Source organism: Streptomyces cyslabdanicus (assembly GCF_052663305.1).
On record NZ_JBQRUW010000032.1, the window covers coordinates 1 to 55,285 of the forward strand.

At 70.7% G+C, this 55,285-nt stretch carries 52 protein-coding genes, 1 tRNA gene and 4 pseudogenes (1 of these 57 cut by a window edge); 35 read left to right on the forward strand and 22 right to left on the reverse strand.

Annotation, left to right across the window (positions count from 1 at the left end; genetic code table 11):
- The 3 genes from ACTYVM_RS19480 to gap form a co-directional block, all read left to right on the forward strand.
- Positions 1-533: DNA-directed RNA polymerase subunit alpha C-terminal domain-containing protein (locus ACTYVM_RS19480; RefSeq protein WP_445527123.1), on the forward strand; the 533-nt coding region annotated here is incomplete at its 5' end.
- Between the two features lie 150 nt (positions 534-683).
- Complete coding sequence (locus ACTYVM_RS19485; protein ID WP_445527124.1) at positions 684-1,640, forward strand: GlxA family transcriptional regulator; 957 nt, start codon at positions 684-686, stop codon at positions 1,638-1,640.
- A gap of 132 nt (positions 1,641-1,772) precedes the next feature.
- Entirely contained in the window at positions 1,773-2,771 is a 999-nt protein-coding gene (gene gap / locus ACTYVM_RS19490; RefSeq protein WP_445527125.1) for a type I glyceraldehyde-3-phosphate dehydrogenase, read from the forward strand.
- 64 nt (positions 2,772-2,835) lie between these two features.
- On the opposite strand, the gene ACTYVM_RS19495 is transcribed toward gap, so the two are convergent.
- Positions 2,836-3,249, reverse strand: coding sequence for a cytidine deaminase family protein (locus ACTYVM_RS19495; protein WP_445527126.1), 414 nt, complete (start codon positions 3,247-3,249; stop codon positions 2,836-2,838).
- Between the two features lie 256 nt (positions 3,250-3,505).
- Between ACTYVM_RS19495 and ACTYVM_RS19500 the strand changes: the two are divergent.
- The 5 genes and pseudogenes from ACTYVM_RS19500 to ACTYVM_RS19520 form a co-directional block, all read left to right on the forward strand.
- Positions 3,506-3,823, forward strand: a pseudogene (locus tag ACTYVM_RS19500) (methionine--tRNA ligase); the annotation flags it as partial.
- Positions 3,824-4,009: 186 nt separating this feature from the next.
- Positions 4,010-5,719: an SPFH domain-containing protein gene (locus ACTYVM_RS19505; protein ID WP_445527177.1), complete on the forward strand. Its 1,710-nt coding sequence runs from the start codon at positions 4,010-4,012 to the stop codon at positions 5,717-5,719.
- Positions 5,716-7,029, forward strand: a complete 1,314-nt coding sequence (locus ACTYVM_RS19510) for an SPFH domain-containing protein (protein ID WP_400032488.1) — start codon at positions 5,716-5,718, stop codon at positions 7,027-7,029. Before ACTYVM_RS19505 ends, ACTYVM_RS19510 begins: the two co-directional genes overlap by 4 nt.
- Positions 7,030-7,397: 368 nt before the next feature.
- Positions 7,398-7,601 carry a hypothetical protein gene (locus tag ACTYVM_RS19515; protein WP_445527127.1) on the forward strand — a complete coding sequence of 68 codons (204 nt, stop codon included), beginning with the start codon at positions 7,398-7,400 and terminating at the stop codon, positions 7,599-7,601.
- A 229-nt stretch (positions 7,602-7,830) separates the two neighbouring features.
- On the forward strand, positions 7,831-9,297 hold the full coding sequence (locus tag ACTYVM_RS19520; RefSeq protein WP_445527128.1) for an ATP-binding SpoIIE family protein phosphatase: 1,467 nt from the start codon (positions 7,831-7,833) through the stop codon (positions 9,295-9,297).
- Between the two features lie 77 nt (positions 9,298-9,374).
- On the opposite strand, the gene ACTYVM_RS19525 is transcribed toward ACTYVM_RS19520, so the two are convergent.
- Positions 9,375-10,316, reverse strand: coding sequence for a hypothetical protein (locus ACTYVM_RS19525; protein WP_445527129.1), 942 nt, complete (start codon positions 10,314-10,316; stop codon positions 9,375-9,377).
- 691 nt (positions 10,317-11,007) lie between these two features.
- Here ACTYVM_RS19525 and ACTYVM_RS19530 point away from each other — a divergent pair.
- The 3 genes from ACTYVM_RS19530 to ACTYVM_RS19540 all read left to right on the forward strand — a co-directional run bounded on the left by ACTYVM_RS19530 (position 11,008) and on the right by ACTYVM_RS19540 (position 12,828).
- Positions 11,008-11,325 (forward strand): hypothetical protein, encoded by a 318-nt coding sequence (locus ACTYVM_RS19530; RefSeq protein ID WP_445527130.1) that lies wholly within the window; start codon positions 11,008-11,010, stop codon positions 11,323-11,325.
- Between the two features lie 254 nt (positions 11,326-11,579).
- Positions 11,580-12,044 carry a GNAT family N-acetyltransferase gene (locus ACTYVM_RS19535; protein ID WP_445527131.1) on the forward strand — a complete coding sequence of 155 codons (465 nt, stop codon included), beginning with the start codon at positions 11,580-11,582 and terminating at the stop codon, positions 12,042-12,044.
- 577 nt (positions 12,045-12,621) lie between these two features.
- Entirely contained in the window at positions 12,622-12,828 is a 207-nt protein-coding gene (locus ACTYVM_RS19540; RefSeq protein WP_445527132.1) for a hypothetical protein, read from the forward strand.
- A gap of 161 nt (positions 12,829-12,989) precedes the next feature.
- Here the strand turns inward: ACTYVM_RS19540 and ACTYVM_RS19545 are convergent.
- Positions 12,990-13,133 (reverse strand): annotated as a pseudogene (locus ACTYVM_RS19545) (IS630 family transposase); the annotation flags it as partial.
- 161 nt (positions 13,134-13,294) lie between these two features.
- On the opposite strand from ACTYVM_RS19545, the pseudogene ACTYVM_RS19550 reads away from it, so the two are divergent.
- The 4 genes and pseudogenes from ACTYVM_RS19550 to ACTYVM_RS19565 all read left to right on the forward strand — a co-directional run.
- Positions 13,295-13,591 (forward strand): annotated as a pseudogene (locus ACTYVM_RS19550) (tyrosine-type recombinase/integrase); the annotation flags it as partial.
- A gap of 206 nt (positions 13,592-13,797) precedes the next feature.
- Positions 13,798-14,094 (forward strand): GYD domain-containing protein, encoded by a 297-nt coding sequence (locus ACTYVM_RS19555; RefSeq protein WP_445527133.1) that lies wholly within the window; start codon positions 13,798-13,800, stop codon positions 14,092-14,094.
- A 270-nt stretch (positions 14,095-14,364) separates the two neighbouring features.
- Positions 14,365-15,162, forward strand: a complete 798-nt coding sequence (locus ACTYVM_RS19560; RefSeq protein ID WP_445527134.1) for a DUF5707 domain-containing protein — start codon at positions 14,365-14,367, stop codon at positions 15,160-15,162.
- Positions 15,163-15,639: 477 nt separating this feature from the next.
- Entirely contained in the window at positions 15,640-16,122 is a 483-nt protein-coding gene (locus ACTYVM_RS19565; RefSeq protein WP_445527135.1) for a DUF5994 family protein, read from the forward strand.
- Between the two features lie 46 nt (positions 16,123-16,168).
- Here the strand turns inward: ACTYVM_RS19565 and ACTYVM_RS19570 are convergent, their stop codons facing one another.
- The 3 genes from ACTYVM_RS19570 to ACTYVM_RS19580 form a co-directional block, all read right to left on the reverse strand.
- Positions 16,169-17,362 (reverse strand): PP2C family protein-serine/threonine phosphatase, encoded by a 1,194-nt coding sequence (locus tag ACTYVM_RS19570; RefSeq protein ID WP_445527136.1) that lies wholly within the window; start codon positions 17,360-17,362, stop codon positions 16,169-16,171.
- A gap of 134 nt (positions 17,363-17,496) precedes the next feature.
- Complete coding sequence (locus ACTYVM_RS19575) at positions 17,497-18,009, reverse strand: DUF5994 family protein (RefSeq protein ID WP_445527137.1); 513 nt, start codon at positions 18,007-18,009, stop codon at positions 17,497-17,499.
- Positions 18,010-18,238: 229 nt separating this feature from the next.
- The gene (locus tag ACTYVM_RS19580; protein WP_445527138.1) at positions 18,239-19,213 is read right to left on the reverse strand and encodes an STAS domain-containing protein; all 975 of its coding nucleotides are present in this window, start codon (positions 19,211-19,213) and stop codon (positions 18,239-18,241) included.
- Between the two features lie 380 nt (positions 19,214-19,593).
- Here ACTYVM_RS19580 and ACTYVM_RS19585 point away from each other — a divergent pair, with 380 nt between their 5' ends.
- Both ACTYVM_RS19585 and ACTYVM_RS19590 read left to right on the forward strand, forming a co-directional pair.
- The gene (locus tag ACTYVM_RS19585) at positions 19,594-19,989 is read left to right on the forward strand and encodes a hypothetical protein (protein WP_445527139.1); all 396 of its coding nucleotides are present in this window, start codon (positions 19,594-19,596) and stop codon (positions 19,987-19,989) included.
- Entirely contained in the window at positions 19,986-20,486 is a 501-nt protein-coding gene (locus ACTYVM_RS19590; RefSeq protein ID WP_445527140.1) for a DUF5994 family protein, read from the forward strand. The genes ACTYVM_RS19585 and ACTYVM_RS19590 overlap by 4 nt, the downstream gene beginning before the upstream one ends.
- A gap of 140 nt (positions 20,487-20,626) precedes the next feature.
- Here ACTYVM_RS19590 and ACTYVM_RS19595 read toward each other — a convergent pair whose 3' ends face one another.
- Both ACTYVM_RS19595 and ACTYVM_RS19600 read right to left on the reverse strand, forming a co-directional pair.
- On the reverse strand, positions 20,627-20,803 hold the full coding sequence (locus ACTYVM_RS19595; RefSeq protein WP_445527141.1) for a hypothetical protein: 177 nt from the start codon (positions 20,801-20,803) through the stop codon (positions 20,627-20,629).
- A 443-nt stretch (positions 20,804-21,246) separates the two neighbouring features.
- The gene (locus tag ACTYVM_RS19600) at positions 21,247-21,507 is read right to left on the reverse strand and encodes a hypothetical protein (protein ID WP_445527142.1); all 261 of its coding nucleotides are present in this window, start codon (positions 21,505-21,507) and stop codon (positions 21,247-21,249) included.
- A gap of 29 nt (positions 21,508-21,536) precedes the next feature.
- Between ACTYVM_RS19600 and ACTYVM_RS19605 the strand changes: the two are divergent.
- Positions 21,537-22,295: pseudogene (locus ACTYVM_RS19605) on the forward strand (tyrosine-type recombinase/integrase); the annotation flags it as partial.
- 81 nt (positions 22,296-22,376) lie between these two features.
- On the opposite strand, the gene ACTYVM_RS19610 reads toward ACTYVM_RS19605, so the two are convergent.
- From ACTYVM_RS19610 to ACTYVM_RS19620, 3 genes are all read right to left on the reverse strand, one after another.
- Positions 22,377-22,449 (reverse strand) — tRNA-Arg (locus tag ACTYVM_RS19610).
- 56 nt (positions 22,450-22,505) lie between these two features.
- Positions 22,506-24,131: an IclR family transcriptional regulator domain-containing protein gene (locus tag ACTYVM_RS19615; protein WP_445527144.1), complete on the reverse strand. Its 1,626-nt coding sequence runs from the start codon at positions 24,129-24,131 to the stop codon at positions 22,506-22,508.
- A 76-nt stretch (positions 24,132-24,207) separates the two neighbouring features.
- Complete coding sequence (locus ACTYVM_RS19620) at positions 24,208-25,503, reverse strand: M6 family metalloprotease domain-containing protein (protein ID WP_445527145.1); 1,296 nt, start codon at positions 25,501-25,503, stop codon at positions 24,208-24,210.
- Positions 25,504-25,890: 387 nt separating this feature from the next.
- On the opposite strand from ACTYVM_RS19620, the gene ACTYVM_RS19625 reads away from it, so the two are divergent.
- Together ACTYVM_RS19625 and ACTYVM_RS19630 are read left to right on the forward strand one after the other, a co-directional pair.
- Complete coding sequence (locus tag ACTYVM_RS19625) at positions 25,891-26,544, forward strand: TetR/AcrR family transcriptional regulator (RefSeq protein WP_400032404.1); 654 nt, start codon at positions 25,891-25,893, stop codon at positions 26,542-26,544.
- A gap of 259 nt (positions 26,545-26,803) precedes the next feature.
- Complete coding sequence (locus ACTYVM_RS19630) at positions 26,804-28,351, forward strand: MFS transporter (RefSeq protein WP_445527146.1); 1,548 nt, start codon at positions 26,804-26,806, stop codon at positions 28,349-28,351.
- 63 nt (positions 28,352-28,414) lie between these two features.
- On the opposite strand, the gene ACTYVM_RS19635 is transcribed toward ACTYVM_RS19630, so the two are convergent.
- A complete protein-coding gene (locus ACTYVM_RS19635) occupies positions 28,415-28,948 on the reverse strand; it encodes a MarR family winged helix-turn-helix transcriptional regulator (protein WP_445527147.1) in 534 nt (177 codons plus the stop codon).
- Positions 28,949-29,053: 105 nt separating this feature from the next.
- Between ACTYVM_RS19635 and ACTYVM_RS19640 the strand changes: the two genes are divergently transcribed.
- Together ACTYVM_RS19640 and ACTYVM_RS19645 are read left to right on the forward strand one after the other, a co-directional pair.
- A complete protein-coding gene (locus ACTYVM_RS19640) occupies positions 29,054-29,845 on the forward strand; it encodes a dioxygenase family protein (RefSeq protein WP_445527148.1) in 792 nt (263 codons plus the stop codon).
- A 437-nt stretch (positions 29,846-30,282) separates the two neighbouring features.
- Positions 30,283-31,281, forward strand: coding sequence for a sigma-70 family RNA polymerase sigma factor (locus tag ACTYVM_RS19645; protein WP_445527149.1), 999 nt, complete (start codon positions 30,283-30,285; stop codon positions 31,279-31,281).
- 270 nt (positions 31,282-31,551) lie between these two features.
- Here the strand turns inward: ACTYVM_RS19645 and ACTYVM_RS19650 are convergent, their stop codons facing one another.
- Positions 31,552-32,586 (reverse strand): helix-turn-helix transcriptional regulator, encoded by a 1,035-nt coding sequence (locus tag ACTYVM_RS19650; RefSeq protein WP_445527150.1) that lies wholly within the window; start codon positions 32,584-32,586, stop codon positions 31,552-31,554.
- Between the two features lie 62 nt (positions 32,587-32,648).
- Here ACTYVM_RS19650 and ACTYVM_RS19655 point away from each other — a divergent pair, with 62 nt between their 5' ends.
- The 5 genes from ACTYVM_RS19655 to ACTYVM_RS19675 all read left to right on the forward strand — a co-directional run bounded on the left by ACTYVM_RS19655 (position 32,649) and on the right by ACTYVM_RS19675 (position 38,863).
- Positions 32,649-34,178 carry an MFS transporter gene (locus ACTYVM_RS19655; protein WP_445527151.1) on the forward strand — a complete coding sequence of 510 codons (1,530 nt, stop codon included), beginning with the start codon at positions 32,649-32,651 and terminating at the stop codon, positions 34,176-34,178.
- A 160-nt stretch (positions 34,179-34,338) separates the two neighbouring features.
- The gene (locus ACTYVM_RS19660; RefSeq protein WP_445527152.1) at positions 34,339-35,100 is read left to right on the forward strand and encodes a DeoR/GlpR family DNA-binding transcription regulator; all 762 of its coding nucleotides are present in this window, start codon (positions 34,339-34,341) and stop codon (positions 35,098-35,100) included.
- The gene (gene pfkB / locus ACTYVM_RS19665) at positions 35,097-36,044 is read left to right on the forward strand and encodes a 1-phosphofructokinase (protein ID WP_445527153.1); all 948 of its coding nucleotides are present in this window, start codon (positions 35,097-35,099) and stop codon (positions 36,042-36,044) included. The genes ACTYVM_RS19660 and pfkB overlap by 4 nt, the downstream gene beginning before the upstream one ends.
- Before the next feature lie 136 nt (positions 36,045-36,180).
- Positions 36,181-38,451 (forward strand): PTS fructose transporter subunit IIABC, encoded by a 2,271-nt coding sequence (locus ACTYVM_RS19670; protein ID WP_445527154.1) that lies wholly within the window; start codon positions 36,181-36,183, stop codon positions 38,449-38,451.
- A 145-nt stretch (positions 38,452-38,596) separates the two neighbouring features.
- Positions 38,597-38,863, forward strand: coding sequence for a hypothetical protein (locus ACTYVM_RS19675; protein ID WP_445527155.1), 267 nt, complete (start codon positions 38,597-38,599; stop codon positions 38,861-38,863).
- A gap of 59 nt (positions 38,864-38,922) precedes the next feature.
- On the opposite strand, the gene ACTYVM_RS19680 is transcribed toward ACTYVM_RS19675, so the two are convergent.
- Positions 38,923-39,669 carry a DUF6227 family protein gene (locus ACTYVM_RS19680; RefSeq protein ID WP_445527156.1) on the reverse strand — a complete coding sequence of 249 codons (747 nt, stop codon included), beginning with the start codon at positions 39,667-39,669 and terminating at the stop codon, positions 38,923-38,925.
- Between the two features lie 206 nt (positions 39,670-39,875).
- A complete protein-coding gene (locus tag ACTYVM_RS19685; protein ID WP_445527157.1) occupies positions 39,876-40,904 on the reverse strand; it encodes a P1 family peptidase in 1,029 nt (342 codons plus the stop codon).
- Positions 40,905-41,034: 130 nt separating this feature from the next.
- Between ACTYVM_RS19685 and ACTYVM_RS19690 the strand changes: the two genes are divergently transcribed.
- Positions 41,035-41,241: a hypothetical protein gene (locus ACTYVM_RS19690; protein WP_445527158.1), complete on the forward strand. Its 207-nt coding sequence runs from the start codon at positions 41,035-41,037 to the stop codon at positions 41,239-41,241.
- Between the two features lie 28 nt (positions 41,242-41,269).
- Here ACTYVM_RS19690 and mscL read toward each other — a convergent pair whose 3' ends face one another.
- From mscL to ACTYVM_RS19720, 6 genes are all read right to left on the reverse strand, one after another.
- Complete coding sequence (gene mscL / locus ACTYVM_RS19695; RefSeq protein WP_445527159.1) at positions 41,270-41,728, reverse strand: large conductance mechanosensitive channel protein MscL; 459 nt, start codon at positions 41,726-41,728, stop codon at positions 41,270-41,272.
- A gap of 63 nt (positions 41,729-41,791) precedes the next feature.
- The gene (locus ACTYVM_RS19700) at positions 41,792-42,433 is read right to left on the reverse strand and encodes a CpaB family protein (RefSeq protein ID WP_445527160.1); all 642 of its coding nucleotides are present in this window, start codon (positions 42,431-42,433) and stop codon (positions 41,792-41,794) included.
- Between the two features lie 135 nt (positions 42,434-42,568).
- Complete coding sequence (locus tag ACTYVM_RS19705; RefSeq protein ID WP_445527161.1) at positions 42,569-43,402, reverse strand: S-methyl-5'-thioadenosine phosphorylase; 834 nt, start codon at positions 43,400-43,402, stop codon at positions 42,569-42,571.
- Positions 43,403-43,502: 100 nt separating this feature from the next.
- The gene (locus tag ACTYVM_RS19710; RefSeq protein ID WP_445527162.1) at positions 43,503-43,835 is read right to left on the reverse strand and encodes an FmdB family zinc ribbon protein; all 333 of its coding nucleotides are present in this window, start codon (positions 43,833-43,835) and stop codon (positions 43,503-43,505) included.
- Between the two features lie 67 nt (positions 43,836-43,902).
- Positions 43,903-45,198 carry an MFS transporter gene (locus ACTYVM_RS19715; RefSeq protein WP_445527163.1) on the reverse strand — a complete coding sequence of 432 codons (1,296 nt, stop codon included), beginning with the start codon at positions 45,196-45,198 and terminating at the stop codon, positions 43,903-43,905.
- Between the two features lie 203 nt (positions 45,199-45,401).
- Positions 45,402-46,913, reverse strand: a complete 1,512-nt coding sequence (locus tag ACTYVM_RS19720; protein ID WP_445527178.1) for a potassium/proton antiporter — start codon at positions 46,911-46,913, stop codon at positions 45,402-45,404.
- 215 nt (positions 46,914-47,128) lie between these two features.
- Between ACTYVM_RS19720 and ACTYVM_RS19725 the strand changes: the two genes are divergently transcribed.
- On the forward strand, positions 47,129-49,984 hold the full coding sequence (locus ACTYVM_RS19725) for a penicillin acylase family protein (protein WP_445527164.1): 2,856 nt from the start codon (positions 47,129-47,131) through the stop codon (positions 49,982-49,984).
- 83 nt (positions 49,985-50,067) lie between these two features.
- On the opposite strand, the gene ACTYVM_RS19730 is transcribed toward ACTYVM_RS19725, so the two are convergent.
- Positions 50,068-50,682, reverse strand: coding sequence for a 5-formyltetrahydrofolate cyclo-ligase (locus ACTYVM_RS19730; RefSeq protein WP_445527165.1), 615 nt, complete (start codon positions 50,680-50,682; stop codon positions 50,068-50,070).
- Between the two features lie 103 nt (positions 50,683-50,785).
- On the opposite strand from ACTYVM_RS19730, the gene galU reads away from it, so the two are divergent.
- The 6 genes from galU to sepX all read left to right on the forward strand — a co-directional run.
- On the forward strand, positions 50,786-51,712 hold the full coding sequence (gene galU, locus ACTYVM_RS19735; protein ID WP_445527166.1) for a UTP--glucose-1-phosphate uridylyltransferase GalU: 927 nt from the start codon (positions 50,786-50,788) through the stop codon (positions 51,710-51,712).
- 4 nt (positions 51,713-51,716) lie between these two features.
- A complete protein-coding gene (gene glp, locus ACTYVM_RS19740; protein ID WP_445527167.1) occupies positions 51,717-53,039 on the forward strand; it encodes a molybdotransferase-like divisome protein Glp in 1,323 nt (440 codons plus the stop codon).
- Between the two features lie 86 nt (positions 53,040-53,125).
- Positions 53,126-53,638: a cyclic pyranopterin monophosphate synthase MoaC gene (moaC, locus tag ACTYVM_RS19745; protein WP_445527168.1), complete on the forward strand. Its 513-nt coding sequence runs from the start codon at positions 53,126-53,128 to the stop codon at positions 53,636-53,638.
- Positions 53,635-54,177 (forward strand): MogA/MoaB family molybdenum cofactor biosynthesis protein, encoded by a 543-nt coding sequence (locus ACTYVM_RS19750; protein WP_445527169.1) that lies wholly within the window; start codon positions 53,635-53,637, stop codon positions 54,175-54,177. The genes moaC and ACTYVM_RS19750 overlap by 4 nt, the downstream gene beginning before the upstream one ends.
- Positions 54,174-54,824 carry a GNAT family N-acetyltransferase gene (locus ACTYVM_RS19755; protein ID WP_445527179.1) on the forward strand — a complete coding sequence of 217 codons (651 nt, stop codon included), beginning with the start codon at positions 54,174-54,176 and terminating at the stop codon, positions 54,822-54,824. Before ACTYVM_RS19750 ends, ACTYVM_RS19755 begins: the two co-directional genes overlap by 4 nt.
- Before the next feature lie 195 nt (positions 54,825-55,019).
- Positions 55,020-55,285, forward strand: the 5' portion of a protein-coding gene (sepX, locus tag ACTYVM_RS19760; protein WP_445527170.1) for a divisome protein SepX/GlpR. It continues 1,012 nt past the right edge of the window; the window shows 266 of its 1,278 coding nt (coding positions 1-266); it begins with the start codon at positions 55,020-55,022; the stop codon falls past the right edge of the window.

The following is a 55,285-nucleotide window of genomic DNA, read 5'->3' on the forward strand; positions in this document are numbered from 1 at the left end:
TCGACTCGATCTACTCGCCGGTGCTGAAGGTCACGTACAAGGTCGAGGCGACCCGTGTCGAGCAGCGCACCGACTTCGACAAGCTGATCGTCGACATCGAGACCAAGCAGGCCATGCGTCCGCGTGACGCGATGGCGTCGGCCGGCAAGACCCTGGTGGAGCTGTTCGGTCTCGCGCGCGAGCTGAACATCGACGCCGAGGGCATCGACATGGGTCCGTCCCCGACGGACGCCGCCCTGGCCGCCGACCTGGCGCTGCCGATCGAGGAGCTGGAGCTCACGGTCCGTTCCTACAACTGCCTCAAGCGCGAGGGCGTCCACTCGGTGGGTGAGCTGCTGGCGCGTTCCGAGGCCGACCTGCTGGACATCCGCAACTTCGGTGCGAAGTCCATCGACGAGGTCAAGGCGAAGCTGGCCGGCCTGGGCCTGGCCCTGAAGGACAGCCCGCCCGGATTCGACCCGACCGCCGCGGCGGACGCCTTCGACGCGGACGACAACGGGAACGGGGGTTTCGCGGAGACGGAGCAGTACTGACTGCGTCACCGCGACGACGGACACCACGAACGTCCCGATGGCCGCCGCCTTCGACTGCGGCGGCCATGCGGTGACCGGGATCCGTGAGGTCCTGGAGGCTCCGGGCAACGCACGAGCGGATCGAGGTCACGTCCCACGTAACCTCTTCCTGTGCCCCCCTCCCGCCTGTATCGCGTCGCCGTCCTCGTGCTCGAGGGCGCGAAGCCGCTCGATGTGGGAATCCCCGCGCAGGTTTTCACGACCCGCGCGAGCATGCCGTACGAGGTGCGGGTGTGCGGGGCGGCACCCGGCCTCGTGACCGGCGGCGACGGCCTCGCGTACTACGTCGCCCACGGCCTCGACGCCCTTGCGTGGGCCGACATCGTCTTCGTCCCCGGCTACCGCTTCCCGGACCGTGACGACCCGCCGCAGGCCGTCGTCGACGCACTGGTCGCCGCCCACGACCGGGGCGCACGGCTCGCCGCCATCTCGACGGGCGCCTTCGCGCTCGCCGCCACGGGCCTGCTCGACGGCAGGCGCGCCACGACGCACTGGCACTACACGAGGGCACTCGTGGCCCGGCATCCGCTCGTCCACGTCGACGAGAACGTGCTGTTCGTCGACGAGGGCAGCGTGCTCACCTCGGCCGGCGCCGCCTCCGGCATCGACCTGTGCCTGCACATCCTGCGCGGCGACCTCGGCGTGGCCGCGTCCAACCACGCGGCCCGGCGCCTGGTCGCGGCCCCCTACCGCAGCGGCGGTCAGGCCCAGTACGTGCCGCGCAGCGTCCCCGAGCCGCTCGGCGAGCGGTTCTCCGCCACCCGCGAGTGGGCGCTGCACCGGCTCGGCGAGACCCTCACCCTCGACACACTGGCGCGGCAGGCGGGAGTCTCGCCGCGCACGTTCTCCCGGCGCTTCGTCGAGGAGACCGGCTACACGCCGATGCAGTGGGTGATGCGTGCCCGCATCGACCTGGCCCGCGAACTGCTCGAGCGCTCGGAGCGCAGCGTCGAGCAGATCGCCGCCGACGTAGGGCTCGGTACCGGCGCGAACCTGCGCCTGCACTTCCAGCGCATTCTCGGCACCACCCCGAGCGAGTACCGGCGCACCTTCACCCGGGGCGAGTGACCCGCCCGGCACCGCATGGCGGGTCCGTGTGGCGGACGGTGTGGCGGGATCCTTTTGAACCATGGCGATCCCGCCACTGTCGGCGACGTGAGCCGCGGGCGACCCTGGTGGCGAAGGAAAGGGACCTCACTCATGACTCGCATCGCCATCAACGGATTCGGCCGCATCGGACGCAACGTGCTGCGCGCACTGCTGGAGCGCGACAGCGACCTTGAGATCGTCGCCGTCAACGACCTGACGGAGCCCGCCACTCTCGCCCGGCTGCTCGCCTACGACAGCACGGCCGGCCGGCTCGGGCGCCCGGTGACCGTCGACGGGAACGCCCTCGTCGTCGACGGCCGCCGGATCACGGTGCTCGCGGAGCGCGAGCCGGCGCAACTGCCGTGGGCCGAACTCGGCGTCGACATCGTCCTGGAAGCCACCGGCCGCTTCACCTCGGCCAAGGCCGCCCGCGCCCACCTCGACGCGGGCGCGAAGAAGGTACTCGTCAGCGCGCCGTCGGACGGCGCCGACGTCACGCTCGCGTTCGGGGTCAACACCGACGCCTACGACCCGGCCGTGCACACGATCGTCTCGAACGCCTCCTGCACCACCAACGCGCTCGCGCCGCTGGCCGCGGTCCTCGACGAACTCGCCGGTATCGAGCACGGGTTCATGACGACGGTGCACGCCTACACGCAGGAGCAGAACCTGCAGGACGGTCCGCACCGCGACGCGCGTCGCGCCCGGGCCGCCGGTGTCAACATCGTGCCGACCACGACCGGTGCCGCCAAGGCGATCGGCGTGGTGCTGCCGAACCTCGACGGCAAGCTGTCGGGCGACTCGATCCGCGTACCGGTGCCGGTGGGCTCGATCGTCGAACTCAACACGACCGTCGCCCGCGACGTGACGCGCGAGGACGTGCTGGCGGCGTACCGCGCCGCGGCGGAGGGGCCGCTCGCCGGCATCCTCGAGTACTCGGACGACCCGCTCGTGTCGTCCGACATCACGGGCAATCCGGCCTCTTCCATCTTCGACTCGGCCCTCACCCGCGTCGACGGCCGCCACGTCAAGGTGGTCGCCTGGTACGACAACGAGTGGGGCTTCTCGAACCGCGTGATCGACACGCTCGAGCTTCTCGCCACCCGCTGACCGGACGCCGGGGGCGGTACCCCGCCTCCGGCCCGGCGACCGCGCCGGACGGCACCTGGACGGCTCACCCGGCGTCGAGCTGGTGGTCGGCCCAGACGTAGCTCTCGGGCAGCAGGTCGGCCACAGGGACGGTCCGGACGCGGTCGCCTTCGCCGACGATGACCTCGAGGGCGGGGAAGTACTCGAGAAGGACCTGACGGCACCGACCGCACGGGGGAACAACCCCCCGGTCGCGGTCGCCCACAGCGACGATGGTGTCCAGGTCGTAGGCGCCCTGGGCGGCTGCCGCACCGATGAGGACCAGCTCCGCGCACGGTCCTCCCGTGAAGTGGTACGCGTTCACCGCGGTGACGATCCGGCCGTCCCGGGCGCGGGCCGCGGCCGCCATGGTGTGGTTGTCACCCCGGCAGCGAGTCCGCGCCACGTCCGCCGCGGCCTGGACGAGTTCGTGATCGACGTGGTGGGTCCGCGTAGCCATCTTCTCTGCCTTCGTCAGGTGTCGGGCGACGTTGCCCAGGGACTCGTGCTGTCTCAAGGGCGTTGTGCGTCTTGCAACCGCGCGCGGACGCACATGGTTGCCCCCCCAAGCCCTGTGAGCGTGAGGACGCTGACGGTAGCCGTGCCGGGGCGCCCACGGCCAGGGATTTCCCGTGGAACCACGGGTGCGGCGGCCGCTGAGAGCTGCCCAGCTGAACATCCGTAGGACAAGCAAGGCGACATCCGCTCGTGGACAGCAGCGGGTCAACGGTTACCTCACGGAGCAGGAGCCGTGGAAGGTGGCCAAGGACGACTCGGAGGACGCCCCCGCCCGCCTGGCCACGATCCTCTACACGGCGGCGGAGTCGCTGCGCGCCGTCGCCGTCCTGCTGAACCCGATCATGCCGGAGACCTCGCGGAGGTTGTGGAACTCCCTGGGCGCCGAGGCATCCTTGGGTGCCCTGTCGGGCCAGAGGGTCCAGGAGGCGGGCGAGTGGGGCAAACTTCCCGCAGGCACGACCGTCACCAAGGGAGCGGGCCTTTTCCCGCGCCTGGAGGAGCCCGCCCAGGCGTGAGGTGGGCCGGGTGTCCCGCCGTCTTCCGGCGGCGGACACCCTTGCGAAGCGTGCCGGGGCCGGACCGTCGTCAGGAAGGCATGGCTGTGGACGGTACGGTCCTGGCTTCCTGAGGTCCTGCCCCGGCCTGTGGGGAACGCCCGGGCGGGGCCTGACCGGGTACCTGTCGTGACCCCGGATCGCGGCATGGTGTGGGATGGCGGACAACATCCACGCACGTCCGGCAGCGAAGGGGGAATCGTGGCACGAGCCCAAACCATACGGGCGCTTGCGCGTACGGTGGCCGAAGGAGCCGATCCACGGGCGGTGGCCCAGGAGGAACTGCGCCGCCGCAGTGGACTGGGTGACGGCGAAGGGCAGTCCCGGCAGTCCCGGCAGTCCGGCCAGGAGAGCGACGTCCAGGACAACGGGATAGACCCCGCCGACTTCCCGGCCGCCCGGGAGCAGAGCGGCGTCATCGACACCGTGATGACCCAGCGGACCGTCCAGCTGGACGAGGCCGGGGAGGCGCTCAACCGCAGCGAACAGCGCCAAAAGGACGGGCAGCACGTCCATGTCATCTGCCCGATGGTCATCCCGCGCGGCCGTTCGTTCCTGAGCATGCTGCCGGTGTCGCTGCTGCTCGTGGTGGGCGCGGTGGGAACCGTCATCGTGGCGGCCACCGGCGGCAGCCCGCTCACCAACCCGCTGTTCGGAATCCATTACTGGCTGCTGGCGGTCGTGGCCGTGGCGTTCGTGTGGTGGCGGCAGGGCATGGTGATGGTGCCGGACGGCTGCCAGGCACTGATCACCCGCTTCGGCAAGCTGGAGCAGGTGGTCGGGTCGGGCCGGGTGGTCCTGCTGAACCCCTGGAAGCGGGTGTCGTACATCGTCAACACCACGCGCGAGTACCCGTTCAACGCACCGGTGCGCGAGGCGCCGACCCGGGGCGGGGTGAAGGCCTCGATCGACCTGTTCATCCAGTTCCGGATCAGTGACCCGACGGAGTTCGTCTACACGCTGGGCGCGGTGCGCGGCTTCGAGGAGAAGCTGGGCAACGCGGTCAGCGAGACGATCCGAAGCCTCATCTACGAGCAGGAGGCCGCCGGGATCTACGACATGGTGGGCGAGGACACCAGCCGGCTGCTGGAGCAGCTGAACCAGCAGTTCCGGCCCGCGGTGGAACTGACCAACGCCAACATCACCCACGCGGAGCCGTCGGATCGCGCCTACCGCATGGACCTGGCGTCCCCGGAGATGGTGCGGGTCGCCAAGGACGCCTACACCCACGAGTACGCGCTGCAGCTGCGCAAGGAGCAGGACGAGGGTGACCTGAGCAAGGAGCTGGCCGCCCGTCAGGAGACGCTCTCCGCGATCCAGGCGGACATCGCCCAGTACCAGGCTCAGATGGACACCGCGGTGGAGCGGGAGACGAACCGGGCCGAGGCGCTGGCCCGGCAGCGGTACGTGCAGGCCGAGTCGGAGGCTCGCGCCAACGCGGCGCTGCTGGAGGCTCAGGCCCTGGACATTCGTGCGGTGACCGCCGCCGAGGCTCCGGAGATCCTGGAGTACCGCTACCAGCAGCAGGTCCTGGACACGCTGGAGGGAGTGGCGGACCACCTGCCGCGGCTGGTGCGGATCGGCGGCTCGGGCGGTCCCGAGGGCGCGGTCGGCGTCGACTACCTGGCACTCGCACGGGAGCTGGTGGGCGAGCGGGCCACGGAGCTGTTCTCCGACGCCGACATGGAAGCCGTACGGGCCCGTCTGGGGGAGGTCTCCGACCGTATCGCCGGGCGCGAGGCGGAGATCGGCGCCCTGCTGGAGGCGGAGCAGCCGACCGTGCCGGCAGTCGGTGCCGGGGACGCCGGAGAAGAGTCCGAAGCCGCAGCCGAGGTGTCCGAGGAGGCCGCACAGTGAGCACCGCACGCACCGTCAACCACCGGTCAGTCATCTCGGAGGAGGTGGCGCCCTGGAGCGACATCCGCCAGCTGCTGCGCGGCGGCGAAGCGGGCATGCTGATCCCGGTCATCATCCCCCGCCACCGGCGCAAGCTGTGGTGGATGCTGCCGTTGTGGCTCGGACTGTTCGGCGTACTGACCGGCGTGATGCTGGCCGTCCAGGGCTCGGACGGCTTGTCCGGCGACGCCTACGCGGCCCTGGCCGTGCTGGCGTTCGTCTTCGGGGCCCTCCTGCTGCTGGCCGGAGGGCTGTGGTGGTGGCGCTCCTCGATCGTGGAGATCGAGCAGGGCACCACCGGCGTCCTGGCCCACTACGGGGCGATCGCCGGCACGCTGGAACCCGGCCGGCACTACCTGTGGCACCCGTGGTCGCGCGTGGACTTCGTGGTGGACACCTCCACCGAGATCCCGTACTCGGCGCCGGTGGTGGCCTGCCCGACGCGGGAGAGCGTGCCGTTGCGGGCGATCGAGTTCTTCCTGAAGTTCCGCATCACCGACGCGGTGCTCTTCGTCCGGACCATCGGTGCGGGCAACTTCGACCTGGTGCTGTCCAGCGTGGTGCAGGACGCCATCCGGCAGCGCGGCCGGCAGGTACGGACCGAGCGGGCGTACGACCTGCGGGGCTCGGACGTGGCCGATATGCAGGAGCTGCTCAACCGCCAGCTGTCCCGCTACGGCGTGCGCATCACCGGCTGCAACATCCCGGACGTCCAGCTGCCCGCCCAGTACCAGCAGCACCTCGCGACCCGCGAGCGGGTCGCCAAGGAGCGCACCGCGTACGAGCAGGAGTGGGGCCTGACGCGCAAGCGTCGCACCGACAGCCTGCAGATGGACATCGAGCGGGCGAAGAAGGTGCGCGACGCGCGGATCGTCGAGGTGAAGGCCGCGCTGAACAAGGCCCGCGAGGAAGTGGCCCAGCTGCTGGAGGAGCAGGAGACCAACGCGCAGCGGGTCCGCTTCGAGATCGAGACCCGTGGCCGCAGTGGGCTCATCTCCGCCGAGAACGAGGCCCGCGCCCAGCGCAGCCTCGCGCAGGCCTACCGTGACAATCGGGCGGTGCTCCAGTACGAGCTGGCCCGCCGCCGGCTGGAGGTGGGCGCGGTTCTGGCCCAAAAGGCTCCGCAGCCGGTGGTGATCAGCACCGATGGTGCGGGCGGCGACACGTCGGCGCTGTCCACTCTGCTCACCGCCCAGCTGCTGCCGAGGCTCGCCCTGCCGTCCGTGCCCGGCGCGCCCCGCGCCGAGCACGCGCCGGACGGCGAGAGGTAGCGAGCGAGCCCGGTTCGCGGAAAGCGGGGTCCTACCTGTCCTCTTCGCCCCGTCGATCGTCTGGTCGGCGGGGCGAAGTCGTGCGAGTGACTGCTGCGAGTGACTGCTGCGGGTGCGGCTGCGGGTGTCGTGCGGGTGCGGGTGCGGGTGCGGGTGCGGGTGCGGGTGCGGGTGCAGGTGCGGGTGAAAGATCTCTCTGCGGTGCAACCGTCCCCGGGGTTCGGTAGTCGTCTTCGGTGCCGTCCGCGCCGCCGAGGCGGATCAGGCCGCCCTCACCGGGGTGACCTGACCTCCCCTGCGCCGGATGCGCCTCGCCGGCTTTGGTCCCGGGCGCCCCGGGGCCACCGGAGTGTGGAGGAAACACACTCATGCGCAAGCGCGTCACCGTGTCCGCCGTCGCCAGCGCCCTGGCCCTGTCCGCGTTCGCTGTTCCGGGCGCCGCCCAGGCGGACGAGTCCGTGGGCGACACCAAGATCACCAAGGTGGTCGTCAACGGCGGGTCCAACATTGGCGCTGGTCCTTCGCCGGCACCTCCACCACCAGCACCGCCACCGGCAACTACGTCGCCGTGAAGTAAGCGACGACGCAGCGGGCGGAGACGCTCGCCGGCCGTGGACGTGTCGCCGAGTGCCGGGCCGGCGCGTGACCCCTGTATCCGGCTCGGTTGTGGCACGGGCTGTGCTCGTCAGTCGCGGTCGCGCCGCGGCGGGGATCGGCCGACCGGATGCAGTCAAGGGCAGACCTGTATCGACTGGCAGTGCCACATGAGCCCTGCTAGACCGGAAGAACGGGAGGTTTGGCATGCCTCGTGATCTGGTCAGGGGGCTGATCGCGCTCCTTGCGGCAGCAGTAGTCCCGCTCGCCGTGTGTCTGCTCCTGCTGCCCGTCCGAGGGATCCTGTCCGAAAGCAACGTAGTCCTGATCCTGATGTTGGTCGTCGCGGCGGTGGCCGCCCTCGGCAACCGTGGGGCTGCGGTCCTCACGGCCCTGTCCGCCGCCGTGTGGTTCGTCTTCTTCTTCACCACTCCGTACTCGAGTTTCACCTACATCAACAACGCGGACGAGATCATCACCGCCGGGTTGCTGCTCGTCGTCGGCCTTGCCGTCTCTCAGCTGGCCCGCCGCTACAGCCGCGAGCGGGCCATCGCCACCACCCTGCAGCGCAGCCTGCTGCCCCGTGTGCTGCCGGACACCAGCGCCGTCCGGGCGGCGTGCCGGTACGTACCGGCCGAGGCCGAGGTCGGCGGGGACTGGTTCGACCTGATCCCTCTCCCGGGCTTCCGCACCGCCCTGGTGGTCGGAGACGTGGTCGGCCACAGCCTGAGCTCCGCGGTCACCATGGGTCGGCTGCGTACCGCGGTCCGTAACTTCTCCACCCTCGACCTGCCGCCCGAGGAGCTACTGGCCCGCCTTGACGATGTGGTTCATCAGATGGATGCGGAGGCCGGCGCCAGCGAGGACGGGACCGTGGCGGCTACGTGCCTGTATGCGATCTACGACCCGGTCTCCTGTAGCTGCGCGATGGCAAGAGCCGGTCACTTTCCGCCCGCCGTCGTCTATCCGGACGGTCGGGCGGAGATTCTCGAGCTGCCCGAATGCCCCCCGCTCGGCGTAGGCGGCGTGCGCTTCGAGGCCGTCGAGCGGCAGCTGCCGGAGGGCACGCAGCTCGTGTTCTACACCGACGGGCTCATCGACTACCGACACCGCGACATCGGGGCCGGCCTGAAGCTGCTGTGCGACGCGCTCTCCGGCACGGGGGCCGACCCGGAGGAGACGTGCGAGACGATCCTGGAGGCGGTGCTACCCGCCCGTCCGATCGATGACGTCGCTCTCCTGATCGCCCGCACCCGCGCGTTTCCGCGTGACCGTATCGCCGAATGGGACATCCCGGCCTCTCCCGCCGCGGTGCCCGCCCTGCGCGCCGAGGTGTCCGCGATGCTGGCCGACTGGACTCTGGAGGAGACGGCATTCGCTACCGAACTGATCCTCAGCGAGCTGGTCACCAACGCCGTCCGCTACGGGGCACCCCCTCTCCACCTGCGTCTTCTGCGCGAAGCCACTCTGGTGATGGAGGTCAGCGACAGCAGTAGCACCTCCCCGCACCTACGCTACGCAACGACCATGGACGAAGGCGGTCGCGGAATCTTCCTCGTCGCCCAGTTCGCCGAACGGTGGGGAACCCGCTTCACTCCCACCGGGAAGATCGTCTGGGCCGAGCAGTCAGCCCCGCCGACTCCCGTCGCCCCCGTACTGGCATCGGTTGCGTGACATGCCGATGAGTTCTGAGCACGTCGGTCAGTGGGCGGGTCAGACCGCCTCGGGCGGCGCCACCGACATCCTCACAGTCAGTTGCTCGCCTTCACGGTCTCCGACGTCGCCGCACGGAACGACTCGGTCGCCTCGAAGTGCGCGCGGAAGTAGCCGTTCTTCACCTCCGGGAAGTCGGCCGAGAAGGTGTGCCCGCTACCGTGCCAGTAGGCCTCTGCCGTGAGCAGGTCCGTCCACTGTTTGCCATTACGCGAGTACTGGATGTGCACAGGGATGGTGGCGGGCGTCCAACCGTCGGGAAAGTCCATCGCACCCTCGACGTGCACGCCATGGCTCGGTGCACGGGTGGCCGAGAACGAAGTGAAGACCGAGGCACGCAGAACGGTGATCTGGACACTGTTCGCGGAGGCGGAGGCGATGAACGGGTCGCAGACGGCCTGGACAGGCACCGCGTCGTTCACGGTGACCGTGCCGGAGAAGCGTCCCTCCGCGTCGGTACGGACGGTGTTCTCCGTCCAGTAGTCCACATCGAGGTCCACCCCGTGGTCCGCCAGGGGCTTCAGCTCGCGGGTCGCCGGCCAGCGTCCCTTCAGGATGCCTTCGACACGCACCTGGCGGTGGTCGATGTCGACCTCCGTGCGGTCGGTGTGCACGTCCTCGAACACCGCCGCGACGTAGTAGACGAGACGGCCCGCGGAGTTGTCAGTGGTGCGGTCACCGTCACTGTCCGTGGCCTCGATGCGGACGGTGTAGCTGCCCAGGTCGGCAAGGTCCAGAGGCTGCTTCGTGTGCCACACGCCGTCGTCGGGCGTGCCGGAGACGAGGACGAACGCGTCGTTCTCCACGACGGCGACCTCCTGGTCCGTGGTATCGGAGACGATATGGGCCCTGATCTCCTTGATGGCGCTGTCGGAGCTGACACTGACGGCAAGGGTGCCGAGGTCGTCCGAGACACTCTGCGCCCATCGGACGTCAGGAGCCCGCCCCTCCACGGCGTTCGCTGCCGGGGTGCCGGCCAACAGGAGTGCAACGGCGCCAATGGCGGCCCAAGCCGCCCGTCTTCTCAACATCGATCCCCGCAGGACGTGTCGAAAACCATGCCGCGATCCCTCCACGTTTCTGTGGCGGATGCCGTGGCGGAAAGGTTTTTCTATCGCACGGCTGTGACATCGGGCTCGTGAGTTTTCGCCATGGGGGGCTGGTCGGTCCACGTGCACGATCCTCGACACACGTGCACCTCACTGCTGTCGACCGACAGGATTCGAACCCGCGACACCCGCTTGAGGAGTTCGATTGCGCGGAGCGCCGCCGAAGGCGCCCTTCACCGACCCGACCAGCCGCACACTCAGCCGTCGGGCGGCCCGTCACGGCCGCAGCCCAGGTGGGGAATTGCGTGATACCCACCATGGAGATCGTGGGGAATTTTATGACCGCTCACACGTAATCGCCACCAGCGGCAGTTGGCACGTCAATCACGGGGATTAGGCCATAAGTGGACATACTGGCTGGCGCTCGCTACGGTCAAACGAGAGACGCCACAACTGCGAGTAGTAGTCGGTCCGCAGGGATGTTGGCGTCGGGCGCCGGAATCCACCGGCCTCATGGTGCCAGAGCGAATAGATGCCGCTCCCTGATCATCAACCGCACGAGGGATGTGCTTGGCCAGGTCGAGGCACCATGTGTCGTACCGCTTCAAGGAAGAGGCTGACTATGCGCGCGAAGCGAACTGTCGCACTCGTGGCGAGCCCCCTCGTCGCAGCCGTGGCCCTGGCCTTCTCGCCCGCAGCCATGGCACAGGGCTCGGCCAACACCACCCACGCCGCACCGGTGTCTGCGACGCAGACCCCGACGCCGCCCCTGGGGGCGAAGGAGGGCAACCGCGATGGGCGGATAGCCGGGCAGGCCGACGGCCCAGACTGCGCATACAAGCAGTCCTGGGCGCCGAAGTCGAAGAACTCGAAGTACATGCAGGCTTACACGGCCGCCTACGAAAGGAACTACGACAAGCTTTGCACTGAGGCGGAGTAGAACAGGGACTTCGCGAAGTCCGGCAGGATGCGCCGGATGTCCCAAGCCTCAAGGACCAGGCTCCGTCACGCGGCTGGCGGGGCCTGCCGCGTGAGCGCGGGCGCTCCTACGTCGATCGGTTGGTGACGACCGGATCGGCATGCGTGGGTACAAGCTTGTCCGGAGTTGTCGGTGTCAGGGCCTACCACGACGGCTCTGTGCTGGCTCCTAATATTTGCGAGAGTTCGGTAGGGGCCCCGGGGTAACCTCCCGCGGTGACCTCACCTGACCAGTCCCTCGTGGCTCCCGATTTCGCCGTACCGCACCCGCCTGCCACCGACCGCTTCCGTCTGGAGCCCCTCGGTCCTCAGCACAATGCTGCCGATCACGCAGCCTGGACCTCCAGCATCGCCCACATTCGAGCCAACCCCGATTTCGCCGGCCGCTCCTGGCCGCCTCCGGGGGGCATGTCCCTGGAGGCCAACCTCGACGACCTGCGCCAGCACGCGGAGGACTTCGACCGGAGTGTCGGCTTCACCTACACCGTCCTGTCGGTCCCTGAGCATGACGTCATCGGCTGTGTCTACATATACGGCTCACGTCAGGACCCTGGTGTTACTGACGTCCGCTCCTGGGTCCGGGCGGACCATGCTTCCCTCGACGCCGAGCTCTACCGCGTCGTCAGCGACTGGCTGGCCCGTGAGTGGCCCTTCGAGCGTGTGGAGTACGCGCCTCGCTGAACCAGACGATCCGTGCCACCACGTCCGGCAGGCAGCACGCAGAAGTTGGGCGGGCGCTCCACCGTGGGCTAGGGCGCTTCCCACCTGCGGCGACCGTTCATCGGCGTTCGCACGAGGACCTCGCAGAACTCGAAAGCGAGGAGGCAGCCCTGCCCGGACGGCTCCCGAACTGTCGCCGTTCGCAGTCAGGTCCAACTGCCTCAGAACCAGCCGTTGTCGTACTTCTGGGCGGTGTGCTTTTGGAACTCCTCGACAGTCATGGCCCGTCCGCCGGCCCAGACCTGGCCCCGTTCCAGCCGCGCCAGGTCGGCTGCGGTGAAGTGAACAACGCCGCGATAGCTGACGCCGCCACCAGAGCCACCACCGCAGTCACACCGCACTCGGCGGCCAACCACCCATCAGCCGCGTCAACAACGCCGCAGGTCAATACAACTAGGGCCTGTCTGACGGGTCGCGTCACCGACCCCGCACCCGCCAGCAACGTCACCCGAATGGCGCAACATGGCGTGCCACCCACACGGGTGAAGGTCAAGCTGACTAGTGCCCCAACCGAGGCAATCCGTGAAAGGGGAACCACATGCGCATTCGACGACTCTTCACCGCCGTCATCGCCACGGCAGCCCTCGCCGGACTCGGCCTCACAGATGCCGCCACCGCCACCGCCGCCGCCCTCACCCCGGGTGAGTGCACGCAGGGCGGCGGAAAGGTCGATTGGACCAAGTCGCAGGTGCCCCATACCGGGACCTGCGTGGGCGGTACGCACAACGGGCAGATAGTCGACTAACCCCCACTAGGCGCGGCGCCCCGCAGCCACGCGCTGCGGGGCGCTCCCTTGCGAGCGTAGCCGGGAGAGCCGCAGGGACCGTGCCGACCCGTCGGGCACGCCAGATCCAAGTCGGGCCGGAAGCACGTGGCGGGTGGGGACTCCTCATCTCGGCTGCCAGTCGCCGACATCCGGGTCACCCTGAACCGCCGGGCCACCTCCCGGTCACTGGCTCCGGCCTCGATCAGATCAGCGGCTTCGAACCGCACTTGCTCACGTCGAGCCCGCTCCTCGGCCGTCAGCCCACCGCCATCGGGATACCTCACCTTCCCGGCATAGCGCATCGGAGGGAAACCAGGTTCCATGTTGCCGTTCGGCGAACCCGGAGCACCCCCAGCCGACGACGTCCGCCTTGTCCAAGCCCTTGGCCGTGAACGTGCCGTCGTCCTTGCCATCGCCATGGGCCTCCGCCGGGGAGAGACCGTTGGTCGGCGCGCGCACTCTGTACCGCTCCTTCACTCGCATCGCCCAGGCCGCCGGCCTCCGCGTGATCCGGCTGCACGACGCCCGGCACGGCACCGCGACCCTTCTCACCGCGGCCGGAGTCGCGCCCCGCGTCGTGATGGAGATCCTGGGCCACTCCCAGATCAGCATCACCATGGACGTCTACACCCACGTCGTGCAGGACACGCAGCGCGAGGCCATGAGCCACATGGACCGGCTGGTCAGGAAGCGCCCCAGCACAGGCCGCGCCAGGCACGATCACCTTGACCATCGGGCCTGACCTGCCCGACATCAGCGGCTGAGCCCGCCACCTGCACGGCCGTCCGACTGCAAACTCCCGTGCGAGCGCCTCTCCTGGAACCAACCACCGTGATCGACTGCCTGTCGATGGCCGTATCGCTCGTTCGGGTGCGTATCCCGTGCAGATGTCAGCCCCGATGTCCAGCATTGACCTCGTGATGTGTTTCCTCGTGAAGGTGAGAGAACATGCCGACGTACATCACGCTGCTGAACTGGACCGATCAGGGGGCCCGAGACTACAAGGGCACCGCGAAGCGCGCCGAGACCTTCGGCGCAGCGGCACAGAAGATCGGGGCGAAGCTCCTGAACATCTACTGGACCGTCGGTCCGTACGACCTCGTGGCCGTCGTCGAGGCACCCGACGACGAAACCGCCACCGCAGCACTCCTGCATCTCGGCGGGGTGGGCAACATCCGTTCCACGACTCTGCGGGCCTTCGGCCAAGGGGAGATGGAACGCATCATCGCCAAGGCGACTTGCTGACGACCTCCACTCACTGCAGCGAAGGCGTCTGGTGAGCCGGCTGAGCAGGGCCCTTACAACCCTGGTGAGGGACCCCGCCAAGCACTCGGGAGATCCGTCGCGGGCGGCGGATCTGGCCAGGGACCGCTGGTTCGACTGACGGGTCGGAGCGGGGTGTTGGCCGTCTCAAATCGATCTCCGCGAAGATTTCACCTTGGGTGCAACCTTTCACGTTCGCCCCAGGTCTGGACTGTCGGGTCAGCAGACCCACAGACCAGACTTGGGGAACAAATGCGAATTCGTGCCACTGTTGCCGCTGTCTCCGGCGCCCTGGCCCTGTCCGCCCTCGCCGTGCCGGTCTCTCAGGCGAGCAGCCCTTCGTTCGCGCTGACGGGGGCGGACGCCTCCCCGGTGATCAGCAAGGTCGTGGTGAACAGTGGGAAGCCGATCGTGCTCGGTACCACCGCCACCAAGAAGGTGACGGTCTCCGTCACCGCGTCCCACTCCTCGGGTATCGAGGACGCTCTCTCCTACGTCTGGAGGGGGCGCGACGGCAAGCCGAACCTGTACGGCTTCGGGTTCCACCCGGACGCGGAGAGGGCCAAGTGCAAGGCCGTGAACGCCACGACCTCGACGTGCACCCTCACCATCACGGTCGATCCCGGATACCTGTGGAACACCAATGCCACGAGCTGGCGGGTCTATGCCGGCGCATGGGGCAAGGACGGGAGCTTCACCGCGAATGACTCGTACTCCTCGGTCAGGTTCCAGCGGCTGTCGCGGCTGACGGTCAAGGCATCCCCGAAGCCCGTGAAGAAGGGCAGCACCATCACGGTCACGGGCAAGCTGGACCGGGCCAACTGGGACACCCGTAAGTACGCGGGCTACACGTCCCAGTCGGTCAAACTCCAGTTCCGGAAGAAGAACAGCAGCACCTACACCACCGTCAAGACGGTGAAGAGCTCAAGCACCGGCACGCTGAAGACCACGGTCAAGGCGGCGAAGGACGGCTACTGGCGCTGGAGTTTCGCCGGCACGACCTCGACTCCCGCAGTCAACGCCACCGGTGACTTCGTCCACGTGAAGTAGTCCCGCAGCGCGCGGTAGCGAGAGAACCGAAGGGCCCGGCAGGCTGGGCCCTTCGTCGCTTCCGCGAGGGGGCGTTTCCGTCGAAAAGGGCGCCGGCACGCTCGGGATCCCAGAGCGCCCACGCCGCCTGAAACCGAACCGCCAAAGGCCCAGGTCCATGATCGGTCCGGGGCCTTTTGGCTGGTGCCCCGGCAGGATTCGAACCTGCGACACCGGCTTGAGGGGTTTTCCCCGGACAGGGCTGTGAGCTGCGAAAACAGTAGCCGAATGGTGTCCGGCCTCGGAGAACACCCCTCTGGTGTTCTTGTGTGTTCACGGGATTTCCCGGACTCGTGTGTGCCGAATCCGTGCTGGCTGGGGTCGGCTGCCCGGGACAGGGCGATTCGGGAAACATCGACGCCCGTGGCGCGAGGAGTAGCGTGGAAACGACGAGGCGAGTCCCGTGATCGCACCGATTCCAGAAGACGGGTGATCCTCATGACCGGCTCCGATGCACGGCCTGCTTCCCGGAATCTGCCCAGTGGCGTTCACGAGGCCGTGCAGCCGGGGTGTGCGCTGCTCCGGCTGGAGACCACGGCGGCGCGCGAAGGCGTCCTCGATGGTGCGTGGTGGCCGCGGTCGCGCGACATCGGTGCCGAGCTGCCCGCGCTGCTGAGCGCCCTCACCGGCCACCTCGGCCCCGTCACGCGCGTCGGGCTGGACGCCGCGGCCTGGGAAGGGCTCCCGACGCGGATCGTCGTCGAGGACCGGGTGGTGCACATCGACTCCTTTCCGGTGGGCGACGACACCGTCCTGATCACTCGCGGCGATCAGGACATCTTCTCGCTGCTGGTGGTTCCGCCGGACACGGCACCCGAGGCCGCCCGCGCCGCGATGGCTCAGGCCGTCCGGGCCGACAACGTCACCCAGGCGGAACAGATTCTCATCGACACCGGAAGCGCACAGGTGCCGCCGGACTGAGAGCGAGCCGTGGGCGGCGTCGCGGCACTGGACGACACCGGTGAGGTCAGCCGCGCCACTCCACCAGGAGCAGCGTCGCGTCGTCCGTGGTGTGCCCGCCCCGCGCCCGCTTGAGCGTGTGGGACAAGGAGCGCGCCACTGCCCGGATCCCGCGGCCGGTTCTCTCCAACTGGTTCACCCAGTCGATCAGCTGGCCCTCTCCGAACTGCTCTTCACCCATCGCGTGTTCCTCGATCAGTCCGTCGGTGAAGCAGAGGAGGCGGTCCCCCGGCTCCAGCTTCATCTCGCAAATCTGCGGCTCCGGACCGCCGAAGCCCACAGGGAGGGTCGTCGGACCGGTCAGCCGAAGGGCTACACGATGATCACGGACGAGCATCGGTGACGGGTGCCCGGCGTTGACCCACTGAAGATGTCCCGTCGTGGTGTCCAGCTGCAGCATCTGCGCGGTGACGAAGTGCTCGGGGCCGAACTGGTCCGCCACAGCGCGGTCCATGAAGTCATAGATCTCCGGCAGCCCGGTGCCGGCGCGGCGGGCGTGGCGGTAGGCACCGATGGCCACGGTGGCCATCGTGGCCGCGTCCAGGCCGTGGCCCATCGCGTCGATCATGGCCACGTGGAGGACGTCTCCATTGAGGGCGTAGTCGAAGCTGTCCCCCGCCACGTCATAGGCGGGTTCCAGGATCCCGGCCACGGCGACCCGAGGCATGAGCATCGCCAGTGGCGGCAGCAGGGACCACTGGATCTCCGCGGCGACGCTCATCGGTTCACGGCGTCGGACACCGAAGAAGAGGTCGGAGTAGCCGTGCTTGGTCACCAGTAGGTCGGCCACCAGGCCGGCGATCCTGCGCAGTATGCGGCGGTCGTGGTCGTCGACGCTGTCCAACGTGACTGCCATGACCCCGACCTGGTCGCCGCCGTCCAGCAGCGGCAGGTAAACCCGCACGCTGTCGTCCTCGGGCACCTCGACGGGATGAGCGTCGAGAAAGCAGCGGCCCGCCTCGGAGTCGTCGATCACCTGCGGTTCGCCCTCCGTGAGGCCGTCGCCGGGCAGGGGTACCAGCCGCAGTTGTCCGTAGTCCTGCAGCAGCACCTGCGGTCGGCGGCCCCCGAGCCGCTCCATCACGTCGGCGACCAAGGGCCCGATGAGATGGGGCGGCAGTTCATGCGCGCGATCGAGGACCTCGCCCAGCAGAGCTTCCCCGAAGCTCTCGGAGCGGTCCGCCCGCCGTCCGGTCGTCATCCACTCACCCGCCACGGGCCGGGCCGGTCAGGGCGGGCTGGGACGACGCAGGGTCTGCCGGTGTCATCGCTCCATCGAGGGGTCGTAGACGCCCGGATCGGCCCGGGCACGTGGGCCCGACCGGATCGGGCTGCTCATCTGAGTCCGGCTCCTCCTTCCGACTCCCATGTGTCCTGGCCGTCGGAGCCGCACTCGGCGAGTGCGAGCAGGCGCGGAGCCGACAGCGAGTTCCCGGGGTCGGCGGCAGCGATCAACAGCCCGGCAGCCGTTCCGGCCGGCTCGTCCGGTGGGATCACCAGCAGTTCCCAGCGTCCCACGGTGCCGCAGTCCACGGTGATGGCATGCGCCTCGGCGGCGAGGTCGGTCAGGTCCACCTCGATCACATGCCCGGGCGCCATCACCTTCTGCGGGGCATCGGGCCAGGCAGCGGTCCCCACGGTGACGTGGATGACGGTGCCGACGCTCGGATCCAAGGAGCCGACCAGCGCGGGCAGCTCCAGTTCCAGTGCGGCGCAACGCGGCCACCACGCTCCGTCCAGCGGGCCGTGGCTGGCGTCCCGCGTGAGGCGCAGCCGGGGCAAGGGCATCCGGTAGGTATGTCCCTCAGCTGGTGCCGGACCTTCGGCGGGCTTGGTGATGGCGTCCATCGTGCGATCCCGTCCCGGGCGGCTTACGGCTGCCCGTGTCTATCACTCGCCGGGAACGGCGCCGCCGTGGTCGTGCGCCCGAAAGCTCTCGGTACCTGCCAGGTTACTCCCGGCCGTCGCGGGCGGCGCGGTGCGCAGCCGTCGCGCGGAGATACGTTCGCACGGCGGACGACGGGTGGCGTGACCACCGCGGCAGGTACGAACGCCGGCTCATCGCCCCTCCGTCACATCATCGGCGTGCCGGCGACTGCCCTTCGACAGGCAGGCTCAACACGCAGGGGGCGACGGGGCCGGGCAGCCCGACGACCTCACCCATGTTCTGCCAGCCCCAGGACGAGAAGGCGGCTTGTCCTGCCTGGTCGGCAGGATGCAGCAGGGTGACCCCGAGGGAGGAGTGCAGGTCTGTGAGCAGACGCTGTTGCAGGCGGCGGGCGATATCGCGGTGCTGAGCGTGCGGATGGGCCACGACCTGGGTGAGGACGACGAACCGCGCGCGGGAGGTGAGCCGCTGGATGGCCTCCTGGAGCGTTCCGTCGAACCCCAGCCGGCCGGAGCCGTCAGGGCCCACCGGAAAACCGAAGGCGCAACCGACCAGCACCGTCGTCTCGGCGACCAGCAGCGCGAAGCCGGGGCGGTGGGCCGTGACCGCCAAGCGGCGCAGGAAGTCTCCACGGTCGTGGTACGCCTCGCCGGGGGTGCCCGCGACAGACTCCGCGGCCAGGTCCGCGATGTCCTCGCGCATGTCTTCGGCCTGCCAGCGGGTCAGTCGGCGAAGGCGGATCGCGTCCTTGAGGACGGGCTGATCAGGCCGATGAGCCGGGTCCTCGGGCGCCCCCGTTGCGGTACTCATGAGGTCGCCGGGCGCGGCGGTGGGCACGGGGCTCACGGGAGCCGCAAGGAGCAGCGCAGCGGATCCGGTGACAGCGAGGAGCCGGGTGATCTGCGCGCACGGGTGGTGCAACCGCAGGGAGGCGTGAACCCGGCCGGCGCGTCGTGACGCCGACAGGAGGACGTCCAAGCCCCTGGCGTCACAGGAGCCGACCGTGGTCAGGTCGATGTCGATCATGGTGACACCGTCCAGCAGACACTGCTCCAATGCGGCCCGCAGCAGCGGCGTCGTGGCCGGTCCGATGTCACCGGCGAGCGTGACGAGTGTCTGCTCCCCTCGGTTCCGCCGACGGATGTCCAGCCGGGAAAAGGCCATCACGCTTCACCTCGGCCGACGCGTGGACCAGCGCGGGTGCTCAGCGCGGCCCCAAGCATGATGCGCTTGCGTGCAGTTGCTTCGACCGCGGCGGACATGATGCCGACCCATCTCCGCGCCGACCACTGGGGGCGGCCCGGGGTTCGTCTCTCGCCGAGGACGACCCGGCGCGGCGGCCGGAGTGCGTGGTGCCCTCGGTACGTCAACCCTACGTCGCCTGCGGCCGGAAGCGGCTGCGCCGAGGGTGCCGGAGTACCGTGGGAAGAGTCGAGGGTACTTCGTACACCGGTGACAGGGCTGGTCTCGTCCTCGGTGCGCGGCTCGGTAGGGGCCGTGCGACACCTCACGGGCCGTTTCCGGCCCGGGACAGGTTCCGCCCGATGACCACCGAATCCCTGCACTCACCGTACTCATCCCTGACCGTGAACGTTCCGGATACCCCTCCCGCCGAGGGCAGGGTCGAGGTCCGCATCGTCTCCACGGACGCCGAAGCGGCCCGGCACGTCGCGGACGCTCTCCGGCTGCTGTTCGCCGGGGGCGAGCAACGCAGTTACCCGGCGTTCCCGTCGGGGAGAGGGACGCGTCTGCACCTCACGCTCGACCCCGAGCGGGGCGCCGGCCCGCTCCGCTCCTGGCTGGAGGCCAGCAGGCCGCCGGTCGACCGGACACATCCGGGCGAGACGGCGTCATGCGTGTGGCCGCCGGGCGGGCCGTCGCCCGCCGAACCCCCGACCGTGGCGAGTCCCCCACCCCTACCGCCCCAGGAGTCCTCATGACCACCACCCTTTCGCTTCACCCGCCTTCCGCCCGACTCCGGCTGGGGGAGCAGTCCTTCCATGACGGCTCGGCCCGGCGTATCGACGGGGCCTGGTGGCCGAGGTCCTACGACCTGACCGCCGAGCTCCCCGGACTACTCGCCGGGCTGCCGCACCGCTGGGGGCACATCAGCAGCGTTCTCGTGAACGGGGCGATGTGGTCGCTGTCCGGGGACGGGATGCTCATCGAGGACGAGAGGGTGCACCTGCGCCGGACGGACTTGCCGCGAGCCGAACACACCATCTGCCTGCTCGCTCCCGGGTACGGCCGCTGGGACCTGCTCGTCGTGCCACCCACCGCCACGGAGGAGGAGGCCGAACAGCTCATGGAGACGGCCACGGTGGACGCCGGGCAGGTTGGGCACACGGAAATGACGCGCTTCGGCAGGCGCGACGCCTCCGGCGACCAACTTGGCGACAGCGGCGCACGGTTGTCAGCACATGACCAGCAACCGTGACCGGGCCGTCGCCGACCGGGCTCGGGGCCATGATCCGGGGCGGTGGGGGAGAGGCTTCGGACTCCACCGGAGAGGGCGCCGAGCGGACGTAGTGGCACGCGTGTGGCCCGGTTCGTGGACGTTGTCACGCAGCTAGACACTCACCTGGCCCCGCCTCCGTCGTTGTGGCTCTGGCGGTCGATGGCTGCAGCCAGTGCGAGGATCGCTTGGACTTGGGCAGCGGCGACGGCGAGTGCTTCAGAGCGCTGGAAGGTCTTGGGGTGGAGTTCGTCCAGTATCTCCTGGGCCTTGTTCGCATGAGTTTCGTAGTCCGCCATGGTTCCCCCTCGTGGTAGTGATCCGCACTGTAGTGAACAACGCCACGGCTGCCATCTGATCGGGACGCGAGGGCACGGCGCCTTGGACCTGGGGCCTCATCCTCATCAGGTCCATCACAGGGGTCTGCCCACATCGACCACCCGTCGCCGAGACTTGGTCGATCGTCACTGAGGTCCGGCGCCGACCGCTGCTGTTCGTGCTTGTTGGTGTCAGCCGCTGGTGTGCGCCACCGCACATGGTCTTGACAAGGGCTGCCCCGCCTTTGGCCAACGGCAGCGCCTCCAGGTGACACCCTGGCCTGCTGGACTGCCACCCACCCCCACTCCGCGCCGAGCCGAAGGGGGCCAAGCGTTCCACTCTCGCCGGGCACATCAGCACGCCCGCTGGCCGCTGCCCTCACGCGCGCAACGCCACCGACCATGTGCCAGCCAGCATCACGTGATCAAACCTGGCCCTGACGGACGAGCAGCCCCATCAGCGCGCTCTCGTACCAGCCCGGATGCTTGGCGGCGATGAGGTCGCGCAGGTACGCCTCCGCTTCCCCGGCTCGACCCAGGTTCTCCAGGGCCGTCACGTACGGGCCTACGGCGGCGTACCTCTGGGTGTCGGCAAGATCGCGAAGTTCCTCGACCCGACCGTGTCGGGCGAGCAACTCGGCATAGAACTCCACGTTGTTCTGCGGCCCGTACCGGCGTGCGGCCACGTCCGCGCCGAGCAGCCGGATTGCCTGGTCCGCCGGCGGTCAAGGCGTACCAGCTGCTGCGCACCCTGATGAACACGGCCGTGGACGACGAGCTGATCCGGCGCAACCCGTGCCGCATCAAGGGCGCCGACCGCTACGACGGGCCCGAGCGACCGGTCCTCACGGTGGCGCAGGTCTTGGCCGCCGCCGACTCCATCGCGTCGTGCTACAGGCTGCTCGTGCTGCTGGCGGCCTTCACCACGTTGCGGTTCGGTGAGCTGGCGGCCCTGCGGCGTCGGGGCATCGACCTGGAGGGGGTGACCGTCACCGTGCGCCGGGCTCAGGCCGAGCTGCAGGACGGCAGGCTCTTCGACAAGGCACCCAAGTCCGCGGCCGGGGTGCGCTCCGTCTCCTTCCCGGCCGAACTGCTCGACGCGGTCACGCACCACCTGGAGCACTTCGCCGCTCCCGGCCGCGATGGGCACGTCGTCGTCGGGCCGCAGGGTGGGCAGTTGCGGCGGAGCAACTTCCGGGACGACTGGGTCAAGGCCCGGAAGGCTGCGGGCGTCACGGCCGAGCTGCACTTCCACGATCTTCGGCACACGGGCAACACGCTGGCCTCCACGGCCGGGGCCAGCACGCGGGAGCTGATGACGCGGATGGGACACAGCAGCTCCCGGGCCGCGCTCATCTACCAGCACATGACCAGCGACCGGGACCGAGCTATCGCGGACCGTCTCGGGGCCATGATCCGGGGCGGCGGGGGAGCGGCCTCCGACCCCTCCGAGAAGGACCCTGCGGGCCCGTAGTGGCACGCCTGTGGCACGACCCCTGAAACGCCGAAGGGCCAGCCTGGGAGGAAATCTCTCCTGAGCTGGCCCTTTTCTCTGTGCCCCCGGCAGGATTCGAACCTGCGACACCCGCTTTAGGAGAGCGGTGCTCTATCCCCTGAGCTACGAAGGCGGATCGTGGTCGTGTCGGCCACAGGCGTCAGCGTACCGGATCTGGGCGGTGGGGAGTCAGGTCAGGGCGACACGGGTGAAGCGGGAAGCCATATGGAGGTCCTCCTCTATGAGGTGGGCGGTGCGGAGGAGGGCGGGGAGGAGGTCCTCGACGCACTCCTCGTGGGTGTGGCGGGCCGCGTGCAGGGCGATGTTCGTCGCGGCGACCGCTCTGCCCGCGCGGTCGCGGATGGGGACGGCGATCGAGCGCACGCCCTGTTCGAGTTCCTCGTCGACCAGGGCGTAGCCGTGGCCTGCCAGGAGGGCTCGGCCCAGGGACGTCGCGCGGGCCGGGAGGCGGGCGCCGACCGTGATGTCGACGCTCATGATGCGGCTCGTGGTGGCGCGGGCCGTGTACTGGATCTCCTCGCCGGAGGGTGTCAGCACGGCGAGCGAGGTCGTCTCGTGCACGTGGGCCGCCAGGTTCTCCAGATGCGGCTGGGCGATCCCGGACAGGGCGGCGCGGGAGAGGGGCGGGAAGCCCAGGGAAAGGACCCGGGGGGTGAGGGTGAACGTGCGGGTGTCAGGGGAGTGGCTCACCAGGCCCAGGTGCTCGTAGGTGATCAGCGCTCTGCGGGCCGTCGCCCTGGCCAGGCCCGTGGCCTTGGCCACCTCCGCCAGGGTCAGGGCGGTCCGGCCCTCGTCGAAGGCCGTCAGGACCGTCAGTCCGCGGGCCAGGGATTCGACGAAGTCGCGGCCCAGTTCCTGTTTCGAGGTGGCCGTCCAGGCCGCCAGACCGGACGGCGGCGGCGCGGGCGCCGGGGGCGGGGCCTCGCGCAGGTCCCGTTCCATGGCCGCGACCGTCTCCCGCAGGCGGGGCAGCAGCGTCGTGCACAGGTCACGCGCCGAGTGGCGGCTGGTGTGGCTCACCACGCTCGCCACGCAGGCGATCCGGCCGTCGGCGGGGTCCCGTACCGGGACGGAGACCGCGACGAGGCCCGGTTCGATCAGCTGGTCGTCCAACGACCAGTTCTCCCGGGCGGCTTGAGCGGTTCGCTCCTCGAAGCCGTCCGGTCCCGGGGAACGCGGCGGCACCGCCGGGAAGTCGCGGTCCTCCGGGTCGGCCGAGCGGCGCTCGTGCCAGCGGCGCCAGTCCTCGTCCGTCCACTCCGTGGCGAACAGCGCCCCCGGCGCCGTGCGTTCGGCCGGGAGCAGGTCGCCGATGCGGAAGCTCAGGGACATCGCGCGGCGCCGGGTCGTCTGGTGGATGAAGCGGATGCCGTCGCGGTCGCCGACCGCCAGGGACACCGACTCGTCCAGTGCGTCGGCGAGCGTGTCGGCGCGTGCGCCGAGCAGGGCCGGCAGACGCAGGGCGGCCAGGTAGGCGTTGCCCAGTTCCATCAGGCGGGGGGTGAGGACGACAGCGCGGCCGTCGAGGCGTACGTATCCCATCCGGGCGAGCGTCGCCGTGATGCGGTCCACCGTCGAGCGGGCGAGGCCCGTGGCGCGCTCCAGGGCGCTGGGGCTCAGCGCGCCCCCGGCCCGCGTCAGCTGCCGCAGCACCGCTACGCCCCGCATCAGGGGGGCGACCGCCTCGGCGGGTACGGCCGGGAGCGTGCTTGCCGTGGCGCTGGAGTGCCCGGTGGGGGCGTCGGTGCCGGCGGCCTCGTGGGCCTCCGGATCCGTCGTGGTGTTCGCGGGCATCGGTTCGGTTCTCCGGTACGGCGGCGGTCGCAGCAGGCCTACGGTAGTCCGTTCGCGGGTTCGCGGGGTCCGCGCGTCACTGCCGGGTGATGCGCACCCGGTAGTTCCCCGCGCGGTCGGCCGAGACCACGTCGACGCGGAGGTGCACCTTGGGATCCTTGAAGGACTCGCCCGGTGTGAAGGGCGCGTCGGAGAGTTCCGCCTCGACGTTGGGGCTGCGGGTGCAGCCGCCGGAGTGGGGGTGGGAGTCGTGGACCTTGATCGGGCCCTGCCCGGTGTCGACTTCGGCGTCGACCTTGTAGACCAGGATGCCCGGCCGGCACACCGCCTCGTCGTTGCCCGCCTGGGTGCGCAGTTCGAGGGCGTAGCCGGTGTGTCCGTCGAGGGGGACGAAGACCAGTTTGCGGCCGCCCGGGCGGCCCAGCGGGGTGAGGGTGTACTCGGTGGAGCCCTTCTTGGCCGCGCAGCTCACCTGGGAGGCGTCCAGCCAGCCCAGCTTCCACTTGTGCCAGCCGAGCAGGTCGTTGTTGGCGCCCCAGTCCTCGCTCATGATGTCCCAGTGGCCGACCGACTCCCCGCCTTCCTGGGTGTAGAGGTCGGGCAGGCCGAAGACGTGGCCGTTCTCGTGGGGCAGGACGCGGAAGCCGGTGCGCTGGTAGGAGCCGGAGCCGTCGTCCTGGCGGGAGTAGATGAAGGAGACGTTGGCTATGGCGACCCCGTTGGCGACGGGCGCGTCCGAGTTGCCGGCGAAGGTGACCGACAGGACCGTGTCCAGGGCGGAGGGGCCCGCGTTCGGGGTCATGAGTATGTTGATCAGGTCGTAGTCCCGGAAGTTCACCGTGGGGCCGGCGGCCGCGACTATGTCCTTGATCAGCCGGCGGTAGCCGGGGTCGAACGGGGCGCCGCGCTCCAGGCCGTAGTCCTTGAACGGTTTCGGCATCCGCAGCCACCGGGTTATCGGGGTCTCCGCGCGATAGTCGAGGCGGCCGTAGGAGGCGGTGCGGAACCACTCCTGGGTCTGCGGGAAGAACTCGTGGAAGCGGTCGAGCGCGCTGTCCTCGCCGGGCGCGTCGGAGAAGTCGACCATCAGGGTCAGGGCGTGGACGGTGCCGAGGGAGCGGGCGTAGCCGCCGGTGGTGGGAACGCCCTCCGACATCTGTACCGAGGAGGCTCCGCTGATCATGCAGGGGGTCAGGGCGGGGGAGCGGGCCAGCACGGACGCCTCGGGGTCGGTCGCCGCGTCGCCCGCCGTGAGAGGCCCGGTTCCCGCCGAGGTGCCGACGGCGAGGATCAGCGCCGTGACGGAGGCCATGGCGACCGCACGGCGCTTGGGTATCGGGCCTGAACGGCGGCGGGGCGGCTGCACCTGCATGCGTTCACCTTTCGCGCCGGGCAGCCACCGGTTTCCGGCTGCACCCTTGCGATCACCCTGTGTCGAGGGGGCGTTCGGCGCGCGCTGGAGCGGTCCGGTCGTGGGACGGGCCGCCCGGGGGGTCGCCCGGTCGTGGGAATGCGTGCGTCCAGGTGGATGTGACCCAGGTCACGGGAAAACGCGCGGCGGCCGGGAAATAACCGGGGACCCCTTCCCCGTTTGGTCATGTGTCCGAGCGAAACGGGGACTCGCTCCCCGGATCGCCCCGCCCGACTCATCGCCCGCCGACTGCGACCGGCCGACTGACCGGCGCTCACCGGTCGACTGTCCCGCCGACCTGAACCGACCCACCGACTTCCACCGACCCACCGACTTGAGGAGTACGCCGTGCAGGCCGCGACGACCGCGAACCTCGTGCAGCGCAAGGCGACCCGGCCTCGCGCCGACGCACTGCGCAACCGGGAGCGGATCGTCACCGCCGCCCGCGAGATGTTCGTCGAGCACGGCCCCGAGGTGCCGCTCGACGAGATCGCCCGCCGGGCCGGCGTCGGCAACGCCACGCTGTACCGCAACTTCCCGGACCGTGACGCCCTCGTGCGCGAAGTCGTCTGCTCGGTCATGGACCGTACGGCGCGGGCGGCCGAGCAGGCGCTCGCCGAGACGGGTGACGCGTTCGACGCCCTGGAGCACTTCGTGCACGCCGCCGCCGACGAGCGGATCAGCGCGCTGTGCCCGATGGTCTCCAGCACCTTCGACCAGCACCACCCCGATCTGGAAGCCGCCCGCGAAAGGATCGAGCACCTGATCGAGGAGGTCATGGACCGCGCCAAGGAGGCCGGGCAACTGCGCCCCGACGTGGGAGTCGGCGATGTGACGGTCGCGGTGGCCCAGCTCTCGCGGCCACCGGCCGGCACCGGCTGCGGCAGCGCCGACCGCTTCGTGCACCGTCATCTGCAACTGTTCCTGGACGGCCTGCGGGCCCCGGCCCGCTCCGCCCTGCCGGGTGCGGCCGCGACCCTGGAGGACCTCCGCCGGGCCTGACCGCCTGGAGTGATCGCCCGGGACCGTACTCCGGTCTTCACCGGTGCCGGTGCCAGTACCAGTGCCGGTACCGGTAGCCCGGACGATCACCGCCCGCCCACCGAAACCATCATCCGAAACCGAGTCCCGGGCCCGCCGTGAAGGTCGGCCGCGTCCCTCCGACGGCAATTTTTCCGTCTTTTCTCGTCCCGTTCAGCTCTTCGCTGTCTTTTTCCGTCACGGTCTCTTTCCGTCACAAAGTCCCGAAGTGGGTACCCCCATGTCTCAAACAGCCGCAAAGGCTCCCGGCGTTCTGGAGAAGTCCGGCGATCCGGGCCGCTGGAGGGCGCTCGTCTTCATCGCGCTCGCCCAGCTGATGGTCGTGCTGGACGCGACCATCGTGAACATCGCCCTGCCCTCCGCCCAGCGCGACCTGGGCATCTCCGACGGCAACCGGCAGTGGGTCGTCACGGCCTACGCCCTCGCCTTCGGTGGACTGCTGCTCTTCGGCGGCCGGATCGCCGACCTGTGGGGCCGCAAGCGGGCCTTCGTGACCGGTCTGACCGGCTTCGCGGCGGCCTCCGCGCTCGGCGGCGCGGCCACGACCGGCGCGATGATGTTCGGCGCCCGCGCGCTCCAGGGCGTCTTCGGCGCGCTGCTCGCGCCCGCCGCGCTCTCCCTGCTCGCGGTGACGTTCACCGACGCCAAGGAGCGGGCCAAGGCCTTCGGCATCTACGGCGCGATCGCCGGTGGCGGTGGCGCCGTCGGCCTGATCCTGGGCGGCTTCCTCACTGAGTACCTGGACTGGCGCTGGACGTTCTTCGTGAACATCCCGTTCGCCGTCGTCGCCGCGGCCGGCGCCTACTTCGTGGTCCGTGAGCCGTCCGGCGGCCGCAACCGCTCCTCGCTCGACGTCCCGGGCGTGGTGCTGTCCACCCTCGGCCTGGTCGCCCTGGTGTACGGCTTCACCCGCGCCGAGTCCGAGGGCTGGAGCGACACCCTGACCGTCTCGATGTTCGTCGCGTCCGCCGTCCTGCTGGTGGCCTTCGCGCTGGTCGAGTCGCGGGTGAAGGCCCCGCTGCTGCCGCTGCGCGTGGTCACCGACCGCAACCGCGGCGGGATCTACCTGTCGCTGGGCCTGGCGGTCATCGGGATGTTCGGCCTGTTCCTCTTCCTGACGTACTACCTCCAGGTCGTGCGGGGGTACACGCCGGTGCGGACCGGCTTCGCCTTCCTCCCGATGGTCGCGGGCATGATCACCGGGTCCACCCAGATCGGCGCCCGCCTGATGACCCGGGTGCCGGCGCGGCTGCTGATGGGCCCCGGCTTCCTGGTCGCCGCCACCGGCATGCTGCTGCTGACCCAGCTGGACCTCGGCTCCTCCTACGCCGCCCTGCTGCTGCCCGCGATGCTGCTGCTGGGCCTCGGCATGGGTACGGCGTTCATGCCGGCCATGTCCCTGGCCACGCAGGGTGTCCAGCCGCGGGACGCGGGGGTCGCCTCCGCGATGGTCAACACCTCGCAGCAGGTGGGGGGCGCCATCGGCACGGCCCTGCTGAACACGATCGCGGCCTCGGCCACGACCTCGTACATCAAGGACCACCTCGCGGGTGCCGCCACCAGGCCCCAGCAGCAGCTGGTGCAGTTGCAGGGCATGGTGCACGGCTACACCAGCGCCGTCTGGTTCGCCGTCGGCATCCTGGTCGTGGCCGCCGTGATCGCCCTGACCCTCGTCGACGCGGGCCGTCCGGGCGGTACCAAGGTGACCGGGTCCGGGGCCGGTGCGGGCGCGAACGACGAGACGGCGGTGCCGGTCATCGCCCACTGACACGCCCACCGGGCGGCCCGTCGCTCGGCCCAGTACCTCGGCCCTGTACCTCAGCTCCGCTGCTCAGCGGAGCCAGGGAAGGTCCGCACCCGCTTCGTTCGGCTGGAGTCCCTCGGCGATGATCTGCATGATCTCGCCGAGGGACTTCTGCTGTGCCGGGCTGAGCCGCTCGAAGAGCGCCTGGCGTACGGCGGTCACATGGCCCGGCGCGGTGCGGCGCAGCACCTGAAGGCCCTGATCGGTCAGGACCGCGAACTGGCCGCGCTTGTCGGAGGGGCAGTCCTCGCGGCGCACCCAGCCGCTCCTCTCCAGGCGGGCGATCGCGTGGGAGAGCCGGGAACGGGTGATCTTGGCGTCCATGGCCAGCTCGGTCATCCGCAGCCGGTGCTGTGAGGCCTCGGCGAGCTTGACGAGGAGGCCGTAGTAGATGTGTGGCATGCCCGCGTCGCGCTGGAGCTGACGGTCGAGGTGGTCCTCGAGCAGGGTGGTGGCGTGCAGGTAGGAACGCCAGACGCGCTGCTCCTCGGCGGTGAGCCAGCGGTGACCGTCGGCCTCGGCGGGGGCGGGCTCGGGCGCGGAAGCGGGTGGCGTGTTCATACGTCCACTGTACGAGCTGCTTCTTGAAACTTAAACAAACCCGGCGTAATCTCGGTAGGGAGCTTTAGGTTTCAAGCATTCTCTACCTCGCAGGGAGTCGCCGCCATGTCCGCCGCCGCCCGGGAGCGCATGCCCGCCCTCTATCTCAGCCACGGCGCCCCGCCGCTCGCGGACGACCCGGTCTGGCCCGGTCAGCTCGCGACCTGGTCCGCCGAGCTGCCCCGCCCCAAGGCGATCCTCGTCGTCTCCGCCCACTGGGAGGAAGCCCCGCTGGCCCTCGGTGCCGTCGAGACGGTTCCCCTGGTCTACGACTTCTGGGGCTTCCCCGAGCACTACTACCGGGTGCGGTACGAGGCCCCCGGTGCACCCGAACTCGCCGAGAGCGTACGGAAGTTGCTGCGCGCGCCCGGAATGCCCGTGCAGGACGTGCCGGACCGCGGCCTCGACCACGGCGCCTACGTCCCGCTCGTCGAGATGTTCCCCGCGGCCGACATCCCCGTGCTCCAGGTCTCCATGCCGACCCTCGACCCGGTCAGGCTCATGGACATCGGCCGCCGGCTGGCACCGTTGCGCGACGAGGGTGTGCTGATCGTCGGCTCCGGCTTCTTCACCCACAACCTGGCCGCCCTGCGGCACACCGGGGGCGGGGTCCCGAGCTGGTCCGCGGAGTTCGACGACTGGGGCAGGCGTGCCCTGGAGACCCGCGACTGGGACGCCCTGCTGGACTTCCTCGACAAGGCCCCGGCCGGCCGGTACGCCCACCCGCGCACCGAGCACTTCGCCCCGCTGTTCGTGACCATGGGCGCGGCGGAGGCCGGTGGTGAGCTGGGCGCGCAGAGGTCCGTGATCGACGGCTTCTGGATGGGCCTGGCCAAGCGCTCGGTGCAGTTCGGCTGAGGCATGTGCGCCCCCGCCGCGTAAGACGAGGGTGTGGAGAGTCTTGGATTTTCGCGAGAGTCCGGGCGCGCGGCAACTTTCCAGCGGCGCGATTCGTCCATCAGGGTGGAAGGCGGTCGAAGGGGACGCTCTTCCCGAAGTGGCGCCATCGGTGTGAGCGGAGTCTCGCGTCCGGGGCGACCGGCGGGGTCCGTGAGAGATCCGGGAAGCCCTCGGCGCCACCCTGACCTGCGGTTCCGCGACCGTCGACGGCGACGTTCGGCGACTGCGGCGAGACAGGGTACTGCATGATCAGAAAATTGGAGAGGCGGGTTGGGAATTCTGTCCGGATTCCAGTCGTTGTTTCCATCGGATGCCGGGCACCCGAGGAGAGTTCCCCAGCAGGTGCCAAGCATCTGAAGGACCACCCGCTCACCCCCATTCGCAAGGGAGCACGCATGGCAACCCGTGCCGTCGCCCGTCGTAAGTCCGCCTCCGGCGAGACGGCCGACGCGGCAAGCAGTGTTCGCGCCCATGCCGGCGAGATCGCCGATCGCGACCTGGTCGGCATGTATCTCGACGAGATAGCGCGTACACCGCTGCTCGACGCCGCCAAGGAGGTCGAGCTGTCCCAGATCATCGAAGCGGGTGTGTTCGCGCGGCAGATTCTCGACGGGCACGAGGAGACGAAGACGGAGGTCACCGACGAGGAGCTCCAGGCCCTGGTCGACCAGGGGGAGCGGGCCAAGGACGTCTTCATCCGTTCCAACCTGCGCCTGGTCGTGGCAGTCGCCCGGCGGTACCCGCGCAGCGGCCTGCCCCTGCTGGACCTGATCCAGGAGGGCAACGCCGGCCTGGTGCGCGCGGTGGAGAAGTTCGACTACCGCAAGGGCTTCAAGTTCTCGACGTACGCCACCTGGTGGATCCGCCAGGCGATCACGCGCTCGATAGCCGACCAGTCGCGCACGATCCGTCTGCCCGTCCACCTCGTGGAGGAGCTGGGCCGCATCCGCCGCGTCCAGCGTGAGTTCAACCGGGAGCACGGCCGTGACCCGGAGCCCGCGGAGATCGCCGAGGACCTCGGCTCGACGCCCGAGCGCGTCTCGGACGTCCTCGACTGGGCCCGTGACCCGGTCTCGCTGAACATGTCGGTGGACGACGAGGGCGAGACCCAGTTCGGGGACCTGCTGGAGGACACTTCCGCGGTCTCGCCCGAGCAGTCGGTCATGACGCTGCTCCGCAGTGAGGAACTCGACGACCTCATCGGCCGCCTCGACCAGCGCACGGCCTCCATCATCAAGATGCGGTACGGCATAGAGGACGGCCGCGAGCGTACGCTCACCGAGGTCGGCAAGGAGCACGGGCTGACGCGTGAACGCATCCGCCAGATCGAGAAGCACGCGCTGCTCGAGCTGAAGAAACTGGCCCGCGACACCGGCTTCGACGCCGCGGCGTGAGACCGGGCGCGTAAGCCTGTCGGTGTATCGGGCGACCGCGTACGCCGGGTGGCGAATGGCCGCGCAAACATGGCCGTGTACCGCCGCTTCAAGCGGCGGGGGCACGGGAACAACCCTTCAGGGTCCAGGAGTTCGGATCCCGGACGGGCCCCTCCCGGACGGGCTCCACATTCCAGAGCCACGTCCCGACGCACTCCCCCCCGGCGCCGGGACTTCCCCAGAGCCGGGTTCCGGCGCCCCTCCCCCCGGGGTGCCGGAACCCGGCTCCACCTACGGAACCTCCCCCGGGAGGCCGGTCACGACCGCCGATCCGCCCTCCGGCCACTCCCCGCCGCCTCCGTCGGCCCCGCCGGCCCGCGTCAACCGTGCCCCCAACCGCCGTACGCACCGCACGAGTTCCTCGGGTTCCAGCACCGTGAACTCGCAGTCCAGCATCGCCAGCCGCACCGCGAGCCACTCCACCTTGTCGCCGACCGCGGCCCGCAGCCGGCAGCCGCCCGCGTCGAGCGGCTCCGGTGCGCCGAGCCACGAGGGCAGCCGCGCCGCGACCACCTCGGCCGGTTCGGCGAAGGTCACCGTGAACGTGTAGGTCTCCTGCCGGCGGTACATCGACTGCCGGAGGTACTCGGCCGCGCTTCCGGTCGGCAACTCCCGCGGAGCGAACCGCGCACCGGTGGCGAGGGCCTCGCTCACCCGGTCCACGCGGAACGTCCGCCAGTCCGCTCGGTCCAGGTCGTACGCCACGAGGTACCAGCGCCGACCGGTCGACACGAGCCGGTACGGCTCGGTCAGCCGACGCGACGCGGCCCCGTCGCCGGCCCGGTAGGCGAACCGCAGCCGCTCGTGCCCCGCCACCGCGGAGGCCATGACTGTGAGCGTCTCCGGCGCGACGCTCGCCGCGTCTGTGCCGGTCAGCGGCGTCGTCGCGGCCTGAAGTGTGGAGACGCGGTGCCGCAGCCGGGCCGGCAGCACCTGCTCCAGCTTCGCCAGCGCCCGTACCGACGCCTCGTCCACGCCCTCGATCGCGTGCCCGGCCCCGGCGCGCAGCCCGACCGCGATCGCCACGGCCTCCTCGTCGTCGAGTACGAGGGGAGGCATGGCCTTCCCGGCGACCAGCCGGTAGCCGCCGTCCGACCCCTTGGTCGCCTGCACCGGATAGCCCAGCTCGCGCAGCCGGTCGATGTCCCGCCGGACGGTGCGCCGGGACACCCCGAGCCGTTCGGCGAGTTCACCGCCGGGCCACTCCCGGGGCGTCTGGAGGAGGGAGAGGAGCTGGAGGAGCCGGGCCGGTGTGTCCGTCGTCATACATCCGAGCATGCCGCATAAGTAGGACATGATCTGGCCTAATGCCTGCCTAGGTTGCCGTCATGTCCTCCACCGAAACCCCCGCCGACGGCACGGTCCGGACCGCCGACCGCCGTCGTTGGTTCGCACTGGCGATCGTGATGACCGCGGCCTTCATGGACCTCGTGGACGTCACGATCGTCAACATCGCGATTCCGTCCATCCAGCAGGACGCCGGCGCGTCCTTCAGCCAGATCCAGTGGATCACCGCCGGATACGCGCTCGCCTTCGCGGCCGGTCTGATCACCGGCGGCCGGCTCGGCGACATCCACGGCCGCAAGCGGCTGTTCCTCCTCGGCATCGGCGGCTTCACCGTCGCCTCCGCGCTGTGCGGCTTCGCCGCGAACCCCGAGATGCTGGTCGCCGCCCGCATTCTGCAAGGCGTCATGGCCGCGATGATGGTCCCGCAGGTGCTGTCGATCGTGCACGCCACCTTCCCGGCGCACGAACGCGGCAAGGTCTTCGGCCTGTTCGGTGCGATCGTCGGCCTGGGCGCGGTCTCCGGCCCGCTGCTCGGCGCGCTGCTGACCGAGTGGAACCTGTTCGGTCTGGAATGGCGGCCGATCTTCCTGATCAACCTGCCCGTCGGTGCCCTGGCCCTCGTCCTCGGCAACCGTTTCATCAGCGAGTCCAAGGCCCCTCGGGCCCTGAAGCTCGACCTCGTCGGGGTCGCCCTGGTCACCCTGGGGCTGCTGATGCTGCTCTACCCGCTGACGCGGGGCCGCGAGCTGGGCTGGCCGCTGTGGGGGTACGTCTCGATGGTGGGCGCGCTCGTGGTCTTCGCGGCGCTGGTGGCGTACGAGCGGAGCAAGGCGGCGCGGGACGGCTCGCCGCTCGTCGAGCTGTCGTTGTTCCGGGTGAAGAGCTTCGCGGCGGGCATCGCGGTGCAGACCGTCTTCGGAGTCGCGCTGGGCGTGTTCTTCCTGGTCTGGACGTTGTACATGCAGGTAGGCCTGGGCTGGAGCCCGCTGCGTGCGGGACTGACGGGCGTCCCGTTCTCGATCGCCGTGTCCGTCGCGGCCGGGATGTCCGTGCAGAAGCTGGTCCCGCGCTTCGGCCGCAAGGTGCTCCAGACGGGCGCCCTGGTGATGGCGGCCGGTGTTCTGCTGTACATCGGGGAGTCCGAGCGGTACGGCCTGCGCATCGCCCCCTGGCAGATGGCGCTCCCGCTGGTCGTGATGGGCCTGGGCATGGGCCTGATCGTGGCGCCGCTGACCGACGCGGTGCTCTCCGAGGTCCCGCGTGAGCACGCGGGTTCGGCGTCCGGACTGATCAACACCGTGCAGCAGATGGGCAACGCGCTGGGACTCGGCCTGGTGTCGGTGGTGTTCTTCGGGGTCATCGGCGACCGTCTGACCCCGGCCGAGGTGGGTCCGGCCTTCGTCAACGGCTTCCAGCACGCGCTGGTGTGGGTGGCGGCGGTGCTGGGCGTCATCTTCGTCCTGATGTCGGCCCTGCCCAAGCGGCCGGGCCGGCCGGCGGACGGCGCCGAGGAGGCCGGGGATCGGGCCGTGGCGGCGGCGCCGGAGCGGGCGGGCGAACTGGTGGGCTGACTCGTACCCGGACCCCCTAGCCGCACCTGGACCTGGACCCAATTGGACCGGAAGTCCGTTCATGCCCGGTTCTGTGCCCGAACCTGTTTACTTCCTCGACATCCCGGCGTAGCCTCCAGGGGAAACCACAAGTTCGGGCATCAGGCGGAGGCGAACGGACATGTACGCACCGGAGCGGCAGCAGGAGATCCTCCGGCTCGCCCGGGACGGCGGCCGCGTGGACGTCGTGTCGCTCGCCGAGGAGTTCCAGGTGACGGCGGAGACGATCCGCCGCGACCTGAAGGCCCTCGACCGCGCGGGCCTGCTGCGCAGGGTGCACGGCGGCGCCATCCCGGCCGGCCGTCTCGACTTCGAGCCGGACCTCACCGAGCGCGAGTCCACCGCGGCCGACGAGAAGGACCGCATCGCCAAGGCGGCCCTGGCCGAAGTGCCGGCCGAGGGCACGCTGATCCTCGACGCCGGTACGACGGTGGCCCGCATGGCCGCCGCCCTGCCCCTGGAGGCCTCGCTCACCGTCGTCACCCACTCGCTGCCGATCGCGGCCCGCCTCGCGGACCATCCCGGTCTCCAGCTCCACCTCGTGGGCGGGCGTGTGCGCAACCGCACGCGCGCCGCGGTGGACGCCTGGGCGCTGCGGGCCTACGGCGAGATCCGCGCCGACGTGCTGTTCGTCGCCGCCAACGGCTTCTCCGCCGAACACGGCCTGACCACCCCCGACCTCGCCGAGGCCGCGGTGAAGCGCGCGGCGATCGCCGCCGCCCGCCGTGTGGTGCTGCTCGCCGACTCCACCAAGCACGGTCAGGAGCACTTCGCCCGCTTCGGCACTCTGAACGACGTGGACCTGCTGATCACCGACAGCGGATTGAGTACCGAGGACGCGGCCGCCATCGAGCGCGGCGGCACGGAAGTAGTACGCGCATGATCGTCACCGTCACCCCCAACCCGTCCCTGGACCGCACCTACGAGGTCCCCTCGCTCGAGCGCGGCCAGGTCGTCCGGGCCACCGGTGAGCGCATGGACCCGGGCGGCAAGGGTGTGAACGTCTCGCGCGCCGTCGCGGCTGCCGGCCGGCGCACGGTCGCCGTCCTGCCCCTGGGCGGCGCGCCGGGCGCGCTCGTCGCGGACCTGCTCGACGCGCAGGGCATCGACGTCGCACCGGTGCCGGTCGCCGGGGCCACCCGCTCGAACATCGCGCTCGCCGAAGCCGACGGCGTCCTGACGAAGATCAACGCACCGGGTCCGGAACTCTCCGCCGAGGAGCAGGAATCGCTGCTGGAGACCGTGCGGCGGCGGTCGCGCGGCGCCGACTGGATCGCGTGCTGCGGCAGCCTGCCGCGCGGACTCGCGCCGTCCTGGTACGCCGACCTGGTCGCGCGGGCACACGAGGCCGGCGCACGCATCGCGTTGGACACCTCCGGGCCCGCGCTGCTGGAGGCGCTGCGCGAGGGCCCGGACCTGGTGAAGCCCAACGCCGCGGAACTCGCGGAGGCCGTCGGGCGCTCCCTGGCGACGGTCGGCGACGCGGTGAAGGCGGCCGAGGAACTGCGCGGGCTCGGCGCGCGCACCGTGCTCGCGAGCCTGGGCGCCGACGGGCAACTGCTCGTGGACGACGCGGGCGCCTGGTTCGGCAGCGCACGCGTGGACGCTGTCCGCAGCAACGTCGGCGCCGGGGACTCCTCCCTCGCCGGGTTCCTGATCGCCGGCGGCACCGGCCCGGAGGCCCTGGCGCTCGCCGTCGCACACGGCGCGGCCGCCGTCCAGTTGCCGGGCAGCCTGATGCCGACACCCGCCGAGCTGGACCCGGCGGCGGTGACGGTCACCGCGGATGTGCCGGTGGACCGCGCCCTGACGGAGCCGGTGACATGACCCCGCGCCCGTCCCGCACCCGGTGCCGTACGACCCCTCCGGCGGCCCGCACCCCCCACGACTCCCCCCGCACTGCCCCCGTCCCCACCCCCGCCCACCTCACTGACCGGGCGATACGCGCGCTAAGGAGCCCGCGATGAGCGACATGATCACCGCGGACCTGGTCGACCTCGACCTGTCCGCCGACACCAAGCAAGCGGCGGCGCGCTCCCTCGCCGAGCGGATGGTGGCCCTGGGCCGGGTGACCGACCTGGAGGGCTTCCTCGCCGACGTGGCCGCCCGCGAGGCGCAGATGCCGACCGGCCTCGACGGCGGCATCGGCATCCCGCACTGCCGCAGCGAGCACGTGGTCGAGCCGACGCTCGCCTTCGGGCGCAGCGCGGCCGGGATCGACTTCGGCGCGACGGACGGCCCCGCCGACCTGATCTTCCTGATCGCGGCCCCGGCCGGCGCCGACGACGCCCACCTGAAGATCCTTTCGTCGTTGGCCCGGCGGCTGATGAACGGCGAGTTCACCTCCGCGCTGCGGGCGGTGGACGACGCGGCGGCCGCTGCCGCGCTCATCCGCGGGGACGAGACCGCGGGCGAGGCCATGGCGGGGACGGCGGGGGCCAAGGGCTCCGCCACGGGCACCAAGGGCGCCGCCGCGACCGCCGAGGGCGCCTTGGCGCAGGCGGCGGGCGCTCCCGAAGACACCGCTGCGACGCCGGGGGCGGCCTCCTCCGGCGCCGCGGCGGGCGGTAGGGCCCCGGCGCCGGACGCGAGCGCGGACCCCGCGGACGCGGTCGCTCAGGACAGCACCGCCCCGGACGGGTCTGACGCGAAGGAGCCCGAGTCCGCCCCGGAGCCGGGCGTCGCGCCGGGAGCCCCCGACGCCAGCGCTGCCGTCGCCTCCGGCGAGCGGCCGTTCCGGATCGTCGCCGTCACCTCCTGCCCCACCGGTATCGCGCACACCTACATGGCGGCCGAGTCACTGGAGAACGCCGGCCGTGAGGCGGGCGTCGAAGTCGTCGTCGAGACCCAGGGGTCGGCCGGCTTCACCCGGCTCGACCCGGCGGTGATCGCGGCGGCGGACGGCGTGATCTTCGCCCATGACGTCCCCGTACGCGACAAGGACCGCTTCACCGGGAAGCCGGTCGTCGACGTCGGGGTGAAGGCGGGCATCAACCGGCCCGGCGAGCTGATCACCGAGGTCCGCGCCAAGGCCGCCCGCGGGGAGGCGACCGCGGCGCCGGTGCCGGGCGGAACGCCGGTCGAGCGGGCCGGCGAGGCAGGCGAGGGCTACGGTACGAAGCTGCGCAAGTGGCTCATGTCCGGCGTCAGTTACATGGTTCCCTTCGTCGCCGCGGGCGGTCTGCTGATCGCCCTCGGGTTCGCGATCGGCGGCTACGAGATCAACAAGGCGCCGTCGGTGATGGACCACTTTGTCTGGACCCAGGCCGACAGCTGGGCCGCCCTGCTGTTCCAGATCGGTGGTGTGGCCTTCGCCTTCCTCGTCCCCGTGCTGGCCGGCTACATCGCCTACGGCATGGCGGACCGCCCCGGACTCGTCCCCGGCTTCGTCGGCGGCTCGATCGCGCTCACCATCAACGCCGGTTTCCTCGGCGGCCTGGCGGCCGGTCTGATCGCCGGTGGTGTGGTGATGGCGATCCAGAAGGTGCGCATCCCGGCGGCCCTGCGCGGCATCATGCCGGTGGTGGTGATCCCGCTGATCTCCTCGGCGGTCGTCGGGTTCCTGATGTTCGTGGTCATCGGCAAGCCCATCGCCACCGCGCAGAAGGGCATGACCGACTGGCTGAACGGGCTGACCGGCACCAACGCCGTCCTGCTGGGCGCGCTGCTCGGCCTGATGATGTGCTTCGACCTCGGCGGTCCGGTCAACAAGGTCGCCTACACCTTCGCCACCGCCGGTATCGCGGTCTCCAACCCCAGCGACTCCGCGATGAAGATCATGGCCGCGGTGATGGCGGCCGGTATGGTCCCGCCACTGGCGATGGCCCTGGCCACGACCGTGCGCGGCAAGCTGTTCACCCGCACCGAGCGGGAGAACGGCAAGGCCGCCTGGGTCCTGGGCGCCTCCTTCATCTCCGAGGGTGCCATCCCGTTCGCGGCGGCCGACCCGCTGCGCGTCATCCCGTCGTCGATGGTCGGCGGCGCGCTCACCGGCGCCCTGTCGATGGTCTTCGGTGCCACGCTCCGTGCCCCGCACGGCGGCATCTTCGTGGTCCCGCTGATCGGCAACCCGTTCCTCTACCTGATCGCCATCGCGGCGGGCGTGTGTGTGACCACCACCCTGGTGGTCGGCCTGAAGGCCCTGCGCAGGCCGGTGCCGGGCGTGGCGGCCGGCGAGGCGGGCGAGGGAGGGGCGGCCGAGCCCGCGGACCGGAAGCAGCCGGTGGCGGCCTGAACCGCCCCTTGCCTCCCTGCCCTCCAGCCCCTGCCCCTTTCTCTTACTCCTTGTCCCTTTGGTGTGCTGTGAGTTGTTCACGGCACCTGCGAGATACGTCACGGTCCGGGGTCAAAGTCCCGGACCGTGGTGTCTACTGGAACACATGCCTGATCATGTCTCGACCCTGATGTGGATAGGTGTGGCCGTCCCCGCCGCACTGACCACCGCTTGCCTGATCGGCCTCGCCCGCATCCGACGCGGCATCCGACGCGGCATCCGCCTCGAGACCGCTCGGCAGCAGTCCGTCCCGAGGCTGTCGGGCCTTCCGCTCCAGCGCGGGGCCGGCCCCGGCCGGGAGTTCGTCGAACTGACCCCGGAGGAGAAGGCCGCCTTCGCGGGCCTGGTGCGTCGACTCGGCAACGGCCGCTGAGGCCCGCCCGGCCGACGGGAACGTGACGACAGGCCCCCAGGGCCTGTTCGCAACAGGCCTTAGGGCATCAGGGCCGCGCGCCGTTCCATCGCGCTGCGGGCGGCGTCCTCCGTCGCGTACACCTCGCACATGTGGCGGCCGTCGGGGGTCGCCGTGTGCTCGACCTCCCACAGCGAGATCTCCCCGCCCCCGTCCAGCAGGAACGCGTGCTCGTAGAGCGAGAAGCACAGCCCCGCGCGGCCCGCGCGGCAGGGGCGGCCGAAGGCCTGGGTGATCCGGTGACCGGATGCCGTCGCCAGCAGGGACGCGACGTCCGCGCCCGGCCGGTCGGCGTTCTCCGCGCGCCGCAGCAGACGGCGTGCGTGGTCGGCCGAGTCGTCGGACGCGTATGCGTGCCGGGCCCGGGGCGGCGGTGAGAGCTGGACCAGAACCGGCAGCTCGAACTCCGGCGCGTCCGGCGGGAGCGGCAGCCGGGCGGTGGCGGTGCTCAGCTCTTCCTCGTCGTCGTACACCTCGTGCTGCACCTCGCTGCCCGGCGCCGTGTTGTGCACCAGCTCCCAGAGGGTGAGCGCCGAGCCGTCGGCCAGCAGCCAGGTGTGCCGGTAGGTCTCCCGGTGCAGTCCGGCGCTGTGGTGCGCGGAGTGCAGTGAACCGTCGTAGGCCAGGGCGCAGTCGAGCCGTCGTATCGTCTCGTCGGGTAACTCGAAGGAGTTCAGGGCGCGGCCGAGGAGTCGCGCGAGGTGCTCCTCCGGAGACTCGGGCGACTCGCGTGGCTCGTACGCAGTCGTCTCGTACGGAACGCTCAAGGTTTCTCCCGGCGTTGCTGCATGTCACCTTGTGGGTGCATACCGTAGCCCCTCGGTCGAGCGTCATGTCCGCGAACCGAGAAAACGTCCGCGAGGAAAACGGCCGACCCGCACGAGAAGTTCCCGCGCGAACCGCTGTCCCGTCAAAATCCGCTGGTCAAGCGCGCGTTGTGCAGCCGGGGCCGGGCGGCGGGCGCGGTGACAGGTCAACGGGCGCCGTACAGCTCCTCGTAGGCCGGCCACTCTCCACCCGGTCCGGTCACCGCCTCGGCGGCCCGCACCGCGCGGACGATCGCGCGGGTCACCTGGTCCGCGCCCGCCGCGAGGATCTCGTTCAGGGCGAGCGGGGAACCGGGGTCGAGCGGACGCGCCCCCGTGGCCAGAGCGAACACCGTGTCGCCGTCGTTGAGCAGGTGCACCGGACGTACGGCGCGCGCGATGCCGTCGTGCGCCGTGCCGGCCAGCTTCTGTGCCTGTGCCTTGGTCAGGTCCGCGTCGGTGGCGACCACCGCCAGGGTGGTGTTCAGCGGGGGCGGCGCGTTCCGCGCGGCGGCCTCCGTGAGGCGCCGCCGCGCGGCCTCGTGCACCCGCGCGTCGGGCCACTCCACCCGTCCCTGGAACAACTCCCCGTACAGCACCCCCGTTTCCGGATCGACTGCCGACCCCACCGCGTTGGCCACCACCAGCGCGGCCACCGTGACACCCGAGTCGAGCACCGTGCTCGCCGTGCCGACCCCGCCCTTGAGCGGCCCCACGGCCGCTCCGGTTCCGGCGCCCACACACCCCTCGGGCACCCGCCCGCCCACCTCGCTCGCCGCGGCGGCCTCGACCGCGGCACGCCCGGTGGCCGCGTCCGGCCGGGCCCGGAAGTCACCGCCGCGCCCCAGGTCGAACACGCAGGCAGCGGGTACGACCGGTACGACGTGCGAAGGGTCAGGCCCGACGCGGACCCCGCGCCTCCGCTCCTCCAGCCAGGCCATCACCCCCGAGGCGGCGTCCAGCCCGTAGGCGCTGCCGCCGGTCAGGACGACCGCCTCCACCGTCCGCACCAGGTTGCGCGGATCCAGGGCGTCGGTCTCCTTGGTTCCGGGGCCGCCGCCGCGCACCTCCACGGCGGCCACGGCGCCGCCCTCCGGTGCGAGCACGACCGTCGTGCCGGTGAGCCAACCGCCGTCCGTGCGCGTCGCATGTCCCACCCGCACGCCTTCGACGTCCGTCAGAGCGTCCACTGTCATGGGGGCCAGTCTCCCGGGTACGGCGGGGACCACGGGTCTCTCGCGGGTCCCTTCATGCGTCATGGGCCTGTGCGGAGGACGGAACGGCGTGAAACGTCACGCCGCCTGCCGCGGACCGTACCCTTGAGGCATGAGTACCACCCCCGAGTCCGCCCCCGAGTCGATCCCCGAGTCCGCCCCCGAACCGTGCGACCCGAAGTCCGCGCTGATCTTCGACGACCCGCTGAACCAGCAGTCCATGGACGACACCGACCGCGGGTGGGGCGAGCGCACGGACGGCGACGCCGCCGCCGATCTCAAGCGCTTCCTGGACGAGAAGCCGCCTCACCACCTCTGAGGCGCACGGGCCCGCCGGACCGTGAACGCTACTGCTCGCCGTATTCGGAACGGCGCCGGGCGACCAGCTCGTCGCGGATCTCCTTGAGCACCTCCAGCTCGGTCACCTCCACCACCTCCTGCGTGCCCTCCCCGGCCTTCTTCCGCTCCTCTTGGCGGGCCAGGAACTTCGCCATGGGCAGGACCATCAGGAAGTAGACCACCGCGGCGGTTATCAGGAACTGCAGAGCGGCGCCGAGGACCGAACCCCACATGATCCGGATGCCCTGATCGCCGTTGCAGGTGACGCTCAGGCACGAGCTGTAATGGTCGAGGTTCTTGGTTCCGATCGCTCCGACGACCGGACTGATCACCCCCTTCACCACCGCGTTGACGATGTTGGTGAAGGCGGCGCCGACGACCACCGCCACTGCCAGATCGACGACGTTCCCGCGCATCAAGAAGGCTTTGAAGCCCTGCCAGAGACTCGGGTCCTTCTTGTCGCTCACCTGCGGGCCCTCCTTGGACAAGCAACTGCAACGTGCGGAACGAACAGCTCCGCAACCTACGGCTCACCAGAGGGTCACCGCCAGCCTGGCCGTGGCGCTCGCCCCGGCCAGCCCCGCCGCGGTGGAGCGCGGCACCGACAGCGCGACCAGCGCCCCGCTCCCGACCACGTCGTCCACGGGCTCCGGGATCCTGGCCACCCGGACTCCGTGTGCGACCACCCGGGCCTGCCCGCCCGTCGCCGGATCCTCCGCCGCGATCACGTCGACCCGGTCGCCGGGGCGCAGCAGCCGGACCGTGGCCGCGTCCGCGATGCGCACGGGCACGATCACCGTGCGCAGCTCATCCGCATCGCGGCGTCCGGCGGCCCGGTCGGCCCGGTCGGTCCGGTCGGCTCTGTCGGCCGGCGCGGGCTGTCCGCCGGCCGCTCCGCCGCCCGGCGGGTCCGGAGCGTCCCGTGGGCCCGCCGCCACGAGCGCGGCCGCGGTGACGGCGAGCCCGGCCGCCACCGCGCGCCCCCGGTGCCGTACGAGCCGGTGCAGTCCGTACCTCCCGCCGCGCACGCGCACCGGCGCGAAGTGCGGTACCTCACACGTGGCCGGGGCGTCCGCACCGGGCGCGTACGGAGAGGACCGCGTGAGGGACGCCTGGGGAACAGGGACGGCAGAGGGCGCCGGGAAAGGGGAGGACGAAGACGGCACGGACATGCGGACCACCACCAGCGACGGGGAATTTCGGCTTGCCACGCCCACGATGAGGCATCGCGCCGCCGCCCGCCGGAGCCCGTGTGCTACCCGCCGGTTGTGGACAACTCCCTCACCCGAAGGAGTAGTTCCGCCCCGCTACGGCAGCGCGAACCCAGGGTCCATCCCGCCCAGCGCACCGGCGCACAGGCAGTCCCGCTGCTCGGTCGAGGGCAGCGCGGCCACCGCGTCGAACAGAACGCCCCGCAGCCGCTCCACGTTGGCCGCGAACACCCGCAGCACCTCCTCGTGCGAGACGCCCTCGCCGGTCTCCGCGCCCGCGTCCAGGTCGGTGACCAGCGTCAGCGAGGTGTAGCAGAGCTCCAGTTCACGGGCGAGCGCCGCCTCGGGGTGGCCGGTCATGCCCACCACCGACCAGCCCTGCGCCTGGTGCCACAACGACTCGGCCCGGGTCGAGAAGCGGGGCCCCTCCACCACGACGAGGGTGCCGCCGTCCACCGCCTCCCAGTCCTGCCCGCGTGCCGCCTTCAGCGCGGCCGTGCGGCCCACCGGGCAGTACGGGTCGGCCATCGAGACGTGCACGACGTTCGGCACCGTGCCGTCGGGGCGCGGCAGCCCGTCGAAGTAGGTCTGCGCCCGGGACTTCGTACGGTCGACGAACTGGTCGGGCACCAGCAGCGTGCCCGGCCCGTACTCGGGGCGCAGCCCGCCCACCGCGCAGGGCCCGAGCACCTGGCGCACACCCACGGAGCGCAGCGCCCACAGGTTGGCCCGGTAGTTGATGCGGTGCGGCGGGAGGTGGTGGCCCCGGCCGTGCCGGGGCAGGAAGGCGACCCGCCGGCCGGCGACCTCACCGAGGAAGAGGGAGTCGCTGGGCGCCCCGTACGGCGTGTCCACCTGGACCTCGGTCACGTCCTCGAGGAACGAGTAGAAGCCGGAACCGCCGATGACACCGATCTCTGCGTTCGCCATGACCAGCACACTAGCGCCCGCTCGCACACGGAGAACCCCTGCCCGCACACACGCCGAGGACCCCACCGTCCCACGACGGAGGGGTCCCGGAAGAAAGGCGTCAGGCGGCGGAGCTGCCGGCCGAGCTCGTGGACGTCGAGGACGACCCCGACGACGACGAACCGGAGGACGAGGACGAGCCGGAGGACGACCCGGACGACGAGGAAGAGGAGCTCGACGACTTCGACGACGACGCCGGGCTGCTGCTCGACGAGGAGCCGCGGCTGTCGTTGCGGTAGAAGCCGGATCCCTTGAAGACAATGCCGACCGCGGAGAACACCTTCTTCAGGCGGCCACCGCAACCCGGGCACTCGGTGAGCGCGTCGTCGGTGAACTTCTGCACCGCCTCGAGGCCCTCGCCGCACTCGGTGCACTGGTACTGATAGGTGGGCACTGTCTTCCTCCTGGCACTCTCACTCGATGAGTGCTAACGACGGTCCATAGTGACGTATTCCCGAGGATCAGTCCACTGTCACGTGGGCGCGGTGACCGACGCCACGTGCGACCGTGCGGCCCTGCGGCCGGGCCGCGAGCCGCGACCTGAGCGCCACCAGGGTGAGAAACGCGAGCACCGTGCCCGCCATCGGCACCAGGAAACCGGCGCCGCCCCACAGGCGGTCCTCCAGCTGTCCGGCGACGGTGACCGCCGCCGCCTGGCCGAGCGCGATCGCGCCCGTGAGCCAGGTGAACGCCTCGGTGCGGGCGCCGGCCGGGACCAGGCTCTCCACCAGGGTGTAGCCGGTGATCAGGGCGGGGGCGATGCACATGCCCACCAGGAGGCCGAGCGCAGCGAGGAGCGGAACCGAGTGCGCGGTCCACAGCGCGGACGAGGCCAGCGCCAGGGCGGTGTAGCCGACGAGGAGGCGGTGCTGCGGGGCGACCTTCCAGGCGATGGCGCCGCAGACGACGCCGGAGAGCATGTTGCCCGCGGCGAAGGTGCCGTACAGCACGCCGTTGAGGCCGGGCGACCCGATCGACTCGGTGAACGCGGCCAGCGAGACCTGCATGCCGCCGAAGACCGATCCGATGCCCAGGAAGGTGGCGATCAGCACCCGCACCCCGGGGACGCGCAGGGCGGAGGCGTGCTCGACGCGCGCGTGCCCGCGGCCGCCGACGGACGGCTGGGTGCGCTTCTGCGCGGCGAACAGCAGACCGCCGACCAGGGTCAGCCCGGCCTCCGTGACCAGTCCGGCGGCCGGTGCGACCGTCGTGCACAGAGCGGTCGCCAGGAGGGGGCCGACGACGAACGTCAGCTCGTCGGTGACGGACTCGAAGGCGGCCGCGGTGGTCATCAGCGGCGAGTCCTTGAGCGTCACGCCCCAGCGGGCCCGCACCATCGGGCCGACCTGCGGCACCGAGGCGCCCGTCGGCACGGCCGCCGCGAACAGCGCCCACAGGGGGGCGTGCGCCAGGGCGAGCGCGGTCAGGGTCAGCCCTGCCAGGGTGTGCGTCAGAACGCCGGGGACCAGCACCGCGCGCTGCCCGTAGCGGTCGGCGAGACGTCCGCTGTACGGCGCGAACAGTGCCATGGAGACGCCGGTGACGGCGGCGGCGGCGCCGGCCGCGCCGTAGGAGCCGGTGGTGTGCTGCACCAGCAGCACGATGGAGATGGTGAGCATCGCGAACGGCTGGCGCGCGGCGAAACCGGGGAGCAGGAACGTCCAGGCGCCGCGGGTGCGCAGCAGCTGCCCGTATCCCGGGCGGGAGGATTCCGTCGCGGTCCGCGCCGGTTCGGTGCTGGTGACCGTGGATCCCACGGCCCGTGCCTTTCTGCCGCCTGGTAGCGCGGACCCGGGCGTGTGGGCGCGCCGAGAGCTGTCCTCTTGCGCGGACTGCGGTAGATGCCGACGCCCGCTGAGGGGGCTACCCGGCCGCCATACGGTCGCGCCAGCTCTGCGTCAGGCAGAGTTGGTTCGATCAGGGTGCGCCCTCATCGTACAGGGGCGCGGGAAGCCCCCTCTCATCCGCGGCTGCCGGCCCCCGCTCCGTCGGCGCCCAGCCAGCCGGCGAGCTTGCCGCCCCGGCCGACCGCGCGCAGGCGCTTTTCGGCCGCCTCCCGGACCGGGTCGGTGGCGACCACGAGGAGTTCGTCGCCGTGCCGCAGGGTGGTGGTCGGCAGCGGCACGAACGACTTGCCCTCGCGGACGACCAGGGTGACCGCGGACCCGGAGGGCAGCCGCAGCTCGTTGATCTCCACGCCGTGCATCCGCGACCCGCCGGGGATGACGACGGACAGCAGATGGCCGCGCAGCCGCTCCAGGGGCGCCGACTCGATGCCGAGGTCGGCGGCCTCCTCGCCGGAGCCCAGCCGCAGCTTGCGGGCGAGCCAGGGCAGGGTCGGCCCCTGCACGAGGGTGTAGACGACGACCAGGACGAAGACGATGTTGAAGATGCGGTGGGTGGCGTCGACCCCGTTCACCATGGGGATCGTCGCCAGGATGACGGGCACGGCGCCGCGCAGTCCGGCCCAGGACATCAGGGTCTGCTCCTGCCACGGCACCCGGAACGGCAGCAGGCTGGCCACCACGCCCAGCGGGCGCGCGACCACGGTCAGCACCAGTCCGATGACGAGGGCGGGCAGGACGTCGTCGAGCAGTTCGTGCGGGGTGACCAGCAGGCCGAGCATGACGAACATGCCGATCTGGGCGATCCAGCCGAGCCCTTCGGCGAAGCCGCGGGTGGCGGGCCAGTGCGGCAGTTTGGCGTTGCCGAGCAGCACCGACGCGAGGTAGACGGCGAGGAAGCCGCTGCCGTGGGCCAGCGCGCCAGCCGCGTACGCCGTGACGGCGATGGCCATGACGGCGATCGGGTAGAGGCCGGAGGCGGGCAGCGCCACGTGCCGCAGCCCCCAGGAGCCGAGCCAGCCCACCGCCAGGCCGATGGCCGCGCCGATCGCCAGCTCCAGAGCTATCTCGCCGATCAGGACGTACCAGTGCTCGATCGGTCCCGCGGTGGAGAAGGCGACGACCAGGATGACCACCGGGGCGTCGTTGAAGCCGGACTCGGCCTCCAGTGTGCCCTTCACGCGCGCGGGGAGGGGGACCTTGCGCAGCACCGAGAAGACGGCCGCCGCGTCCGTGGAGGACACCACCGCGCCGATGATGAGCGACTGGCGCCATCCCAGGCCGCTGAGGTAGTGGGCGGCGGCCGCGGTGACGCCGACGCTCACGGCGACGCCGACGACGGCCAGGGCGGTGGCGGCCGGAAGGACCGGCTTGATCTCCTTCCACTTCGTACCGAGACCGCCCTCGGCGAGGATCACGACGAGGGCCGCGTAGCCGATGACCTGGGTCAGTTCGGCGTTGGTGAAGCGGACGCCGCCGAGCCCGTCCGAGCCCATGACGACGCCGATCCCCAGGTAGACGAGCAGGCTGGGGAGCCCGCTGCGCGAGGAGACCCGGACCGCCGCGACCGCGACGAGGAGGACGACCGAGCAGGCGAGCAGGAGCTGGTTGAGGTGGTGAACAGTCAGCAGCGGTTCCTTCCGCGAGTTCCCGGTTTACTTCGTTACCTTACCTAACTCTTGACGCTTTCTTGACGCGTCCCGTGAGGAGAATGGGGGCGTCCCACCGCCGCTGGACCCGACTCCGCGTCAAGTGCTACCGGGCCCTGCGCCTATGGTTGCTCCAGCGCTCATTCGAAGTCACAGCCCGACCTGCCGCTCGCGTTAGGACAGCAAGGACAGCGATGCCCCCGAACACCACCGCCTCAACGGGTGACAAGGCCGGCAAGTCCGGCAGGAAGAAGGGGCGAAAAGCCCGCTTGGCCGTGCTTGTCCTGGTGATGGCTCTCATCGGCGGCACCGCCTACGGCGCCTACTGGTCCGTCAGTACCGTGCGCGCCTCCTTCCCGCAGACCACGGGCACCCTCACGCTGCAGGGCCTGTCGGGGCCCGTCGACGTCAAACGCGACGGCTACGGCATCCCGCAGGTCTACGCCTCCAGCGCGGATGACCTGTTCATGGCGCAGGGCTTCGTCCAGGCGCAGGACCGGTTCTACGAGATGGACGTGCGCCGGCACATGACGTCCGGGCGCCTGTCGGAGATGTTCGGCAAGGGCCAGCTCAAGAACGACGAGTTCCTGCGCACGCTGGGCTGGGACCGGGTCGCCCAGCAGGAGTACGACAAGACGCTGTCGGCCTCCACGAAGAAGTACCTCCAGGCGTACACCCAGGGCGTCAACGCCTACCTCAAGGGGCGGGCGGCCAAGGACATCTCCCTGGAGTACGCGGCGCTGGGCTTCGCCAACGACTACAAGCCCGGGCCGTGGACGCCGGTCGACTCGATCGCCTGGCTGAAGGCGATGGCGTGGGACCTGCGCGGCAACATGCAGGACGAGATCGACCGGGCCCTGATGACCAGCCGCCTCGGCCCCAAGCAGATCAAGGACCTGTACCCGGACTACCCGTACAGCAGGAACAAGCCGATCGTCAGCGAGGGCCAGTACAACGAGCTCGCTCAGGCGTTCGAAGCGAGCGGCGGCACGTCGGACACGAGCGGCGGCACCTCCACCGGTACGGGTACCGGCACCGGCATCTCCACGGACACGGGCACGGGCATCGCGACCGACCCGACGGGCACCGGCGGCGACGGCGGCACCGCGACGGACGTGTCGAACGCCTCGGACACGGGTGACGGCTCCGGTGTGCAGAGCCAGCTGATGGGCCTCTACGACGTCCTGGACGGCCTTCCGACGGCCGTCGGCGTCAACGGCAACGGCATCGGCTCCAACTCCTGGGTCGTCTCCGGGCAGTACACGATCACCGGCAAGCCGCTGCTCGCCAACGACCCGCACCTGTCGGCCTCGCTGCCCTCGGTCTGGTACCAGATGGGCCTGCACTGCCGCGAACTCTCCAAGGCGTGCCCGTACGACGTCACCGGCTACACCTTCGCGGGCATGCCCGGTGTGATCATCGGCCACAACCAGGACATCGCCTGGGGCATGACCAACTCCGGCGTCGACGTCACGGACCTGTACCTGGAGAAGCTCAGCGGCAACGGCTACCTGCGCGACAACAAGACGGTGCCGTTCAAGACCCGCGAGGAGACCATCAAGGTCGCCGGCGGCACGTCCAAGACGATCGTCGTGCGCGAGACCGACGACGGAATGCCCCTGCTGTCCGACCGCTCCGACGAACTGAGGACGGTCGGCAAGAAGGCCGCGGTCACCACCGCGGCGCCCGACCGCGGCGACGGCTACGCGATCGCCCTGAAGTGGACGGCGCTGGAGCCGGGCACCACCATGGACGCCGTCTTCGCCATCGACAGCGCGAAGGACTGGAGCTCCTTCCGGTCGGCCGCGGAGCTGTTCGACGTGCCCTCGCAGAACCTGGTCTACGCCGACACCAAGGGCAACATCGGCTACACGCTGCCCGGCCGCATCCCCACGCGCGCGAAGGACGACGACGGCTCCGTCCCGTCGCCGGGCTGGGACTCCCACTACGACTGGACCGGCTACATCAAGCCGCAGGAACTGCCCTACGAGTACAACCCCAAGCGCGGTTACATCGTCACCGCCAACCAGGCCGTCGTCGACCCGAAGACCTACCCCTACACGCTCACCACGGACTGGGGCTACGGCACGCGCAGCCGGCGGATCACCGACCTGATCCAGCAGAAGATCGACGGCGGCGGCAAGATCTCCACCGACGACATGCGCCAGATGCAGATGGACAACAGCAGCGCGATCGCCAACCTGCTGGTGCCCAAGCTGCTGAACATCGACATCGGCGACAAGGACGTCCGCCAGGCGCAGAAGCTGCTGGAGGGCTGGGACCGCACGCAGGACGCCGACTCGGCCGCCGCCGCGTACTTCAACGCCGTGTGGCGCAACATCCTCAAGCTGTCCTTCGGCAACAAGCTGCCCAAGGAACTGCGGGTCAAGGGGCAGTGCCTGTGGGTGGAGCCGGCCGGCAACACGGGCCCCGCCGACGAGAACCAGAAGGTCCGAGAGTGCGGTGAGCGCGACGCCGACCAGGCGCAGCCGGACGGCGGCGACCGCTGGTTCGAGGTGGTCCGGGCGCTCGTCGACAAGCCGGACAGCGACTGGTGGAAGACCCCGGCGTCCGGTACCCGCCCGAAGGCGGACAACCGTGACGAGCTGTTCAAGCGCGCCATGATCGACGCCCGCTGGGAGCTGACCGCCAAGCTCGGCAAGGACATCGACACCTGGAGCTGGGGCCGGCTGCACCGCCTGTTCCTGAAGAACCAGACCCTGGGCACCGAGGGACCCGGCGTCCTGAAGTACGTCCTCAACCGTGGGCCCTGGAAGCTGAGCGGTGGCGAGGCCGCGGTCAACGCCTCCGGCTGGAACGCCGCCGGCGGCTACGGGGTGGTGTGGGTGCCGTCGATGCGGATGGTGGTCAACCTCGCCGACCTCGACAAGTCCAAGTGGATCAACCTCAGCGGCGCCTCCGGGCACGCCTTCAGCGCCCACTACACCGACCAGACGGGCAAGTGGGCCAAGGGCGAACTGCTCTCGTGGTCCTTCTCGCCGAACGCGGTCGACAAGAGTGCGCACGACACGCTGGTGCTCAAGCCGTGAGCCGCTGAGGCCACCACGGCGGCGAAGGCCCTCCACGCACGCGTGGAGGGCCTTCGCCGTACCCGGGGCCGTAGCCGTGCGCGTCAGGTGAAGCGGCGTACCCCCGAAGGTGTCACCACGGCCTGCACCGGCCGGTCGTGGGGCTCCTCGGGGACGTGCTCGACGATCTCCGTGTCGTACAGCAGGATCACGAGGGCGGGATGCGCCCGCGCCGCCTCCAGGCGGGCCAGGACGCGGTCGTAGGACCCTCCGCCGCGTCCCAGGCGCATCCCGCGCGCGTCGACGGCGAGGCCGGGCAGCAGGACCACGTCGGCGTCCGTCACGGCGTCCGGGCCGAGGCGCTCCCCGGCCGGCTCGAACAGCGCCATCCTCCCGCCGTGCTGCACGCGCGCGAGGGAGCCCTCCCCGGTGTACGCGCCCCAGTCCAGGTCGTTGTCGGGCAGCAGTGCGGGCAGCAGCACACGCGCGCCCCGCGCCCGCAACGCGTCGAGCAGCGGAGGGGTTCCCGGTTCGGTGCCCACGGAGACGTACGCGGCGATCGTGCGCGCCCCGGTCAGCTCGGGCAGCTCAAGGGCGCGCTCCGCCAGCGCGTGCGCCGCCTCCCGCACTTCATCCACGGTCAACGTCTTCCTCACCGTGAGGATTTCTCGTCGCAAGGTGCGCTTGGCAGGTTCGGCACCGCGTCCGGTGTGGCTCACTGATCCCTCCGTACCCTTCCTTATGCCGGTATGTCTGCTCATATGAGAGTCAATTAACCGGACAGGCAGATTCCGCGCAAAGGCAGCGGATAAGGTTGCGGCCATGACACAGGCGCACCCCAGGATCAGCAAGGCTGTCATTCCCGCGGCAGGTCTTGGCACCCGGTTCCTGCCGGCCACCAAGGCCACTCCCAAGGAGATGCTGCCGGTCGTCGACAAGCCGGCGATCCAGTACGTGGTCGAGGAGGCCGTCTCCGCGGGTCTCGACGACGTCCTCATGGTGACCGGCCGCAACAAGCGGCCGCTGGAGGACCACTTCGACCGCAACTACGAGCTGGAGTCGGCCCTGGAGAAGAAGGGCGACGGCGAGCGGCTCGCCAAAGTGCAGGAGTCCAGCGACCTCGCGACGATCCACTACGTGCGCCAGGGCGACCCCAGGGGCCTGGGCCACGCCGTGCTCTGTGCGGCCCCGCACGTGGGCAGCGAGCCCTTCGCCGTGCTGCTCGGCGACGACCTGATCGACCCGCGCGACCCGCTGCTCCAGCGGATGATCGACGTCCAGGAGACCCACGGCGGCAGCGTGATCGCCCTCATGGAGGTCGCGCCCGAGCAGATCCACCTCTACGGCTGCGCGGCCGTGGAGGCCACCGGGGACGGCGACGTCGTCCGGGTGACCGGCCTGGTCGAGAAGCCCGACGCGGCGCAGGCACCCTCCAACTACGCGATCATCGGCCGTTACGTCCTCGACCCCCACATCTTCGAGATACTCCGCAAGACCGAGCCCGGTCGCGGCGGCGAGATCCAGCTCACCGACGCCCTTCAGCACCTCGCTGAGGCGTACGCCTCGGCGGCCACCGACGAGCAGCGGGCCGGCGGCCCGGTGCACGGCGTCGTCTTCAAGGGCCGCCGCTACGACACCGGTGACCGCGGCGACTATCTGCGTGCCATTGTCAGGCTCGCGTGCGAACGTGAAGACCTGGGCCCGGACTTCAGGGCCTGGCTTCAGCGGTACGTAGCCGAGGAGATGTAACGAGTTGAGCAGCGCCGAGCCCCGCACCGCCGGCCCGGACCACCTGTGGTCGGTGGACGAGCACCTGGAGGACGTCCTCACCACCGTCCGCCCCCTGGAACCCATCGAGCTGCAACTGCTCGACGCCCAGGGCTGTGTCCTGGTCGACGACGTCACGGTGCCGCTCTCCCTGCCGCCGTTCGACAACAGCTCCATGGACGGCTACGCGGTACGGGTCACGGACGTCTCGGGCGCGAGCGAGGAGGCCCCGGCCGTCCTGGAGGTCGTCGGGGACGTCGCGGCGGGCGCGGCCGGACTGCTCCGGGTGGGCCCGGGACAGGCCGCGCGGATCATGACCGGTGCCCCGCTGCCGCCCGGCGCCGAGGCGGTGGTCCCCGTGGAGTGGACCGACGGCGGGCTCGGCGAGGGCCCGGTGAGCGCCATGCGCGCCCGCAGCCTCGCTCCCGAGGGTGCCGACGGGCACGTACGCGTGTACCGGCCGGCCGAGGCACGCGCGCACGTACGCGCGAAGGGCAGCGACGTGGAAGAGGGCGAGCGGGCCCTGCGGGCCGGTACGGTCCTCGGGCCGCCGCAGATCGCGCTGCTCGCCGCGATCGGCCGCGGCACCGTCCTGGTGCGTCCGCGCCCGCGCGTGGTGGTGATGTCCACCGGCAGCGAACTCGTCCAGCCCGACGAGCAGCTCGGCGACAGCCAGATCTACGACTCCAACAGCTTCGCCCTGACTGCGGCCGCCCGGGACGCGGGCGCCATCGCCTACCGGGTGGGCGCCGTCGCCGACGACGCCGACACCCTGCGGTCCACCATCGAGGACCAGCTCGTCCGCGCAGACCTGCTGGTCACCACCGGCGGGGTGAGCGTGGGGGCGTACGACGTCGTCAAGGAGGCGCTGTCCCACGTGGGGGACGAGGACGAGCCGGGCAGCGGCGTGGAGTTCCGCAAGCTCGCCATGCAGCCCGGCAAGCCACAGGGCTTCGGGACCGTCGGCGCCGACCACGTCCCGCTGCTGGCCCTGCCCGGCAACCCGGTGTCGTCGTACGTCTCCTTCGAGCTGTTCGTCCGGCCCGCCATCCGCACCCTGATGGGCCTTCAGGACGTCCACCGGCCGACCGTGCGCGCGACGCTCGCCGCGGACCGTGCGCTGAGCTCGCCGAAGGGACGCAGGCAGTTCCTGCGCGGGGCGTACGCCGACGGCGCCGTCAGGCCCGTGGGAGGCGCCGGATCCCATCTGGTCGCGGCCCTCGCGCAGGCCGACTCGCTCATCGTCGTCCCCGAGGACACCGAGTCCGTCGAGCCCGGCGCGAAGGTCGAGGTGGTCCTGCTCGGCTGAGCCGTGCGGGGTGGCGGTACCGTGTCGCGCACAACAGGCCCGTGCGCCGCACGGCGGCGGGCCCGGACCGGGAGCTCCACACGATCATGACTGTGCCTTCCCGGGGGGAGACCCCCGGACCCCCAGCGCCGGACCGGCTGACGCACATCGACGACGCGGGCGCCGCCCGCATGGTCGACGTCTCCGGCAAGGACGTGACCGCGCGCACCGCCCGCGCCAGCGGCCGCGTCCTCGTCTCGCCCCGCGTGGTCGAGCTGCTGCGCGGTGAGGGAGTGCCCAAGGGCGACGCCCTCGCCACCGCGCGGATCGCCGGGATCATGGGCGCCAAGCGCACCCCGGACCTCGTCCCGCTGTGCCACCCGCTGTCGGTGTCGGGTGTGAGACTGGAACTGTCGGTCGCGGACGACGCCGTGGAGATCGAGGCCACCGTGAGGACCACGGACCGCACGGGCGTCGAGATGGAGGCGCTCACCGCGGTGTCCGTCGCCGCGCTCACCGTGATCGACATGGTCAAGGCGGTCGACAAGGGAGCGGTCATCACGGACGTACGGGTGGAGGAGAAGACGGGCGGCACGTCGGGCGACTGGAGCCGGGCATGACGCTGGACGCATCGGCCGGAGGCGCGCTGCTCGCGCCGTACAGCGCCCTGGTGGTCACGGTCTCCAACCGGGCCGCCGCCGGGGTCTACGAGGACACCGGCGGTCCGCTGGTAGCCGACGGCCTCAGGCGCGCCGGCTTCGCCGTCGACGGGCCGCAGGTCGTACCGGACGGAGACCCGGTGGAGGCCGCGCTGCGCGCCGCCGTCGAGGCCGGGTACGACGCCGTCGTCACCACCGGCGGCACGGGCGTCTCGCCCACCGACCGCACGCCCGAGGCGACCCGCCGGGTGATCGAGACCGAGGTGCCGGGCATCGCGGAGGCCATCCGGGCGTTCGGCATGCGCAAGGTGCCGACCGCGGCGCTGTCCCGCGGGCTGGCCGGAGTGGCCGAAGGGACGCTGATCGTCAACCTGCCGGGCTCGACGGGCGGCGTGAAGGACGGACTGGCCGTCCTGGAACCCCTGTTGGCGCACGCCGTCGACCAGCTGCGCGGCGGCGACCACGTCAGACGCGGCACCGGTAGTGGGGGTGCGTGCTGAACAGCCCATCCTGGCCCGTCGTGCTGGCGGAGGGCGATGTCGTCCTCCGGCCGATAAGGCTGCGCGATCAGCGGGCCTGGCGCGAGGTGAACCGGCGCAACCGGGACTGGCTCAGGCCCTGGGAGGCGACCATACCGCCGCCCACGCCCAGCGGGCCCATCACGCACCGGCCGACCTACCGGCAGATGGTGCGCCACCTCAGGTCCGAGGCGCACGCGGGCCGGATGCTGCCGTTCGTCATCGAGTACCAGGGGCGGCTGGTCGGGCAGTTGACGGTCGCCGGGATCACCTGGGGCTCGATGTGCTCGGGCCACGTCGGCTACTGGGTCGACGAGTCGGTGGCCGGCCGCGGGGTGATGCCGACGGCCGTGGCGATGGTCGTGGACCACTGTTTCCGCACCGTCGGACTGCACCGCATCGAGGTCTGCATTCGGCCCGAGAACGGGCCGAGCCGGCGGGTGGTGGAGAAACTCGGATTCCGCGAGGAGGGCCTGCGGCCGCGTTATCTCCACATCGACGGCGCCTGGCGGGACCACATGGTGTTCGCGCTCACCGCGGAAGAGGTGCCCGAAGGGCTGCTGGACCGCTGGCGCCGGACCCGTGCCCTGCGGGCGCGGAAGGAGAATCCCACCTCCCCCGGAAATTGAATAAATGTTCGAAATTGATCGGCGGGTGATCCGCACCGGACCCGCTCGCGATCGTCCGGGTGGCATTGAATTCGCGTCCTTGACGTCCTGCTGATCACATCGGTCGCAAAAAAAGTTCGAAATATCAGCCAGATCGTGCGACACACCGGCGCAATTGGCAGATGGCCTCATGCAAACCCCTCTACCGTGTGAGGCGTGAGCAGCAGCGGCCTCATCTACGCAGTCATTGTCGGGGCCTGGGCCGCCTACTTGGTGCCGATGTGGCTCCGTAGGCAGGACGAGCTGAACGAGGCCCGTCCGACGGAACGCTTCAGCACCGCCATCCGGTTCCTGTCCGGACGGGCGGGGATGGAGCGCCGGTACGCCAGGGACCTCAGGTCGCGCTCCGCCGAGGAGGGGGAGCGCGCCGACGCGGCGCCGGACGTCGCCACCGACTCGGTGGACGTCCGGTCCTTCGCCAT

What these genes read in the sequence shown, in the direction of transcription:
- ACTYVM_RS19655 (WP_445527151.1), top strand. Translation starts at nt 32,649, where the DNA reads ATGTCCTCCACCGAAACCCCCGCCGACGGCACGGTCCGGACCGCCGAC.
- ACTYVM_RS19705 (WP_445527161.1), bottom strand. Translation starts at nt 43,402, where the DNA reads ATGGCGAACGCAGAGATCGGTGTCATCGGCGGTTCCGGCTTCTACTCG.
- gap (WP_445527125.1), top strand. Translation starts at nt 1,773, where the DNA reads ATGACTCGCATCGCCATCAACGGATTCGGCCGCATCGGACGCAACGTG.
- ACTYVM_RS19650 (WP_445527150.1), bottom strand. Translation starts at nt 32,586, where the DNA reads ATGACGACGGACACACCGGCCCGGCTCCTCCAGCTCCTCTCCCTCCTC.
- moaC (WP_445527168.1), top strand. Translation starts at nt 53,126, where the DNA reads ATGACTGTGCCTTCCCGGGGGGAGACCCCCGGACCCCCAGCGCCGGAC.
- ACTYVM_RS19575 (WP_445527137.1), bottom strand. Translation starts at nt 18,009, where the DNA reads ATGGACGCCATCACCAAGCCCGCCGAAGGTCCGGCACCAGCTGAGGGA.
- ACTYVM_RS19725 (WP_445527164.1), top strand. Translation starts at nt 47,129, where the DNA reads ATGCCCCCGAACACCACCGCCTCAACGGGTGACAAGGCCGGCAAGTCC.
- ACTYVM_RS19645 (WP_445527149.1), top strand. Translation starts at nt 30,283, where the DNA reads ATGGCAACCCGTGCCGTCGCCCGTCGTAAGTCCGCCTCCGGCGAGACG.
- ACTYVM_RS19520 (WP_445527128.1), top strand. Translation starts at nt 7,831, where the DNA reads ATGCCTCGTGATCTGGTCAGGGGGCTGATCGCGCTCCTTGCGGCAGCA.
- ACTYVM_RS19565 (WP_445527135.1), top strand. Translation starts at nt 15,640, where the DNA reads ATGACCGGCTCCGATGCACGGCCTGCTTCCCGGAATCTGCCCAGTGGC.
- ACTYVM_RS19495 (WP_445527126.1), bottom strand. Translation starts at nt 3,249, where the DNA reads ATGGCTACGCGGACCCACCACGTCGATCACGAACTCGTCCAGGCCGCG.
- ACTYVM_RS19505 (WP_445527177.1), top strand. Translation starts at nt 4,010, where the DNA reads ATGGTGTGGGATGGCGGACAACATCCACGCACGTCCGGCAGCGAAGGG.
- ACTYVM_RS19620 (WP_445527145.1), bottom strand. Translation starts at nt 25,503, where the DNA reads ATGCAGGTGCAGCCGCCCCGCCGCCGTTCAGGCCCGATACCCAAGCGC.
- ACTYVM_RS19685 (WP_445527157.1), bottom strand. Translation starts at nt 40,904, where the DNA reads ATGACAGTGGACGCTCTGACGGACGTCGAAGGCGTGCGGGTGGGACAT.
- ACTYVM_RS19630 (WP_445527146.1), top strand. Translation starts at nt 26,804, where the DNA reads ATGTCTCAAACAGCCGCAAAGGCTCCCGGCGTTCTGGAGAAGTCCGGC.
- ACTYVM_RS19530 (WP_445527130.1), top strand. Translation starts at nt 11,008, where the DNA reads ATGCGCGCGAAGCGAACTGTCGCACTCGTGGCGAGCCCCCTCGTCGCA.
- ACTYVM_RS19750 (WP_445527169.1), top strand. Translation starts at nt 53,635, where the DNA reads ATGACGCTGGACGCATCGGCCGGAGGCGCGCTGCTCGCGCCGTACAGC.
- ACTYVM_RS19635 (WP_445527147.1), bottom strand. Translation starts at nt 28,948, where the DNA reads ATGAACACGCCACCCGCTTCCGCGCCCGAGCCCGCCCCCGCCGAGGCC.
- ACTYVM_RS19560 (WP_445527134.1), top strand. Translation starts at nt 14,365, where the DNA reads ATGCGAATTCGTGCCACTGTTGCCGCTGTCTCCGGCGCCCTGGCCCTG.
- ACTYVM_RS19540 (WP_445527132.1), top strand. Translation starts at nt 12,622, where the DNA reads ATGCGCATTCGACGACTCTTCACCGCCGTCATCGCCACGGCAGCCCTC.
- ACTYVM_RS19670 (WP_445527154.1), top strand. Translation starts at nt 36,181, where the DNA reads ATGAGCGACATGATCACCGCGGACCTGGTCGACCTCGACCTGTCCGCC.
- ACTYVM_RS19640 (WP_445527148.1), top strand. Translation starts at nt 29,054, where the DNA reads ATGTCCGCCGCCGCCCGGGAGCGCATGCCCGCCCTCTATCTCAGCCAC.
- ACTYVM_RS19555 (WP_445527133.1), top strand. Translation starts at nt 13,798, where the DNA reads ATGCCGACGTACATCACGCTGCTGAACTGGACCGATCAGGGGGCCCGA.
- ACTYVM_RS19660 (WP_445527152.1), top strand. Translation starts at nt 34,339, where the DNA reads ATGTACGCACCGGAGCGGCAGCAGGAGATCCTCCGGCTCGCCCGGGAC.
- ACTYVM_RS19580 (WP_445527138.1), bottom strand. Translation starts at nt 19,213, where the DNA reads ATGGCCTTTTCCCGGCTGGACATCCGTCGGCGGAACCGAGGGGAGCAG.
- ACTYVM_RS19615 (WP_445527144.1), bottom strand. Translation starts at nt 24,131, where the DNA reads ATGCCCGCGAACACCACGACGGATCCGGAGGCCCACGAGGCCGCCGGC.
- ACTYVM_RS19515 (WP_445527127.1), top strand. Translation starts at nt 7,398, where the DNA reads ATGCGCAAGCGCGTCACCGTGTCCGCCGTCGCCAGCGCCCTGGCCCTG.
- ACTYVM_RS19690 (WP_445527158.1), top strand. Translation starts at nt 41,035, where the DNA reads ATGAGTACCACCCCCGAGTCCGCCCCCGAGTCGATCCCCGAGTCCGCC.
- ACTYVM_RS19675 (WP_445527155.1), top strand. Translation starts at nt 38,597, where the DNA reads ATGCCTGATCATGTCTCGACCCTGATGTGGATAGGTGTGGCCGTCCCC.
- ACTYVM_RS19585 (WP_445527139.1), top strand. Translation starts at nt 19,594, where the DNA reads ATGACCACCGAATCCCTGCACTCACCGTACTCATCCCTGACCGTGAAC.
- ACTYVM_RS19595 (WP_445527141.1), bottom strand. Translation starts at nt 20,803, where the DNA reads ATGGCGGACTACGAAACTCATGCGAACAAGGCCCAGGAGATACTGGAC.
- galU (WP_445527166.1), top strand. Translation starts at nt 50,786, where the DNA reads ATGACACAGGCGCACCCCAGGATCAGCAAGGCTGTCATTCCCGCGGCA.
- ACTYVM_RS19590 (WP_445527140.1), top strand. Translation starts at nt 19,986, where the DNA reads ATGACCACCACCCTTTCGCTTCACCCGCCTTCCGCCCGACTCCGGCTG.
- ACTYVM_RS19570 (WP_445527136.1), bottom strand. Translation starts at nt 17,362, where the DNA reads ATGACGACCGGACGGCGGGCGGACCGCTCCGAGAGCTTCGGGGAAGCT.
- pfkB (WP_445527153.1), top strand. Translation starts at nt 35,097, where the DNA reads ATGATCGTCACCGTCACCCCCAACCCGTCCCTGGACCGCACCTACGAG.
- ACTYVM_RS19700 (WP_445527160.1), bottom strand. Translation starts at nt 42,433, where the DNA reads ATGTCCGTGCCGTCTTCGTCCTCCCCTTTCCCGGCGCCCTCTGCCGTC.